Origin of the sequence: Nocardia anocheti (assembly GCF_029675105.1) — a bacterium.
Classification (GTDB): domain Bacteria; phylum Actinomycetota; class Actinomycetes; order Mycobacteriales; family Mycobacteriaceae; genus Nocardia.
This window is the reverse complement of the sequence record NZ_JAQQFV010000003.1, coordinates 342,096-398,833: the sequence shown is the minus strand read 5'-3', so window position 1 is coordinate 398,833 and position 56,738 is coordinate 342,096. Positions and strand designations below refer to the sequence as shown.

General features: G+C 67.2%; 55 protein-coding genes, 1 pseudogene and 1 riboswitch (2 of these 57 cut by a window edge). Of the genes and pseudogenes, 24 read left to right on the top strand and 32 right to left on the bottom strand.

Annotated elements, in window-relative coordinates:
• A protein-coding gene (locus QC180_RS09370) for a winged helix-turn-helix transcriptional regulator (RefSeq protein WP_278262244.1) crosses the window boundary here: on the top strand, positions 1-586 show its 3' portion. Its footprint begins 44 nt before the window's first position; the window shows 586 of its 630 coding nt (coding positions 45-630); the start codon falls outside the window, past its left edge; it ends in the stop codon at positions 584-586.
• Between the two features lie 166 nt (positions 587-752).
• Here the strand turns inward: QC180_RS09370 and QC180_RS09365 are convergent, their stop codons facing one another.
• A complete protein-coding gene (locus QC180_RS09365) occupies positions 753-2,549 on the bottom strand; it encodes a TerD family protein (protein WP_278262243.1) in 1,797 nt (598 codons plus the stop codon).
• Positions 2,550-2,653: 104 nt separating this feature from the next.
• Here QC180_RS09365 and QC180_RS09360 point away from each other — a divergent pair, with 104 nt between their 5' ends.
• Positions 2,654-3,514 (top strand): haloalkane dehalogenase, encoded by an 861-nt coding sequence (locus QC180_RS09360; protein ID WP_278262242.1) that lies wholly within the window; start codon positions 2,654-2,656, stop codon positions 3,512-3,514.
• 30 nt (positions 3,515-3,544) lie between these two features.
• On the opposite strand, the gene QC180_RS09355 is transcribed toward QC180_RS09360, so the two are convergent.
• Positions 3,545-4,153, bottom strand: coding sequence for a (2Fe-2S) ferredoxin domain-containing protein (locus QC180_RS09355; protein WP_278262241.1), 609 nt, complete (start codon positions 4,151-4,153; stop codon positions 3,545-3,547).
• Positions 4,154-4,277: 124 nt separating this feature from the next.
• A riboswitch (cobalamin riboswitch) is annotated at positions 4,278-4,468 on the bottom strand.
• A gap of 46 nt (positions 4,469-4,514) precedes the next feature.
• Entirely contained in the window at positions 4,515-5,819 is a 1,305-nt protein-coding gene (locus QC180_RS09350; protein ID WP_278262240.1) for a TerD family protein, read from the bottom strand.
• A gap of 193 nt (positions 5,820-6,012) precedes the next feature.
• Between QC180_RS09350 and QC180_RS09345 the strand changes: the two genes are divergently transcribed.
• Positions 6,013-7,044 carry a hypothetical protein gene (locus tag QC180_RS09345; protein WP_278262239.1) on the top strand — a complete coding sequence of 344 codons (1,032 nt, stop codon included), beginning with the start codon at positions 6,013-6,015 and terminating at the stop codon, positions 7,042-7,044.
• A 122-nt stretch (positions 7,045-7,166) separates the two neighbouring features.
• Positions 7,167-8,042, top strand: a complete 876-nt coding sequence (locus QC180_RS09340) for a glucosyl-3-phosphoglycerate synthase (protein WP_278262238.1) — start codon at positions 7,167-7,169, stop codon at positions 8,040-8,042.
• A 56-nt stretch (positions 8,043-8,098) separates the two neighbouring features.
• Here QC180_RS09340 and QC180_RS09335 read toward each other — a convergent pair whose 3' ends face one another.
• The 5 genes from QC180_RS09335 to QC180_RS09315 all read right to left on the bottom strand — a co-directional run bounded on the left by QC180_RS09335 (position 8,099) and on the right by QC180_RS09315 (position 14,299).
• Positions 8,099-9,952, bottom strand: coding sequence for an ATP-binding cassette domain-containing protein (locus QC180_RS09335; RefSeq protein WP_278262237.1), 1,854 nt, complete (start codon positions 9,950-9,952; stop codon positions 8,099-8,101).
• Positions 9,953-9,963: 11 nt separating this feature from the next.
• Entirely contained in the window at positions 9,964-11,157 is a 1,194-nt protein-coding gene (locus tag QC180_RS09330) for a type III polyketide synthase (protein WP_474646412.1), read from the bottom strand.
• A 45-nt stretch (positions 11,158-11,202) separates the two neighbouring features.
• Positions 11,203-12,669, bottom strand: coding sequence for a cytochrome b5 domain-containing protein (locus QC180_RS09325; protein WP_278262236.1), 1,467 nt, complete (start codon positions 12,667-12,669; stop codon positions 11,203-11,205).
• 250 nt (positions 12,670-12,919) lie between these two features.
• Entirely contained in the window at positions 12,920-13,717 is a 798-nt protein-coding gene (locus tag QC180_RS09320; protein ID WP_278262235.1) for an LppX_LprAFG lipoprotein, read from the bottom strand.
• A 216-nt stretch (positions 13,718-13,933) separates the two neighbouring features.
• Positions 13,934-14,299 carry a DoxX family protein gene (locus tag QC180_RS09315; protein ID WP_278262234.1) on the bottom strand — a complete coding sequence of 122 codons (366 nt, stop codon included), beginning with the start codon at positions 14,297-14,299 and terminating at the stop codon, positions 13,934-13,936.
• A gap of 48 nt (positions 14,300-14,347) precedes the next feature.
• Here QC180_RS09315 and QC180_RS09310 point away from each other — a divergent pair, with 48 nt between their 5' ends.
• Complete coding sequence (locus QC180_RS09310; RefSeq protein WP_278262233.1) at positions 14,348-14,743, top strand: winged helix-turn-helix transcriptional regulator; 396 nt, start codon at positions 14,348-14,350, stop codon at positions 14,741-14,743.
• Between the two features lie 246 nt (positions 14,744-14,989).
• On the opposite strand, the gene QC180_RS09305 is transcribed toward QC180_RS09310, so the two are convergent.
• The 4 genes from QC180_RS09305 to QC180_RS09290 form a co-directional block, all read right to left on the bottom strand.
• Positions 14,990-15,814: a DUF1707 domain-containing protein gene (locus tag QC180_RS09305; RefSeq protein WP_278262232.1), complete on the bottom strand. Its 825-nt coding sequence runs from the start codon at positions 15,812-15,814 to the stop codon at positions 14,990-14,992.
• A 96-nt stretch (positions 15,815-15,910) separates the two neighbouring features.
• Positions 15,911-16,519 carry an NPCBM/NEW2 domain-containing protein gene (locus tag QC180_RS09300; protein ID WP_278262231.1) on the bottom strand — a complete coding sequence of 203 codons (609 nt, stop codon included), beginning with the start codon at positions 16,517-16,519 and terminating at the stop codon, positions 15,911-15,913.
• A gap of 234 nt (positions 16,520-16,753) precedes the next feature.
• Complete coding sequence (locus tag QC180_RS09295; RefSeq protein WP_278262230.1) at positions 16,754-17,290, bottom strand: hypothetical protein; 537 nt, start codon at positions 17,288-17,290, stop codon at positions 16,754-16,756.
• Positions 17,291-17,338: 48 nt separating this feature from the next.
• Complete coding sequence (locus tag QC180_RS09290) at positions 17,339-19,708, bottom strand: helix-turn-helix domain-containing protein (protein WP_278262229.1); 2,370 nt, start codon at positions 19,706-19,708, stop codon at positions 17,339-17,341.
• 123 nt (positions 19,709-19,831) lie between these two features.
• Between QC180_RS09290 and QC180_RS09285 the strand changes: the two genes are divergently transcribed.
• From QC180_RS09285 to QC180_RS09260, 6 genes are all read left to right on the top strand, one after another.
• Positions 19,832-20,068, top strand: coding sequence for a hypothetical protein (locus QC180_RS09285; protein ID WP_278262228.1), 237 nt, complete (start codon positions 19,832-19,834; stop codon positions 20,066-20,068).
• Positions 20,069-20,072: 4 nt separating this feature from the next.
• Entirely contained in the window at positions 20,073-20,894 is an 822-nt protein-coding gene (locus tag QC180_RS09280) for a Mov34/MPN/PAD-1 family protein (RefSeq protein ID WP_278262227.1), read from the top strand.
• Between the two features lie 195 nt (positions 20,895-21,089).
• Positions 21,090-22,148 (top strand): SEFIR domain-containing protein, encoded by a 1,059-nt coding sequence (locus QC180_RS09275; RefSeq protein WP_347567313.1) that lies wholly within the window; start codon positions 21,090-21,092, stop codon positions 22,146-22,148.
• A gap of 46 nt (positions 22,149-22,194) precedes the next feature.
• Positions 22,195-22,602, top strand: coding sequence for a hypothetical protein (locus tag QC180_RS09270; protein ID WP_278262225.1), 408 nt, complete (start codon positions 22,195-22,197; stop codon positions 22,600-22,602).
• A 17-nt stretch (positions 22,603-22,619) separates the two neighbouring features.
• On the top strand, positions 22,620-22,943 hold the full coding sequence (locus tag QC180_RS09265; protein ID WP_278262224.1) for a hypothetical protein: 324 nt from the start codon (positions 22,620-22,622) through the stop codon (positions 22,941-22,943).
• Between the two features lie 60 nt (positions 22,944-23,003).
• Positions 23,004-23,828 carry a hypothetical protein gene (locus QC180_RS09260; protein ID WP_278262223.1) on the top strand — a complete coding sequence of 275 codons (825 nt, stop codon included), beginning with the start codon at positions 23,004-23,006 and terminating at the stop codon, positions 23,826-23,828.
• A gap of 57 nt (positions 23,829-23,885) precedes the next feature.
• On the opposite strand, the gene QC180_RS09255 is transcribed toward QC180_RS09260, so the two are convergent.
• Positions 23,886-24,743, bottom strand: a complete 858-nt coding sequence (locus tag QC180_RS09255; protein ID WP_278262222.1) for a helix-turn-helix transcriptional regulator — start codon at positions 24,741-24,743, stop codon at positions 23,886-23,888.
• A gap of 95 nt (positions 24,744-24,838) precedes the next feature.
• Here QC180_RS09255 and QC180_RS09250 point away from each other — a divergent pair, with 95 nt between their 5' ends.
• On the top strand, positions 24,839-26,032 hold the full coding sequence (locus QC180_RS09250; protein ID WP_278262221.1) for a recombinase family protein: 1,194 nt from the start codon (positions 24,839-24,841) through the stop codon (positions 26,030-26,032).
• A complete protein-coding gene (locus QC180_RS09245; RefSeq protein ID WP_278262220.1) occupies positions 26,004-26,492 on the top strand; it encodes a hypothetical protein in 489 nt (162 codons plus the stop codon). Before QC180_RS09250 ends, QC180_RS09245 begins: the two co-directional genes overlap by 29 nt.
• A 13-nt stretch (positions 26,493-26,505) precedes the next feature.
• Here QC180_RS09245 and QC180_RS09240 read toward each other — a convergent pair whose 3' ends face one another.
• The 4 genes from QC180_RS09240 to QC180_RS09225 all read right to left on the bottom strand — a co-directional run bounded on the left by QC180_RS09240 (position 26,506) and on the right by QC180_RS09225 (position 31,039).
• Positions 26,506-26,676 carry a hypothetical protein gene (locus QC180_RS09240; protein WP_278262219.1) on the bottom strand — a complete coding sequence of 57 codons (171 nt, stop codon included), beginning with the start codon at positions 26,674-26,676 and terminating at the stop codon, positions 26,506-26,508.
• A gap of 754 nt (positions 26,677-27,430) precedes the next feature.
• Positions 27,431-27,865, bottom strand: a complete 435-nt coding sequence (locus tag QC180_RS09235; protein ID WP_278262218.1) for a hypothetical protein — start codon at positions 27,863-27,865, stop codon at positions 27,431-27,433.
• Between the two features lie 91 nt (positions 27,866-27,956).
• Positions 27,957-28,649: a hypothetical protein gene (locus QC180_RS09230; RefSeq protein ID WP_278262217.1), complete on the bottom strand. Its 693-nt coding sequence runs from the start codon at positions 28,647-28,649 to the stop codon at positions 27,957-27,959.
• Positions 28,650-29,803: 1,154 nt separating this feature from the next.
• Positions 29,804-31,039 (bottom strand): helix-turn-helix domain-containing protein, encoded by a 1,236-nt coding sequence (locus QC180_RS09225; RefSeq protein WP_278262216.1) that lies wholly within the window; start codon positions 31,037-31,039, stop codon positions 29,804-29,806.
• Between the two features lie 199 nt (positions 31,040-31,238).
• On the opposite strand from QC180_RS09225, the gene QC180_RS09220 reads away from it, so the two are divergent.
• Positions 31,239-31,454, top strand: a complete 216-nt coding sequence (locus QC180_RS09220) for a hypothetical protein (protein WP_278262215.1) — start codon at positions 31,239-31,241, stop codon at positions 31,452-31,454.
• Positions 31,451-31,852, top strand: a complete 402-nt coding sequence (locus QC180_RS09215; RefSeq protein WP_278262214.1) for a hypothetical protein — start codon at positions 31,451-31,453, stop codon at positions 31,850-31,852. Before QC180_RS09220 ends, QC180_RS09215 begins: the two co-directional genes overlap by 4 nt.
• Positions 31,853-31,965: 113 nt before the next feature.
• On the opposite strand, the gene QC180_RS09210 is transcribed toward QC180_RS09215, so the two are convergent.
• The 10 genes and pseudogenes from QC180_RS09210 to QC180_RS09165 all read right to left on the bottom strand — a co-directional run.
• A complete protein-coding gene (locus tag QC180_RS09210; protein ID WP_278262213.1) occupies positions 31,966-32,721 on the bottom strand; it encodes an ESX secretion-associated protein EspG in 756 nt (251 codons plus the stop codon).
• Positions 32,708-34,027 carry a hypothetical protein gene (locus tag QC180_RS09205; protein ID WP_278262212.1) on the bottom strand — a complete coding sequence of 440 codons (1,320 nt, stop codon included), beginning with the start codon at positions 34,025-34,027 and terminating at the stop codon, positions 32,708-32,710. Before QC180_RS09205 ends, QC180_RS09210 begins: the two co-directional genes overlap by 14 nt.
• Positions 34,027-34,401, bottom strand: coding sequence for a hypothetical protein (locus QC180_RS09200; RefSeq protein WP_278262211.1), 375 nt, complete (start codon positions 34,399-34,401; stop codon positions 34,027-34,029). Before QC180_RS09200 ends, QC180_RS09205 begins: the two co-directional genes overlap by 1 nt.
• Before the next feature lie 12 nt (positions 34,402-34,413).
• Positions 34,414-34,971 carry a DUF3558 domain-containing protein gene (locus tag QC180_RS09195; RefSeq protein WP_278262210.1) on the bottom strand — a complete coding sequence of 186 codons (558 nt, stop codon included), beginning with the start codon at positions 34,969-34,971 and terminating at the stop codon, positions 34,414-34,416.
• Positions 34,972-35,044: 73 nt separating this feature from the next.
• A complete protein-coding gene (locus QC180_RS09190) occupies positions 35,045-35,644 on the bottom strand; it encodes a YbaB/EbfC family nucleoid-associated protein (RefSeq protein ID WP_278262209.1) in 600 nt (199 codons plus the stop codon).
• 27 nt (positions 35,645-35,671) lie between these two features.
• On the bottom strand, positions 35,672-36,466 hold the full coding sequence (locus QC180_RS09185; RefSeq protein WP_278262208.1) for a hypothetical protein: 795 nt from the start codon (positions 36,464-36,466) through the stop codon (positions 35,672-35,674).
• A gap of 34 nt (positions 36,467-36,500) precedes the next feature.
• Complete coding sequence (locus tag QC180_RS09180) at positions 36,501-37,295, bottom strand: hypothetical protein (protein WP_278262207.1); 795 nt, start codon at positions 37,293-37,295, stop codon at positions 36,501-36,503.
• Complete coding sequence (locus QC180_RS09175) at positions 37,289-39,892, bottom strand: TPR repeat domain-containing protein (protein ID WP_278262206.1); 2,604 nt, start codon at positions 39,890-39,892, stop codon at positions 37,289-37,291. The genes QC180_RS09180 and QC180_RS09175 overlap by 7 nt, the downstream gene beginning before the upstream one ends.
• Entirely contained in the window at positions 39,889-40,191 is a 303-nt protein-coding gene (locus tag QC180_RS09170) for a hypothetical protein (RefSeq protein WP_278262205.1), read from the bottom strand. Before QC180_RS09170 ends, QC180_RS09175 begins: the two co-directional genes overlap by 4 nt.
• 299 nt (positions 40,192-40,490) lie before the next feature.
• A pseudogene (locus QC180_RS09165) lies at positions 40,491-40,667 on the bottom strand (transcriptional regulator); the annotation flags it as partial.
• A gap of 591 nt (positions 40,668-41,258) precedes the next feature.
• Between QC180_RS09165 and QC180_RS09160 the strand changes: the two are divergent.
• A complete protein-coding gene (locus tag QC180_RS09160; RefSeq protein WP_278262204.1) occupies positions 41,259-41,561 on the top strand; it encodes a hypothetical protein in 303 nt (100 codons plus the stop codon).
• Between the two features lie 52 nt (positions 41,562-41,613).
• Here the strand turns inward: QC180_RS09160 and QC180_RS09155 are convergent, their stop codons facing one another.
• Positions 41,614-42,507 carry an ADP-ribosylglycohydrolase family protein gene (locus QC180_RS09155; protein WP_278262203.1) on the bottom strand — a complete coding sequence of 298 codons (894 nt, stop codon included), beginning with the start codon at positions 42,505-42,507 and terminating at the stop codon, positions 41,614-41,616.
• 302 nt (positions 42,508-42,809) lie between these two features.
• Positions 42,810-44,126 (bottom strand): ferredoxin reductase family protein, encoded by a 1,317-nt coding sequence (locus QC180_RS09150; RefSeq protein ID WP_278262202.1) that lies wholly within the window; start codon positions 44,124-44,126, stop codon positions 42,810-42,812.
• Positions 44,127-44,337: 211 nt separating this feature from the next.
• Between QC180_RS09150 and QC180_RS09145 the strand changes: the two genes are divergently transcribed.
• The gene (locus tag QC180_RS09145) at positions 44,338-44,712 is read left to right on the top strand and encodes a hypothetical protein (RefSeq protein ID WP_278262201.1); all 375 of its coding nucleotides are present in this window, start codon (positions 44,338-44,340) and stop codon (positions 44,710-44,712) included.
• A gap of 170 nt (positions 44,713-44,882) precedes the next feature.
• Here QC180_RS09145 and QC180_RS09140 read toward each other — a convergent pair whose 3' ends face one another.
• Positions 44,883-45,713, bottom strand: coding sequence for an SAM-dependent methyltransferase (locus QC180_RS09140; protein ID WP_278262200.1), 831 nt, complete (start codon positions 45,711-45,713; stop codon positions 44,883-44,885).
• A gap of 167 nt (positions 45,714-45,880) precedes the next feature.
• On the opposite strand from QC180_RS09140, the gene QC180_RS09135 reads away from it, so the two are divergent.
• Genes QC180_RS09135 through QC180_RS09125 form a run of 3 tightly spaced genes read left to right on the top strand, consistent with a single transcriptional unit; the run spans position 45,881 to position 50,062 of the window.
• Complete coding sequence (locus QC180_RS09135; RefSeq protein WP_278262199.1) at positions 45,881-47,290, top strand: MFS transporter; 1,410 nt, start codon at positions 45,881-45,883, stop codon at positions 47,288-47,290.
• 58 nt (positions 47,291-47,348) lie between these two features.
• Positions 47,349-48,872: a serine/threonine-protein kinase gene (locus QC180_RS09130; protein WP_278262198.1), complete on the top strand. Its 1,524-nt coding sequence runs from the start codon at positions 47,349-47,351 to the stop codon at positions 48,870-48,872.
• Positions 48,848-50,062, top strand: a complete 1,215-nt coding sequence (locus QC180_RS09125; protein WP_278262197.1) for a DUF7373 family lipoprotein — start codon at positions 48,848-48,850, stop codon at positions 50,060-50,062. The genes QC180_RS09130 and QC180_RS09125 overlap by 25 nt, the downstream gene beginning before the upstream one ends.
• Position 50,063: 1 nt before the next feature.
• On the opposite strand, the gene QC180_RS09120 is transcribed toward QC180_RS09125, so the two are convergent.
• Positions 50,064-50,555, bottom strand: coding sequence for a glutathione peroxidase (locus QC180_RS09120; RefSeq protein WP_278262196.1), 492 nt, complete (start codon positions 50,553-50,555; stop codon positions 50,064-50,066).
• Between the two features lie 131 nt (positions 50,556-50,686).
• On the opposite strand from QC180_RS09120, the gene QC180_RS09115 reads away from it, so the two are divergent.
• A complete protein-coding gene (locus QC180_RS09115) occupies positions 50,687-52,174 on the top strand; it encodes an FAD-dependent oxidoreductase (RefSeq protein WP_278262195.1) in 1,488 nt (495 codons plus the stop codon).
• Positions 52,175-52,298: 124 nt separating this feature from the next.
• Complete coding sequence (locus QC180_RS09110) at positions 52,299-53,888, top strand: GMC family oxidoreductase (RefSeq protein WP_278262194.1); 1,590 nt, start codon at positions 52,299-52,301, stop codon at positions 53,886-53,888.
• Between the two features lie 141 nt (positions 53,889-54,029).
• On the opposite strand, the gene QC180_RS09105 is transcribed toward QC180_RS09110, so the two are convergent.
• Positions 54,030-54,509, bottom strand: coding sequence for an HAD family hydrolase (locus QC180_RS09105; RefSeq protein WP_278262193.1), 480 nt, complete (start codon positions 54,507-54,509; stop codon positions 54,030-54,032).
• Between the two features lie 260 nt (positions 54,510-54,769).
• Between QC180_RS09105 and QC180_RS09100 the strand changes: the two genes are divergently transcribed.
• Positions 54,770-55,942 carry a PucR family transcriptional regulator gene (locus QC180_RS09100; RefSeq protein ID WP_474646411.1) on the top strand — a complete coding sequence of 391 codons (1,173 nt, stop codon included), beginning with the start codon at positions 54,770-54,772 and terminating at the stop codon, positions 55,940-55,942.
• Positions 55,943-56,089: 147 nt separating this feature from the next.
• Positions 56,090-56,738: the 5' end (the start) of an acyl-CoA carboxylase subunit beta gene (locus QC180_RS09095; protein ID WP_278262191.1), read on the top strand. Its footprint extends 902 nt past the window's final position; 649 of the gene's 1,551 nt are visible here — the first part of the coding sequence; the start codon lies at positions 56,090-56,092; the stop codon falls past the right edge of the window.

Below are 56,738 nucleotides of genomic sequence, written 5' to 3'. Positions count from 1 at the left end.
AGTCGTCGGCGACCGATGGAATCTGCTCATCGTTCGCGAGCTCCTCACCGGCCCGGCTCGCTACCGAGATCTGATCGCGGGACTTCCCGGCATCGCCACCAATCTGCTCGCCGATCGGCTGCGCGACCTCGAGACCGGGGGCGTGGTCGAACGGCGGCTGACCGACGCGGGCGCGGTGGTCGAATACGCCCTGACGCCGTGGGGCGCCGAACTACGTGCGCCGATCGAGGGTCTCATTCGCTGGTCCACCCCGCTGATGGCGCGCGGTCCCGGCGATGGCGACGCCTTTCGTCCCGGCTGGCTCGCCCTCGCTCTTCCGGCCCTGCTCGATGCGCGAGTCACCGCTCGCCCCTCGGTGACGATCGGCATCGAGGTCGGCGACCCACCCCTGCAACTGTGCGCGACACCGACAGGGTTCGAGGTCGGTCCGCGCGACGGGCGCCGTCTCGACGCCACCCTGCGCGCGGACCCCGCCTATGTTCTCGGCCTCGCGGCGGGCGCGGTCCCGCTCGACGACGCCCGCGCCCTCGGACTGATCGAGATCGAGGGCGACGAAAACGCCGTCCGCGCCGCGTTCGGCCACTGAGCTGGGGACTATTCGGCCCAGAAGCCGCAGCAGCTGTCGTTCCGGATTGTGCTCGGGCAGCTCCGCCAGCAGCCGGTGGAGGAATTCCTCGTCGTTGGATCCGATGACGGCCTCGAGCTCCGTCAGGCCCCGCGAATCCTATTCGGCCCCTCCGACATTCGGATGGTCAGTCCGCGACCTCCACCCCGTAGCGGTCGACCAACGCCGCCAGATCGGTCTCGTAGCCTTGGCCAACGGCGCGCAGGCGCCAGGTGTCGCCCCTGACGTAGAGCTCGGCGAGCAGCAGGGTGCGTTCCGTGGTGGCCGCGTCGAGGGTGGCGCGCAGGGCGGTGCTCGATTCGGGGCCGGTGGCGATCTCGAGTTCCACGGCGCCGACGTCACCGAAGGTGCGACCGGTGCCGTCGAGCGCGGCCGCGAACACGATGCGGCGGCAGTGTTCGGGCAGCTCGTCCAGGGCGATGGTGATCGCCTGTTCGTTCGGGCCGTCCTCGGACAGGCGCGCGCCGAGCGCTTCCGGCTGGTTGTAGAAGACGAAATCGCTGGAATCGGCGACCTTCTCGGTCTCGTCCACCAGGAAGGCGACGAGGTCGACGGCTTGGTCGTCGAGCTGGTTCCAGCTGGCACGCAGTGCCCAGGTGCGGTCGGTTCCAGGCAGGTCGACCACCTGACCGCGCGAGAGCTGGAGCACGTCCGGTTCCGAGGACGATGCGTCAGCGAGCGTCGCGGGAGCGCCGGATTCGAGCAGCTGCGGTCCGTGGACGGCGAGCGCGAGGTCGGTCGCCTTGCGCACGCGGCGGTCGGTGTCGCCGCCGTCGAGCACGAGCAGATCGGTCACCGTCGCCGACAGGTTCACCGCGACCGAGCCGCCCAGCGCGACGATCCGAGTCCTGGCCGCGGCGGCGTCTTCGTGGGTGCCACCGAGTACGAGCACCCGGCGTCCCGACAGGGCACCCGTCGGCGGCCGGGCGCGGGACGCGGCACGACGCCCGTCCGCCTGCGCGGCAGCCGGACGGGGCTGAGACCCGGCGCGTGGCTGACCCGGTTCGATCGCATCGAGCAGCGCCAGAAAGCGTGTTTCGTCGACGACCGGAGTAGCGAATTCGGTCGCCTTACGCGCCTTTCCGCTGTTCGAGGTCGCGTCATTGGTGACGAGCACGCTCGTGCGGCGGCTCACCGTGCCGGTCACGTCGAGCCCGGCGGCCTCGGCGCGGGCCACCAGTTCTTCACGGTCGAGGCGGGTCTCGCCGGTGAAGGCGACCTTCATGCCCTGCCGCAGCGGTCCGTCGGCGAGCATGGTGCCCGGGTAGGCGTAAGCGCACGGCTGTTTCGGGCCGCGCCGCTGCACGGGCCAGCGGGGTGCGGGGGTGCGCGCGATGCCGTCGGCGCAGTCGAGCAGGGGTGCGGCGATGCCGAGGTGCGCGGCGTCGGCGACCAGGGCGCGCAGCACCTGGACGAGGACCCGGGTGTCGTCGAGGGCGTCGTGGGCTTTGTGCTGTGGCACACCGTAATACGACGCGAGGGTGCCCAGTTTGTAGTCCGGGGTCGGTGGCGCCACCCGCCGGGCCAGGGCGAGCGTGCACAGGCGGCGGTCCACCGGCAGCCGCGCGCCGGTTCTGGCGAACTCCCGCGCGAGGAAGCCGTAGTCGAACAGCGCGTTGTGCGCCACCAGGACCCGGCCGTCGAGGAGCCCGGACAGCCGGTCGCGCACCTGCGCGAATTCCGGCGAGCCCCGCAACACGTCGGTGGTCAGGCCGTGGATGTGTACCGGGCCGGGATCGCACCCGGGATCGAGCAGGGTGTGGAACTCCTCGCTCACCTGCCCCACGCTGTCGAGGGTGAGCGCCGCGACCGAGAGCACCCGGTGCTGGTGCGGTCGTAGCCCGGAGGTCTCGACGTCCACGACCGTGAACGCGCCGAACCCGGTCCCCTGCTGTCGCTCGTCGAGCTGTGTCATCACCCGCATGAGCTTCGCATCGTAGACGGTCTACGAAATGTTGCGGGGCGCTTCATGATTCCCGCCACATCAGTGGGCTAGGGTGCAGATCGGAAGTCCGAGGGGGAGGTCCTGTGCTGATCGATTTCGTGCCCGACCAAAGTCTGTATCCGTTCCGGTCGCGCTGGTTCGACGCGTCCACCGCGCGGGTCCACTACCTCGATGAGGGCTCGGGGCCGCCGATCCTGTTCTGCCACGGGGCTCCAGCATGGAGCTTCCTGTACCGGCACCTGGTCACCGCGCTGCGTGACCGGTATCGGTGCGTCGCCGTCGACTATCCGGGTTTCGGCCTGTCCGAGCGCCCCGCCGACTACGGCTACACCATCGCCGAACACACCGCCGTCGTCGGCGAACTCATCGACCACCTCGACCTCGACGGCTTCGTCCTGATGGGCCACGACTGGGGCGGGCCGATCGGTCTCGGCGCGGCGACCACCCGCGCGGACCGGGTACGCGGAATCACCCTGGCCAACACCGCCTTCTGGCCGATCGAAGCACCGATCAACCGGGCGTTCAGCCGGATCATGAGCACCGCCGCGATGCGCCGCCGGATCCTGGAACGCAACTTCCTCATCGAGCGGGTCCTGCTGAGCGAACTGGGGAGCACACTCACCACCGCCGAAGCCGACCACTACCGCGCCGTACAACCCACACCAGAGGCCAGGGCCGCCCTCGCCGTGACACCCGGCCAGATCCTCGCCGCCCGCCCGCTCCTGGCCCAGCTCGAGCACGATGTGCCCGCCCTGCTCGGCGACAAACCCGCGCTCGCGGTCTGGGGCATGAAGGACATGGTGTTCCGCCCGAAAGCCTGCCTCCCCCGCCTCCGCGACGCCTTCGCCGACCTCGAGATCCTCGAATTCGCCCAGGCCCGACACTTCGTCCCCGAGCACGCACCCATCGAGATCGCGGCGGCGATCACCCGACGGTTCCCGTAGCGGCCGCCACGGGAACACAGGTCTTCAGGCTCAGGCGTCGGGCGCCGGTTCGAGAGCGTTGGTGTGCCACTGCCCGTCGGGGTAGGTGATGTAGAGGGGACCCAGGTTGCAGGGGTTGAGGCAGCCGGTCGGGGTGACCAGGGCGGTGGGGTGGTCACGGCGGAGTCGGCGGTGGAGTTCGGCGGCGCCGTAGACGGTGCAGCGGGGGCCGCGGCAGACCAGGATGTGGCCGGTGTGGTCGGGTATCCGCGACCAGGCGGGGCTGCGGAAGGCACGGGGGCTGGCGGTGACGGGATCGCCCTCCTCGCCCATGAGCGCGCGCACCACGTCGACGAAAGCCGGTGTGCTGTCGGCACCTTCGGTGATCCGCACGTCCAGGTCGCGAGCGCGGGTCTCCTTCCAGTTGGCGACCGCGCGGGCGATCCAGGTCTCCAGATAGCGATCGCGAGGCACGGCCAGAGGGATCAGAGTGACCGGGAGGTCGTCGCGGGCGGCCTCGTCGAGAACATCGTGGATGGTCGGCTCACCCTGATCGAGCAGGGCGTAACCGATCCCACAGGACTCGGCGAGGGCGGTGACAGCGAGCAGGTCGACCCCCGACGGGGTGGGTCGGGCGACGAGGACGTGGCGGCGCGTCATCGGGCCCGCACCGTGCGCCCGGCCGGAACCACCAGGCGAGCGCGGCGGGCGGCCAGGGGCAGATCGTGCGGGCGCGCGACAACAGAGGGGGTCAAGGTGACGGCCTTCCAGGTCCTCGTGGAATGGGTACTGCGTGGCCGTGGCCGGTCTCCTGGCTGACGGGATGGCGCGCGACGGGTCAGCCTTCCCAGGGCGAACCCCAGTGGCCCCGGGCGGCGTGGGCCGCCCGGATCGATCCGTCACTCCCGATCACAGTGGCGAGGGCCGCATCGGTTTCACACCGATTTCCCGAACACCACGGCGGAGGAACTGTACCAAGTTCCAGGAAACCGGATGGTCGGTGTCCGAGTCTCGGCCCCGGTCAGCGGGAGTCCGGGCAGGTTCCCGAGTAGCGGGTCAGGCCGAGGCCGTTCTTGCCCTTGCTCCGGCCGACCGGGCCGTTCTTGGCCGAGCGGACCCAGTTTCCGCCGGTGTCGAGGACGGGCATGCGTTCGCTGAAGGCGCGGCTGTAGCGGGTGGTGCCGTCGACGGTGAGTATGCCGTCGCGCACGTCGATGTGGGCGACGGTGGCCCAGAAGGAGTTCTTGCCGTTGCCGATCAGGACGGTGATCTGGTCCGCGTCGGTGCCCGGCAGCCCATCCGGGCCGGGTCGGCCGTAGCGCACGCGGACGCGGGGGCGGCCGAAGGTGTCGATGGCGCCCGCGCCGTTGTCGACCGACTGGTAGACGTTGAGCAGCAGGTCACCGTTCTCGGTGGGGCGCACGACCACCTGTTCGGTGGCGGGGCTGTTGTTCGCGCCGGGGCCGCGGGAGTCGCCCTGGTGATGCAGGAAGGGCCACACGGCCAGGTCGCCCTGGTGACCTTTCTCGCCGCTGATCACCACGTAGTCGCCGGTGATCTCGTTGCGGCAGAAGAAGTAGACGTCCAGATCGCCCGTACCGAAGCGGGTGACGCGGCCGTCGGGTGCGTAACTCGCGCCGCGGCCGTCCCATTCGAGGCCGACGGTGAGGACGTAGCCGGGGTCGCCCTTGCGCAGGTCGATGCTGGCGCGGCGGTCGGGCGAGTCCTTCGTGAGCACCACGTCGACCTTGCGCAGATCCACCTGGGGCGCGGCCGGGACCGGCGCGACGAGCTGCGGCGGGGCGGGGGTCTCGACGGGTTCCTCGTCGACGACGATGCCGTGTTCGGTGGCGAAGGCCGCCAGCCCGGCGCTGTAGCCCTGCCCGATCGCGTCGAGGCGCCACCCGTCGCCACGCCGGTACAACGCCACCGCCTGCAGTACCGTCTCGCTCGTCAGATCCGGCGGCGTGAAGACCATCGACTGGCCGGGCCCCGCCACAGTGATCCGCAATCCGCTGACCTCACCGAACCGGATGCCCTGCGCCTCGGTACTGCCCGCGATCACGACCCGGTGGATCTCGGCCGGGAGCGCCGCGAGGTCCACCGACACCACCGCGTCGGACTCCATCCGCACGCCCGGGGCGACGGGATTGTTGAAGAACACGAAATCGGCGTCGGAGCGCACGGTGCCCTCGGCGGTCACCAGCACTGCCGAGACGTCCACCGCCCCGGCGGGCTCGGCGAGGTCGAGCCGGATCGTGTACCGCCGCTCCCCCAGATCGGTCTTGGACCCCTTGGCCACCTCGACCACCGTCGCCGCGCTCATGCCTACCTCCGTCGACCCCGCGGGCCGGTCGTCCGCACCAGGCTTTCCGCTCGTCAGGGTACGCGCGTCCCCGGGGCAGACCGGGCGGGATGGTTCCCGGATTCGAACCGCACGGCAGCGACAACGGGCTACTCTCGACTGGCCCGCGAGCCACGGACGGGTGAATTACCTTGCACTAGAACAGGATACGAACGTGACCGATGAATCTCTGGACCTGTTCGACCCCACTGTCCGCGAGGGGTTCATCCGGCTGGTCGCCGGAAACCGGATCCGCGCGGACCGCACCGGGGAGTCGATCGAATCGGTCACCCGGGCCCAACTCGTCGAGGCGACGCCGATGTGGCGCGGCTACGACATCGAGGTCGCGCTGCTCGGCTACGGCGGTGACGCCTTCACCCTCGAACAGCGCGAGAGTTGGGACGAGCAGCGCGGGCGCCTGCGGGACGGAATCGCGCAGACCCGCTCCCTGCTGCAACGCCACGCGCGCCTGATCAAGGACCCGGCCCTGACCGAGACGCTCACGGCGCACCTCGCCGCGATCGACGGGTTCGACCTCGACGGGGACGGCCTCCCGGTTCCCGACGACACCGACTTCGACGCCGTCGAGGCCGTCCTGCGGGAACGGATCGACACGGTCGGCAAGCAGCTCACCGCCCAGCACATCGACGTCGACCCCCGCGTGCTGCTGCGTTCGGTCACCGACACCCACACCTCGACACCGGCGGTAGACGGCCATCACCGGGGTCCTGCTCGACGCGAACTCGTCTCCGCCGCGACCGCCCGCGACCCCGAGATCGAACTGGTCACCCGGTTGTTCGCTCGCGACGTTCCCGGTCAGACAGCGGCGACCGAACTGCTCACCCGGATCTACTGGCAGCGCGAGACGCTGCGACAGGCCGCCGCCGACGCCCTGGCAGCGCTGGCGACCGCCGCGGCGCAGCCGACCAAGAGCTTCTCCGCGACGCCCTCGAGTGCCAGCCCCCTCACCATCATCGGCCGACTCCAGTTGGCGTCGCTCGCCGAGTTGATCGATGTCTCCCACGCCGTCGCCGCCACCGAGTTCGCTCGTCGGGCCCAGCCGTCCACGCAGACCTCACCCGCCCGGGACGTCGTCATCACCCCGCTGATCTTCTGGGGCAAACGCCTCGTCGACTGGATCAGCGACAACGTCGACACCAGCCGTTTCAACGACCGCGACGGCTACATCGGCCAGATCTACGACTGAGTCGGCACGCGCCCGCCTCGGCTGTCCACACCCACCAGGGCGCGCGGGAATCGGTTGGCTCCGGTCACAGGATCGGTGACGATCGGTGGCGGGGTCGGGCGGGGTGTCGTTCACTGGTCGGCATGAACGTCCGTGAACTGATCGACCGCAAAGCCGGTCGCCGGATCTCGGTGGTGGTGCCCGCGCTCGACGACGAGGACACGGTCGCCGGAGTGGTCGCCTCGGTCCGTCCGCTGCTCGGCGGACTGGTCGACGAACTGATCGTGCTCGACGCGGGCTCCACCGACCGCACCATCGCGCGAGCCAGGGCGGCCGGTGCCGCCGTCTACACCCGCGAGGAAGCCCTCCCCGATATCGCCCCGCGCCCGGGCAAGGGTGAGGTGCTGTGGCGCTCGCTGGCCGTGTGCACCGGTGACCTGGTCGTCTACCTCGACGCCGACCTGGTGGAACCAGACCCACTGTTCGTGCCCACGCTGCTCGCCCCGCTGCTCACCGATCCGGGTCTGGCGCTGGTGAAAGGCTTCTACCGACGACCGCTCGCCGGTGGCGCGGAGTCCGACGGCGGCGGGCGGGTCACCCAGCTGGTGGCGCGCCCGTTGCTCACCGCGCTGGCGCCCGCGCTGGCCGAGATCGTGCAGCCGCTCGGTGGCGAATACGCCGCCACCCGAGGCTTTCTCGGCGAGATCTCCTTCGCCAGCGGCTACGGCGCCGAGATCGGCATCCTGCTCGACTGCTGGCAGCGGCGTGGTCTGTCGGCGATCACCCAGGTCGACCTGGGTGTGCGTGTGCACCGGCACCGCTCCACCCACGAACTGGCGGTGATGAGCAGGCAGGTGGTGGCAACCCTGCTCGACCGACTCGGCATCCGCGACTCCGGCGTCGGGCTGGTGCAGTTCCTGCCCGGTGACAACGGTTGGCGGCGCACCCCCTCGGAGGTCAGTCTGGCCGACCGGCCCCCGATGAACCAGCTCATGGCCACCCACCGCGATATCGCCTGACACAACGCGAGAGCCGGTGCGGTCCCGTGGGACCACACCAGCTCTCGTCGGGCGAACTAGGCGGCGACCAGACCGAAGTCCAGCTTGACCAGCTGATCGGCGCAGTCGAAGTAGCGGTCGTCGTGGGTGATCACGATGACCGTCTTCCCCCGCCGCTTCAGATCCGTGAGGATCTCGCGATAGAACACCTCACGGAAGCGCGGCTCCTGATCGGCGGCCCACTCGTCGAAGACGTAGATCTGACGGTCCTCGAGCAGCGCGGTGAGCAGGGCGAGCCGCTTGCGCTGACCCTGCGACAGATCCACCGTCGACAGCCGCCCGCCCTTCACGCTCACCTTGTGCGCGATCTGCAGCTCGTCGAGGTAGCGCTGGACCTCCTCGTCGATCCCGGGCCGGTCGAAGCCCAGGTAGTCCTCGAACAGATGGAAATCGGTGAACACCGCCGACGAATTCTGCCGGTACCACTCGATGTTGTCGTGGTCGATCCTCTCCCCGTTGAGCGACAACGACCCCGTGCGTGGCACATACAGTCCGGTGATCAGCTTGGCCAGCGTCGACTTGCCGCTGCCGTTGCCACCGACGATGAACGTGATCTGTCCCGGCTCGAAGACCAGATCGATCGGCCCGAGCCGGAATCCACTGTCCTCGGCCTCGTCGAGCCCGGGCGGCGGACCCAGCGGCACCGGCCGCACATCCGTGGCGCCGTGATCGACCCAGTTCTTGCCGTTGACATCCGGCCCCGCCGACGGACGCGCGCCCGGATGCGCCGGATGGTGTCCCGGCCGAGGGTGTCCGTTCCCACCGCGCGGCGGCGGTCCCGGACGCGGCGGCGGACCACCGAGCCCGGGCGGACCGGGCGGTGCGCCCGGCGGGGGCGGGATCGGCGAGGGCGCCTCCGAGCGATACACGTAGCTCACACCCGACAGTTCCAGCTTGGCCTCCCCCGCCGCCGGACGTTCGGTGTAGGGCAACAGATCCTCGTTGTGCAGCGTCTCCATCGACAGGTTCATGTCGCGGATCTTGGCCAGCGCCACATCGCCGCGCAGCAGATCCGGGATGCGGTGCATGAAGTTCTGCATCGGCATCGCCAGGAACGTGGTGACCAGCACGTACCCGATCATGGTGTCGCGCGGCAGATTCAGCGCCGCGGCCACGACGAACAGGATCAGTGCCATGGTCGCCAGCTGCAACGCCTGACCGAAGCCCTGCGCGTAGGAGAACTTCGAGCCCGCGTCGGTGTTCTGGTCACGCAGCGTGCCCGCCGAACCGAGCAGGTGCCGGTCCATGAAGTCGCGGCGACGGCCCCGGTGCAGCTTGAGTTCCTTGATGCCGAGGGTGACCGACTGGAACGAACGCAGCAGCGCGTCCTCGTTCTCGCGGGCCTCCCGGTAGATCCGGCGCACCCGCTTGAGCACCATCTCCACGCAGGCGATGCCGATCAGCGTGCCCGCCACCGTCACCGCGAAGATGGGCCCCGACACGATCGCCAGGAACACGAAGCAACCGACGATGGTCGCCACATCGACACAGATCGACGGAATCGCGGTGACCGCCTGCGACAGCGACCGCACGTCCTCGGTGAGGGTGGCGATCAACCGGTGCATGCCGAGCCGCTCGAGGTGTTCCAGCGGCGCGGCGACGATGCCAGCGCTGAGGTCACTGCGCAGCCGGAAGATCGCCTCCTGGGACAACCGGATCAACAGCACCTGCGACAGCACGCCGCTGACCAGGATCACCAGACCGGTTCCCCCGAAACGCAGCAGCAGGTTGTCGGGCTGCGGCTTGGGCGAGACGACGGCGTTGATCAGCGTCACCAGGTAGGTGTTGGCCACACCGGCGACGAGTCCCGCGAACACCACGGCCGCGATCCTCGCGGGCGAGAGCGCGGCGAGAAAACGGAGCAATTGCATGACTTACGCTCTCAGCTGCGGATGACATCGAAGACGATGCCCTCGAGGGTGACACCGGGCGCGAACGAGAACGCCACGCCGGTCGAGATCGGTGCCGTGGTCTGCGCGTCGCGGATCATCCGCTCCAGCACGAAGATCAACGACACGCTCAGCATGTTGCCGTGCTCGGCGAGCACCGCCCAGCTCGGCGCCGCGGTCTCGGTGGGAATCCCCAGCGAGCGCGCCGACTCCTCGATGATGCGTGGACCACCGGGGTGGATCGCCCACAGGTCGATGTCGGCCTTGTCGAGTCCGTTGCGCGCCAACACTTCCGACACCACCGGGTCGACACCGCGGTAGATGTAGTCGGGCAGGCTGCTCGCCAGTTCGCAGGTGATGCCCGCGTCCTTCACACCCAGTACGATGCCGTCCTCGGCGTCGTCGAACAGGTGGCTGAAGCTGTCGCGGATCACGACGCTGCCCGGCGCCAGCGGCTGGTGCACCTGGTTGGCGCCGATCACCACCGCGCCGCAACCGTCACCGAAGAGGCTGTGGGTGATCACGTCGTTGACGTCGTCGTCGAACACGGCGTTGACCGAGCTGAGCTCGATGCACAGCACCATCGACTTCTTGTCCGGGTGCGCCCGCACGTAGTCCACGGCGGCGCGGATGCCGTTCATGGCGGCGGCGCAGCCCATGAAGTTGATGATCATCCGGTTCACCGTCGGCGACAGGCCGAGCTGCTTGACCACCGCGACGTCCACGCCGGGGGCGATGAAGCCGGTGCTGGTCACGAAGATCAGCTGACCGATGTCCTCGGCCGGGTTCGCCAGTCCGGCGACCGCACGCCGCGCCACGTCGACGGCCAGCGGCGCCGCGTGCTCGAAGAACAGATTCATCCGGTCCCGAATGGTGCCGGGCCGACGGCTGAACTCGAGGAAGTCCGGATCGAGCGGGTCGATCGCCAGGTGGCGGGTGTCGATCCGGGTCTTCTGGTAGATCCGCGGAATGCGCTGCCGCTGAGCCGGATCGGTGAACAGCTCGGCCACCCGGCCCGCGTTCACGCTCTGGTCGACCACCAGCTGCGGCGAGCCGGTGGCGACGGCTTCGATCACACCGACGGTGGTCGGCGGCGTGGGCGGTAGCAGCTCGTGCCCGCGCTCGACGTCGGCCGTGCGCAGCAGGCCGAAGGGTCGCCGCTTACCTTCATCAATGGAAACAGACACGGGCACAAATCCTTTCGAGTACAGACTGGAACCGGCAGGGAAGGGTCAGACGGTTCCGATACCGGTGAAGCCCTGCACCGTGTAGGTGACGCAGGTCTTCAGCGCTGTGGGTGCGCAATGCTCGCGCACGAATCCCCACCGGTTCTCCTCGGCTTCGCGCGAGGGCGCGAGCAGGTAAGTCCGGCACAGCTTGGGGAAACGATCTCCGAAGAAACTCTTGGCGGGCAGCCATTCCACGCCGAACTTCGCCGACTCCTCGCGCACCACGTCCTCGGTGGCGATATTGGCGAAACCGCTGCGCTGGAACGGCAGCACATGGTGCACACGGTGCGAGCTGAGCCCGGCCGAGAGGAAGCAGTCGACGTACTTGTTGCCGACCACGGTCAGGTCGTAGGCCTGCTCGAGCTGGTTGACCGCCCAGTCGTCGGTCTCGACGTGCAGTTCCTCGGTGGGCACCTCGAAGTCGTGGCTGGCCACCACCATGAAGGTGGAGATCCACAGCGTGATCACGAACTGCAGGGCCCAGGCCCAGAAGTCACCGGCCAGGGTGAACACGACCACCTCGGCGACCAGCAGGAACCGCACACCGAACGAGCCGATGAAGTGCGGCAGCGCCCCACCCCAGGTGCCGTACATGTCCTTGATGCCGACCTTGCGGGTCAGACGGCAGACATCGAGCAGGCGGATGATCATGCCGGTCAACAGGTGACCGAACTTGTGCACGGTGTGGATCGGCACCCGGTACAGGCGCGGCACCTGCATCATCATCGTGAAGACGTTCTTCTTGATGTCGACTTCACTCTGCGTGTGCGGGTGGTGCAGCAGCGCGTGCCCGTCGGCGGTGACGAACGACAGCGCGACATAGTTCATGTCGAAGGCGTTGACCGCGTACTTGTTCCAGCCCTTCTGCGCGCGATGGATCGCGTAGTGGCCGAAACCGGCTAGCGAGCTGCGCAGCAGCACCATCGCGATCACGAAGACCGGCAGCGGCATCCAGCTGGTGTCCCACAGACGCAGGCCCTGCACCGCGAAGTAGGCGAAGATCAGGAACGCGACGACGATGTCGAACAGCCGGTCCATACGCTTCAGGCGCGCGGCCAGTTCGGGTTCCTTGATCCTGGCCTTGACCTTGTGCAGCAGGTCGCTCTTGTCGTCGAACTTGTACTTCGGGGTGTCGTCCCAGCTGTTGAAGCCGTCCTTGAACAGGAAGTCGGGCGCGTTGTTCTTGGGATGGATGTCTTCGGGAGTGGCAGCGCGATCGAGGCTGTAACGCTCGATCATCCGCGCGATTTTTTCCGGATCACGGTGGTAGGAACCGATGATCGAGGTGATGTCGCGGTTCTTCGTGCGGCCGATGAAGAATTCACCGCCTGGATGCTTGGAGATCCAGTCGCTCAGGTCGTAGGCTCTGCCGTTATACACCCATACGTTGTTGACGGGAGGCCGACCCCCGGGGCCGGGTGGTGGCGGGAGCTCGCGCTCCTCTTCATCAGGTCGATCATCGATCGTCATTTGTTCTTCCTCCGTGTCGATCGGCGTTCGATGCGTGCTGCCTGCCGACCAGCGTCCCGACACGTATAGTCCTTGTGGCGCCTTGCATCTCGCTGAACATTCTCTTATCGGATGCGCCTGCGTGCGTTGATGATTCGCGGACCCAGGGCGACACCCACACGACACACCGGTCCGGGGCCGCGGACGGCACTGCGTGCCAGGCTCCGCGATCCCCGGACCGGTGTGGGTGGTGGTCCGGTAACCGGTCCGATCAGCCCGCAGGCTTCACGATGTTGACCGGCTTGGCCCAGTTGGACAGGCCGACGGTGACCTCACCGGCGTCCTTCTTCACCACGGCCTTCACGAGGTTCGGGCCGTCACCGGTGGAGGCGGCATCCGAGGGCTTGGTGGAATCCGAGGCCGGGGGCGCGGTGTCCTGGATCCACAGGGTGATCGGCATAGTTCCGGCGTTCTGGCCGATGCGGGGCACGATCGGGTCGATGACGGCGGCGTCGATGGTGCCGGTGATCTTCACGGTGTTGATGCCGTCGATGACCTCACGGCTCTCGGCCTTCGGGTTCTGCACGTTGGCGATCACATTGGCGATGCCCTTGTCCTTGTCCAGGATGACGCCCGGATCGTAGACCTTCTCCGCCGGGCCCGCGGGCACGTAGCGGCCGCCGGTCTCGGTGTAGAGCACCTTGTCGACCACCAGGAACTTCGCCTCGGTGAACGGGTCCTCGGGCTTGATCTTGACCTTGGCCTCGCCCATCGCGGCGCCGGAGCCCTGGGTCTCGTTGGTGACATCGGCCGAGACCGTCTCCACCGGCAGGTCCGGCAGGTTGGTGACGTCGATGTTCAGGTGCACGGTGCGCAGGGTCTGGGTGGTCTTGGCCGACTCCTTCACCAGCTGCGCGCCGTCGGGCAGGGCACCCGTGGGCGGAGCGGTGGTGGTCTCTTCGCTGGAGCAGCCGGACACGAGGGCCGCGCACAGGGCCGCCGCCGCGACGACCGAAGTGAGGGCGGAGCGCCGCGAGAAGCGACGCCGCGTGCTGGGATTCGGTGTCATGTCGATCAAGTTTCATCCCCTGGAGATGGTCGTGTATCGCTGTGGTGAGGCAGCCGAAGCTGCCGCTGCCTGCGACATACTAAGCAGACCATCGGACATCTCGCGCTCCCCCGACGGCGATAGTACCCGAGGATTTCGTTTCGCGACTCATACGCGGGGACTATCGAATTCGGCTCTGGGAGCACCATCGACACCCCGCCGGAGGCCTCGGTCCGCTCAGAGGGTCGCGGCGCGCAACCCGCCGGTGACCACCGCTACGCCTGCCAGCACGGCGGCCGGAGGTATTCCGGCGAAGTCTCCGACGCGCAGGTGGGTAGCGACCGCACCCAGAAAATAGAGCGTCACGCCGACCGCCGCCGCGACGCCCAGCGGACCCCACCAGACTCCGGCGACGAGTCCGACCGCGCCCGCGATCTGCACCGCGCCGAGGAATGGCAACATGCGGAAGGGGAGAGCGAGGGTGGACATCTGGTCCACCAATCGCTTCGGACGGGTGAACTTCGCACCGGCCGAGACGAGAAGCACCGCGGACAGAACAGCGGCGATGATGACGTAGGCGAGGAACGTGAGTGGGTGTCGCATACGAACGACCCTAGGAAGCCGATAGGTACCAAAAGGTACCCTTCAGCGATGAGCCTGCGTCCCGGCACCGTCTTCCTGACCGACTGCCCGGCCAGGCTGGCCATCGAGATCATTGCGAACAAATGGGCCGTGGTCACCCTGTTCGGCCTCAGCGAAGGTCCACTGCGGCACGGTGAGCTGGTCGAGCTGATCGGTGGCGTTTCCCGCAAAGTACTGACCCAGACATTGCGTCGACTGCAAGACCACGGGCTCGTCACCCGACAGGTCTACGCGGAAGCTCCGCCGCGGGTGGAGTACAGCCTGACCGAACTCGGACGCACGCTCGAGGAACCCATCCGAGCCCTGACCATGTGGGCCAGAGACAACGGCGAGGCAGTCGCCGCCGCGTACGAAGCGACAACGACCAACGCCGAAGCCCTGGACGGCAACGCTCCTCAGCAGTGAGTTCGAGGCTCACCACCGCCTCGCTGTGCGATCGCGCGGCCTGCGGCCGGGCGCGCGGCGGCGAACACCTGGCCTGCGCCGCGGTGCTGGTACCAGGCTGAGCTACCCACCCAGGGGACACGTCATGGCGCGTCACACAATCGCCCCACTTCAGCTGGCGGGCAACACCCACGAATCCACCTCGAGTGCGAGCGAAGCGCCAGGATGCCGCGGACGCGACCCGGGCCGTCACCGCCGATTCGTCGGCTACCGCGTGACGCGCAGATCGCCGAAGACGCCGACGCAGTCGCCACCCGTCGTATCGGTCACCTGCAGTCGCAGGCGCAGCGGCTTGTCGAACTCGAGGTGAACCGGCACCGTGGCCCCGAGTTTGACGATGACATCGGTCAGCAGTGTTCCGTCTGCGTAGATCTGGAACTGCACGGCGATATCGCTAGGGGTCGAGTCGTCCTGGATGCCGAGCACGGCGTCGAGCTGGGTGAACTTGCGCGCCAAATCGTACTCGACGAAAGCCATCTCCTTCTTTGCGGGCTCGAGGAGAACGGAGCGACTGTAGGACGTCCCAGACACCTGACTCGGCCCGGAATCGAGATCCCAGTATTTGCCCCCGGACAAGGCCTCGAAGTCCATCACGTACTGGACGGCGTCGGTGCTCACATTCGGCAGCGCACCCGAGGATGTCGAACCGGACGTCGTTGTGGAAGTCGCCGTGGTCGTGGTGGATTGGGAAGTCGTCGAAACCACGGCACTACTCCGGGGCGTAGTCGTCGACACCGCTGCCGTGGTCTCGCTCGTCGGTGTCGCCCGCTGTGCCAGGACCACCACCGCACCGATCAGCACCACGCACGTGATGCCGAGCGCGGTGGTGGCGAGCAGCCACGGGTTGCGCCGGTCGTTCTTCGGTGCCGGTAGATCCGCGAAAACAACGTCCAGATCCGCCTGGGTGACAGCGGTGGTGATCTGCTGAGCACGCTGATCGAATTCCCGGAGATCGATGCGACCGGCCGCCTGATGCTCGTTGAGAAGCGCCAGCGCGCGATCCCTTTCGATTGTTCCGATCCGTGGAGTCATTGTCACTTTCGTGTGTCCGGAGCGCGGTGTCGCCACACTCGACTGACTATTTGCTGCGGTAATAACTTTTGCGAAGAACTGCGCGCGGGTGCCTTCTCAGCGCTTCCGGCCCGGTGGTTCCGTGCAGTGCACCCGGGGCTGCCCCCACGCATTCTTGGCGTCCTGGGATCGCCGCGTGTCGAGCAATGTCAGCCGGATGGCACCGGTGATATCGAGAGCGACCTCGCGGGCCGCGTCCGCCATCGACATCTCGGCCGCGAAGGCCTCACGATCATCGGTCTGCACGACGAACCGACCGACGCCGTCCGACGAGGACGAATCGGCGTCCTTGCCGATCCATACCGAGAAGCGATCGCACTTGCCGCCGACGGTCCAGATCGCGCGGTCCATCGGATCCGACGACGTCGACGGGTAGAACCCGACAATGCTGGCCGGGAAGCTCGCCGCACCGATCCGAACAGGATCGACCGGGTCGAATCCGTTGTTCCAGGACACGGCCCGGTAGGCCGTCAGGTCGTACCACCCGACGGTGGGCGCGGGCATCGCCGACGTGGCCATCGACGTGACGGGAACGGACGTGGTCGCCACCGACGGCGCGGACGGCAAGGCCCGTTCCTCGGTCGAACCGGGAGACGACGAGGTCGAGTCCGACGTGAGGCGTTCCAGAAAGGACCACGCGCCCTCGGCATTCGCGAGTGCCGCCACGCCCAGGGCCGAGACCGTGGTGACGGCCAGCCATCGCGATCGCTTCGCTTTGGTGAAACTCACGAGATGCTCCAGTCCAGACTTCCGAGGGCGGTGGCACTGTTCGCGGCAACGTTGCCGACAGCACACTCACCGGGTAGATGAATACGTCACTATTCGTTCTGCCGCAACCCGATTCGCGAAATTGAACGATCCGATTCGATTCCGTCCGGAATTGAGTTCCGGTCGGTCGCGTCAATTCTCCGCGCGAGCCAGCTTTCGCTGCTCTGTGGTGAGCTGTCCGAAGGTGTCGCGCACATAGCGGACGTAGGCGGCACCTGGGTGCGGTACCAGGGATCGGACGTGCAGACCGTCGGACTCGGCGGCCAGTTGCACCTCGACAGAGGCGACATGCGAGCAGAAGGTCAGCAGTGGTTCGGGCACGTCGTAGTCCTGGACCAGGTCGGCGTGTTCGATGATCAGGTCGCGCATGGCCCGGTTCACCGGCATCAGCGCGTGGTCACGCCACCGCAGCCAATTGTCGGTGGCGAGGTCGGGCCGACGGTGCGGCGCAGCGGGCAGCTGCGACTCGCGCAGCTTCTCCCAGATGCGCTCGTTGATGTCGACCAGAACGTGCAGCGGACCGTACAGTTCGCGAATCTGCCTGCTGACCCGGAGAAGTCGTGCCTGCCTGCGTTCCTGTGCGAGCTGGCCACGCTGGTTGAGCAGGTAGGCGAGTCCGGCAACCGCGACGGTCGTCACGGCCGTGATGAGAGTGGCGACCATGTTCACGCCATCGACGGTAGTGACGGCAGGACGAAATCGGGATACCGCTGGCGTTCAGACGATTACAGAGTTGTTCAGCCGATCGCCGCTGGATGGCGGGGTGTCCTCCGGAGGGGTTCCCAGTTCTTCGACGCGGGCCGCGATCTCGGCGACGCGGGCGAGGTCACCCACCTCGGTGAACAAGTCGATCGCGGCGCGCCAGTGATGTCGCGCCACCGTGCCGTCGCTGCGGGCGGCGGCGACCTTTCCGAGTCCGTCGTGGCCACGGGCCTGCTCAGCGACACTGCCCGCCATCCGTGCGAGCTCGATGGCGCGGGCGAAGACCTCCCGCGCGTCGGTGTGGTCGTCGAGAGCCAGGTAGGCGTCACCGAGCACGTTCGAGGTCATGGCCTCGTCGACGAACAGGTTAAATGTGCGGAACATCTCGGCCGCGGTCAGCAGTCGCGGCACCGCGTCGAGGCACCGGCCGAGCTTCACCTCGATCAGGGCGGTGTCCCGGAGCAGGATGGCCCTGTTGCGTGGCGCGCCGTGGACCTCGACGAAGGCGAGCGCGCGCAGACTGAGCGCGAGCGCCTGCTCGAATTCCCCTCTACGCACGTGCACCCACGCCTGGTGGGCCAGTGTGGTGTGTTCACCGTGGCGGTCGCCGAGTCGCACGAACAGCCCACGTGCCTGCTCGTAGAGCGCCGCGGCCGCGGTGTCGTCACCGGTGGTCATCGTGGCGAGACCCAGGTTGTTGCGGGTGACGGCCTCCGCGTACTGGTTGCCTGCTCGCACCGTGGCCGCGACGGCCAGATGATGGGTTTCGGTCCACAGTTCGATATCCTTGGCGATGAACGCGAATCCGCGCACGGCGAAGGCGATCTGCCAGCACTGCTCGTCGAGCCCGTACCGGGACGCGGTCCGAACCACAGCGGCCAGGTTGTCCCGCTCGGCGGTCATCGCGCCCATGGCCTCCGGGTAGGTCGTGACCGTCGTGGTCCGGCGCGGTGCACCGGGTGTCATCTCGGCGCGGTGACGGGACGGGGTCAGGACCCGATCCATACTGTCGGCGAACACGGTGTAGTGGTCGACGAGGCGACCGACGGCGGCCCGGGCGGCCTCGTCACCGTGCGCCGTGGCGCGACGGCGGGCGAAGTCGCGCAATAGGTCGTGGAATCGGTAGCGCCCACGCTCATCTGGTTCGAGCAGACTCACCTCGACCAGCAGGCGCAGGTGCCGCCACATGGCCGGGGGCTCCACGCCCATGAGGGCCGCACCGCTCTCGATGTCGAAACTCGTGCCGGGGTGCAGGCCGAGCACCGTGAACGCCCACGCCGAGTCCGCGGGCAGACGAGTCACGGAGAACTCGAACAGGGTCTCGACATCACGATCGCCGTCGTGCAGCATCGCCAGCTCGACGTGGGGGTCGCCGCCACCCGCGGCTGTCGGCCACTGCTCGCTGCGCAGGATCGCCGCTGCGATCCGCACGGCCACCGGCAGTCCGTGGCACTGCCGCGCGATCGCCGTTCGCTGCCGCGGGGTCGGTGCACGGTCGGCGGGGAGCCCGTGAGTGAGGCGGTCGAGCAGGGCGACCGCGTCCGCGTCCGCCAGCCGCCCGATCGGTACCCGGCCCACCTCGTCGAGTCCGTTGAGCGTGCCACGGCTGGTGAGGAGGATCGACGACGCGCTCGTTCCCGGCAGCAGTGGCGCCACGTGGGCCGAGTCCAGGACATTGTCGAGCACGACGAGGCACTTCCTGGCCCCGAGCAGCTCCCGCAGCAGCGAGATCCGCGAGTCTGGTTGCGCGGGAACCGATTCGGGAGCGACCCCGAGCTGCCGCAGCAGCGCACCCGCGGCCACCTCGGGTGCCACGACCGGGCCTGCGGCGTAGCCGTGCAAGTCGAGGAACAGGCAGCCGTCGGGAAACCTGGGCAGCAGACGTCGTGCGGCGCGCACGGCGAGGGCCGTCTTGCCGACCCCGCCGAGACCGGACAGCGCACAGACCGCACCGGCGGCACCGGCGAGCGCGATGACGCGCTCGAGTTCGTCTTCGCGGCCGTGCAGCACAGCGATATCGCGGGGCAATTCGGTGTGGCGCGGCGTCGCCCGCGTCAGCGCTTCGGTTCCGGAGCGGTCGTCGGGGTCACCCCCACAACTCACGGACTCGCCGAGGCGCCCGATCTCGATGGATTCGCGCACCTCGGTCAGCTGTTTGGCATCGGCTCCGGAGATGTTCAGCGCGGAGAGCAAGAGATCGAATCGTTCAGTATTGGGCAGGGTCTCACCGCTCAAGTAGGCGTACACGCTACCAGGAGAAACGTTGAGTTTCCTGGCGACCACGGAGCGTTTGACGCGTTTGTGGGTCCGCTCGGCCCGCAGCGCGGCAGTGTTGAGCTCGGCGGCGAATCGCTCCATCTCCGGCGTCTTCTTCTTGCCGCCCACTGTCAAGCCTCCTGCTCGGACCGCACAGCATCCCTCAGGGTTTTCGAGTGCTTTCCAGAACCCCGGGCGCCTCGCACCTCGATCGTGCTGGCATGACGATTCAGTCTACCGAAGGAGACGACCGTGTCCGATGCGTTGAGCCGATCGGAATCCCGACCGAGCGCCGATCCGTCCCGGCCGCACGGCCTCGTGGTGGACACCGATGGGCGGATTCTGTTGGTGGACAGAACGGAAGAAATCACCGACCGCCAGTTCTCGCAAGTCACTTTCGAGACCTTCCACGCGCTGGTCGCGACGGAGCGCCGTCGGCTACCGGTGGACCGCGAGGGTATCCGGCGCGACGCCTACCGGGGCGCATGAGCGGATGTTCCGCCATATCTCCCTGGTCGACTCCGTGCTGGCCGCCATCGACCAGCACGTCGCCGCCCCGCCGCCGGAACGCGGCGGTGGACTGCTCGGCCCGCTCGGGCTTCCGTTGATCACCACGTTCCTGCCTGACCTGGACGCGATCTCGACCGCGACGACCTTCCGCCTCTCGCCCGCGTTCCAGCGCGCGCTCACTCGCATCGAACACGACGAGCCCGACGTCGAACTGAAGGGGATCGTGCACTCGCACGCCGAGAACGTGAACCGTCCCTCGGCCGGTGACCTCGCGGCCTTCGCCGACTCGCTGCGCCGAACACCGTGGCTCGGCCGATACGTCACACCCATTGTGACGCGAGAGAATCAGCGCACGGGCGATCATCAGGTGCTCCTGCCCCACGGCATGCTTTCGGTCTTCGTCGCAGCGCCCACCGCGCGAGGGGCGATCGAGGTCCGTCCTGCCCGGGTGCAGATCCTGCCGATCGCTCGCGACTGTGCGCGACTCGCGACCGCGCTCGTCGCCTCGGCGTCCGCCCCGCGAACTGTCGATGTCGAGGGTGTCGTCCATGTCGCGGTCATGCTGCGCACGGCGGAACTCGAGCTGACGCTGCTGTTCCCACTGCTGTATCCGACGCAGGCACCGATCGTGCTGGCCGAGCGGCGCGGCGGTTCCGACGGCGGCGGTTCGGCGATGCTGGCGCGCTTCGGTGTCGACCACCGACGCCACCGCATCCTCCCGCTGCCACTCACCTGGGATCTGGCCGTCCCGGCGGAATCCCGGTTGGCGCGGGCGTTGTACGCCGTACCGGATCCGATGTGGTGAATTCCTGCCGAGATGCGGTCCGGGACCCGGTCTCGGTCGCTTACCATTCTGGCCCGTCACAGCGTTCGGCCAGGGACGCAACGGCGCGTATTCCACTCGGGCAGAACCAGTTCGGGATATCGATCAGGAGGACGAGATGAGGAAGAGGACCACGATGCCATCGACCGGGGCCGCTGAGCAGCCCGCTGCGCTCCAGTGAGCACCGAGCAGGACACGACCGGATCTGCGGCTTCGGACAGCGAAGCTCCCCGGGTGTTCGTCTCCTATTCGCACGACACTCCCGAGCACAAGGATTTGGTGCGCGAGTTCAGCACATTTCTCCGTAGTGAGGCGGGCGTCGACGTCCGGCTCGACGTCTGGGACGACCGCGAACGCCAGGACTGGTCGCTGTGGGCCATCGAGCAGATGACGAAAGCTGACTTCGTCCTGGTGATCGCCTCCCCCGCGTATAAGCGCCGCGCGGACGGCACCGCCGCCAGCGACGAGGGTCGAGGCGCGCAGTTCGAGGCAGCGATCCTGCGCAACGATCTCACCAGAGACCTGCGCGGGGAGACCCGGCGGATCCTGCCGGTCATCCTGCCCGGCCGCTCGGTCGACGAGGTCCCGGTGTTCCTGGCCGCCCATTCCACCACCCACTACGAGATCAGCGAATTCACGACCGAAGGCGTCAACGACCTACTCGCGGCCTTCAGCGGAGTCGCCGAACACCCCGCGCCACCACGCGGCAAGTGGATCGGTCCGCAGTTCAGAAGTCGAAACACCGAACCGACAAGGATCGGTGTCACCTCACGGAAAGGGAAGGCAAAGCTACTGACCGAGGCATTCGATCCGATCACGCGAGGCCCGGATCTGCGGATCACCGGAGCGGATCTGAACGGAATCCACTACGGCAACAGCATCGTTCACCGCTGCGCGAACTTCTGCGGCGACCCACGCAGTCCGATCGAGTACAACCTGCGCCGGTCGTTCCAGGAATTCGAGAGCGTGGTCGGCATCCTCGATGACGCCGTCGACGCGCGCCAGATCGGCTATTTCCAGGTGTTCCTCGACGGCGAGGCGCAGAAGCAGGTGGAGGTAGCCTATGGCGAACCGGCGCGGGTCCGCTACGACGTGAGCGATGTCCTCCGGCTGCGCCTGGTCGCCTATCGACCCGACACGGTCGCCAGCCCTGTGCTCGCCGGGGTGGCCGCAGCCGTCGGGCGTTCGAGCAAACTGCCAGCATTGGCCTGGGGAAACCCCACCCTGTTCACCTGAGACCGACCCCTTTTCCCTCCGAACGACCCCCCGCCGCTTTCCAGTGGTGTTCAGCGCTTTTCAGTATTTCCAGGCCATGGGCCGGAAGACCACGGACGACGTGCATTCTCGATGCGGCGACGCCCCAGGCGTTGTCACGAGAAGGCCCGCCGATTCGGGCGCCGGGCGGGGTGCGCGCGAATCGGCGCACCTCCGCCCTTCGGAAAACGGATTAGAGGATATCGACATGCGATTTGTCAACGCATTGTTCGTCGCGGTTTTCGGAATCATGCTCTGTGTAGCCGGATTCACTTTCTACGGTACCGGCGCGATCGTGGTGATCGCGCTCGGGCTCGCTTCCGCCGGATACGCGGGGTATATCGCGTTCTCGCGGGGCACGTACTTCATGACGGATTGGTTCTACGCGCTGCCCATCGTCGGTGGGCTCGTGCTCTTCGCCGGACTCAGCCGATGACGGGCGGTGCGGCGACCATGACTCTGCGCCATCTCATCCCCGTCGCCGCGGGAATTCTCGTGGCACTGACAGCCGTGTCGTGCGGGCAGGACCCCAAAGAGGTGACCTGTTCGGAGTTCGCGGCGATGAGCTACGAGGACCAGAACGATACCCTCGACGACCTCCTCTCCGCCCACGACCTGGAGACACTGTCCACCGCGAACACCATCGGTGTGCGTCGCGAAGTGGACTCCTATTGCGGCACTTTCGGATTCAGCAAGGACACCGGTGGGACTGCGGGCCGCAACGGCTCGCAGTCGATCGACAACGCCGTCGACTGGGAGTCCGGGACGTGGGGCTGAACTCTCTCCACCCGCGGGGCACCGCGGCCGCTACCGCATCTAGGGAAAGGTGAGTACGCAATGCCCGTGGACATTGTCGTCGCCATGTTGATCGCCTGGGCTATCGGCAAAGCCAACCGAGTGGGGCGGGCCGTCAACGGCCTCACCGACGCGGCACTGGACGCTGCGGCGCTTCGGGTGCACAGCGTGGTTGTCGAGAAGCTGGGCGGCGACCCGGCCGTGCGGCAGCTGATGAACGAGGCGCGCACGACAAACGGAGCGGTGTCACCACAGACGCGCGTCGCCGCCGAGCTGTCGATTTCGAGGGCAGTCGCCGACGACAGGCGTTTCGGTGCCGACCTCGAACAGGCCACCGCACCGGCTGCCCCGGCGCCGACCGCATCCGGGGCGGGCGCGAGGACCTACTCCGGCAATGTCGGTGTGACGGGCGACATCAACGCCGAAGGCTCCGTGACGATCGAGAGCGTCGTGAATCAGGTCAAACGTCGCCCGGTGCTCGCGACCCTGGTCGTCGTCGGTGCGCTTGCACTGCTCGCCTTCTTCGCCGACCGGCTGCTGGGCACGACGACGTCGAGCGATCAGACCGCAGGCGGCCCCGCCGCCATCGCGGGCACCTGGACGGCCTCCGACGGATCCGGAACCAAGACCTTCGGCTCCGACGGCGGCCAGTGCGATGGCTTCTACTACAGCAACGGTGTCCCGCTCGACATCGGCGGTCCGATGACGTGCACGATCTCCAGCAAACCGGACACCGACGGCCGATACACCCTGGTGGTGACGCAGAGCCCCAATCGCGCCAGGTACTCCGTCGAATTCACCGACGCCGAGCACGCCACCGTGTTCGATTCGTCCGGGGTCGCGCTCTACGACCTCGAGCGTTTCTGATGGCGTGATCACCCGCGGCGGCACCGACCTGCGAGAGGCGCCGCCGCGGGCCCGCGTTCACCTGCGGGCGCGGCCTTCGAGCTCTGCGGCAACAGCACACATTCGACGATCGTGGAAACGCTTCGTCCACGTAGCGTGCTGCGGACTATCGAATTCGGCCACCGCCACCCGCTCGGCGCACGACCGGCCATGCTCCTCGTCGGACCGCCGCCACTGGTCGTCCGACATTGCCAGCAGTGTGCCCACACGCCCCGCGCCGACCTCGTCGACCGGCGCGAAAACCTGTATCCACGCTCCCCCGGAACCAGGTACGGCCAGCACCGTGAGGTTCATCCGCAACTCCCCGACGACCGGATTCCACACCAGTTTCACCAAATCGCCCGCGGGCGCCACATCGTTGCTCGCCCAGTATTCCGCGAACACCACACTGGCCCCGCACATCTCCTCGACCAGCGCCTGCCACCGCGCATCATCCATCCGCTGCGCATACGCCCCGCGCAGATACGCCACCATCCGACGAAGATCCCCGGCATTGTGCGGATAGGGATTACAGCACTCCGGCAACAAGAAACTCCCCCGCAACACATTCCGCCCGACCTCCCCGAAACTCGGGAACACCCGTCGATAGGCGTCGTTACAGTCCAACACCTCGAACTTCGAATCGAGCAACACCGCGGGCATCGTCCCGAGCTGCCCCAGAATCGCGGGCACCCCCGGGGCCACCCGCACCCCCACCTCACCACCCGTCGGCACCGTCACCCCGGCCAGCCGATACAGATGAGCCCGCTCGGTCACATCCAACCCGAGCACCCGAGCCACCGCATCGAGCACCTGCACACTGGCATTGATCGGCCTCCCTTGCTCGAGCCACGTGTACCAGGTGACTCCAACCCCAGCGACATGTTCGTTACGCATTCCTTCCGTACCGTGGTGGCATGACGAAAACAGTTGGTAGGGAGCTGGATTGGCTTGTCGAGATCAACACCACCCTGGCCGCCGGGGTGATGGGTGTGGACCCTGCGCAGTGGGTGTACGGGTATGTCCGCATCTCCCGGGATGAGAAGGACCGGGCCGAGGGGGTGCAGTTGCAAGCCAAGAACGAAGTCGCCCACGCCACCCGCAAGGGGCTGCCGCTGGCACGGATTCTCTGTGACAACGACCTGTCGGGCGCGGACGCGGACCGGCCGGGGTTGCGCGAAGCATTGCGGCTGGTGGCCGCTGGCCCGGCGAAGACGATCCTTGCTCGTGATGTGGCCCGGTTGACCCGTGACTACGACCTGGGCAACGAGTTGATGAAACTCGGTCGGGATTCCGGGGTGCGGTATGTGTTCGTCAAGGACACCGAATACGACCTCACCTCCGGTGCCGGGCGCAAGAACTTCATGGTCAAGGTCGCCGAAGCGGCCGAGTACCGCGAAACCAACACCGAGAACCTCCTCGACAGGATGAGCGAGGAAGCCGCAAAGGGAGTGATGCAGGGCGGTTCCCGCCGGTTCGGATACGGCAAGGTCGTTGGTATCCACCCGGTCACTGGCGCGCAGATCCTTGACCGGTGCGCGCTGCGTGACGAGGAGGTGGCGGTGTTGCGGGAGGGCCGGGACCGGATCATCAACGGGGAATCGCAAACCACGATCGTCACCGACTGGAACGCCCGGGGCATCACCACCTCCGAGGGCGGCCTGTGGCGGGTGGGTAAGTTGTCACATCTGCTATTGCTGGAGGCGTATGTGGCCTATGACCTGGGGGAGCACACCGACACCACCGGGCAACGCTGCGCGTGCTTGAACAACCCTGACGGTAACGGTGTCCGGGTCCACACCCGTACCGGGACCCGGCACCGCGCGCAGTGGCCCGCAGTGTTCACCCGTGCCGAACACGACGCGATGCGGGCGGCGATCACCGCGCATCGGCGGGCGAAGAACCCGGAGCGGCCCCGGCAGCGTAACGGGGAGTACTGGCTGACCGGGCTCGCCGAATGCGGGGGGACCTGGCCCGAGGGCACCGACCGGGCCGGGCAGTACTGCGGTGCCTGGATGGTCGGGTCGCAGCTCGAGCGGCAGCGCAAGCACGGCACGGTCACCCAGCGCCGATACGGGGTGCCGGGGCAAAGACTCCGCGAAGCGGCGGTGTGGGTGTGGGCGGGTGTTCCGGGATGCGGGCGCGTTGGAGATGTGGGTGGCCCAGCAGGTGATCGCGGCCTATGAGGACCCGGAGATTTTGTCGCGGCTGGACCGGGGCAACGACAACGCCGGACGCATCGCGGAATTGCAGCGGCGGATCGAGATCACGGCGGGGAATCTGGATACCGAGACTGACCAGCGCAGCGAGATCCTGACCGGCGCGGGAGACCCCGACGATTTACGGGTGACCGAACGCACCATCGCCAGCCTGAAACAGACACTGAAAACCCTACGTGCCGAACAGGATTCACTCCGTGGCGCGCAAGCCCTCGCCGTGCTGGCCGATATCGGGTCCACCCCGGGCGAGTTGCGCAAGGCGTGGCACACGAAGGGCGCGCGGTGGCGACACGAAGCCACCGAACGCCTGGTGGAGAAGGTGATAGTGAAACCCGCGAAGATCTACGCCGCGAAATGGGTGGATCAGAACGGCAAGGCGTGGCGGTTCGACACCTCCTCGGTGGAGATCGTGTGGCGGGAACTATAGGCCGGGGCCGCCCTCACGCCGCGCGCCTACCCCGGTCGTGGTCGCGGTCGAGGGTGTCGAGGGTGTTGCGCAGGAACAGTGCCAGCGATTCGATCGCGGCCGGGTTCTCGATCGTCGGCGAGAGTCCTTGCCGTATCCGGCTCTCGGCGACCAGACGGCGGGTCTGCTCGCTGGTCGGTCCCACCCACATGCCCCCGGCGCGGGGCGTGGCCGTTTCACGGCCGGATTCGGCCACAGGGGCGTCAACGGCCCCCGGCGCGGGTTCGGGGGTGTGGCGGCGGTGTGCGGATCAGCGGGCATGAACGGGGTCCTCCCTGACGGCGTTTCCAGCCGCACAAGCGGCCGGAAACAGAGATGCGTGTACACCCCTCTACTGCCGCGAAAACACCCGATTTAGGACACGACAATGCGTGACGATTCGGTAACGATCACAAACACGCAGGTCAACCAGGCCCCGGAGCAGAGACGCTGATCGGCACACAATCAGCATGAATACCGAACCACCAACGCGGACGCGGCCGCCCACGGATGTCTATACATAGTGAATGCATAGACAATCCCTGTTGATATCCGGACGGATATTCCACCACTGACCAGCGGACGCGGGTGCGTCGTTCCAATCCGCGCAGCGAATATCGCAGGTGATCTCGCCATCGAACATGCCACGGAAAAATATTCATCGCCGCACCCACCGATCTACTCACCCCACGGCAGACGCGCGGCGGGCGGGTGCGTTCGGTCTCCGCGCTTTGGACACCGGCCGGGCTCGTCGGGTCGGCCGGGTCGATCTCGTGACGGGGCGCAGTCCGTTTCCAGCATCGCAGAGGTGGCCGATCGCCTCCGCCCCAAAGATGACCCCTGCCGCCCACAGGAAACGGCCGGTGGTGCCGAACGGGAGTTGTTCGGCACCACCGGCCGTCGTCAGCGGGTAGGCGGGGTCAGCAGGTGCGCGGTCGGTTGGTGGATGGGGTGAACGCGGCCGGGGTGCCGGTGGAGCGGAACCGCCACAGCGGCAACGCCTTCGCCGTGCCGGTCTCCTCGCCGGTGTGGTTGGTGACCGGGGTGGGGGTGGCGGCCACGACCGCGCTGGCGGCGGTGTCCGGGTTGGGGTAGGTGGTCCCGGTCAGTGGTCCGGTGATGATCCGTACCGAACCGGTGTAGGGGAAGAACTCACCCTCGGTCCGGTGCAGCCGGTAGCGCAGCATCACCGGCGCCCACGGCACCATGACCGGCAACACCGGCACGCTGAGCTCGCGAATCGCCACAGTCGCGATCTCGAGCCACAACGCCACACTGTCAGGGGCCAGGGTCGCGTTGGCGAACACCCGGTGCAGGGCGGGGGCCAGGATCGCCGGGGAAGCAGTGGAATACATGATTGAGCACCTCTCAGGGATAGTTTGGAAGGCGCGGTGTCGGACTCCCCGAAGGTAGGAACTTCGGGGATTCCGGCATCGCCCCGGTTCGTCAGGACGCGAGGGTGAATTTCTTGGGGGACGTGCAGGTTTGGCGGGCGGACCCGTCACCGGTGAGCTTGACCAGGGCGTTGTGGACCGCACCGCTGGAGCGGTCGAGTTCTTTCCCGATCTGATGTGGGGTGAACTCCTGCCCCAGGTGGTCGTGGAGGAAGTCCTCGACGTGGCCGCGCAACGCGCCAGCTGGCAGGCGTCGCACCGTCGACTCCGCATCCACCGTGGCCGCGTCGGCGGGCGCGGACGGGACCGCCGGGACCGGATCGGTAGCTTCGCCGCCAGTCGGGGCGACTACGGGGCTTTCCGGTGCACTGTCGAGCGCATCGACGGCCCGATCGGCATCCTCGGCGAGAATGACCGGTTCGGTGGTGGTGGAATCAGATTCCGGTGCGGCCGATCCAGCAGTCCAGGCTTTCGCCGCCCGCGGCGAGGCAAGGTCGGTGATCGAGGCGGCGGCCCCGACCGCTTCCCAGCTCGTCAGCAGACGACGGGCCGTGGACAACCCGACCCCGGACACGTCAGCCAGCGTGGCGGCCGTGGCGCCGGGACGAGCCGCCAGCGCATCCCACAACGCGCGGGCGGCGTCGCTGCCCAGCACCGGCACCACCGTCGGTGAATCCGGCCGATCGGCCGGGCCGGGCGGCGCAGGCGCCGTGGTGGCGGCATCATATTTCTTGGACATCGGCATTTCCCTTCAACGATGGGTGCGGGGTGAATACGGCTGTCCCGGTTGGGACAGCGACATCGCCACCGATCGGGGACATGTTCCCCTGGGGTTCGGTACGGTTGTCGGCTCCCATGGACGCTCCGTAGCGGGGCCGATGTCAAGCAGAACGTGAAAACAACTCCCGACCGCCACACCCCGACTCGACCTGCATGAAATGCGCCTCGCGAGCGAAAGATTCGACACCCGCCTCCGCGAGTCGCCGGCCTCGCCCCGATCGAAACGAACCTCCAGTGCGGCGGCGTGCGGGAGTCGGCGCCTCGAACCAGGTCAGGAAGAAGACCCCAGCCTCGGACCGCCGAACGGAGAACGATCTTCAACGCCTGGAGCGCAAGACCGTGAAACACCGAACCGCTCGCGGACACGGGCCGCGCACGCATGTCTATACAGTGGACATGTATAGACAATCCACACAGTGGACATGTATAGACAATCCACGACGATATCCGCGCGGATATCCCGCCGGTGACCAGCGGAAACACTGAATGCGGGTGCGTCGTTTTGATCCACGCACCGAGCAGGGCACAGAACCTTGCCATCGAATGTGCCCCGGAGAAAATCTCATCGACGCACTCACCGATCTACCGCCCACGGCAGGGCCCAGGCCAGGCTCGCCACTCCTCCGTTACCGACTCCGACGGAGGCCACCAGGTCGGCCGGATCTGATGACGGGCCGGAACGGCGGGGGCAAGTCCCCGGAATCGGCCCCGCATGAACTCCAGCAGTCAACAGCAGGCGCAGGAACCGGATGTCTATTATCAATAGAATAATAGACAATCCTGGATAACACCCACGCACGGATGTAGCCCCTACGCTGCGGATACCCAATATCCCGGTGTAGCCATTTGATAGCCCCACACATTTCCCTACACATTTCGCCCCACAAAGCGCCACACATAGACCACCGCAAAAATCCATTTCCCGCGCAAGCAGCAACTATCAACCAAACTCGATCGCGCGTACCCGGCGCTCGCGGATCGGGACGAGGTAGCGGACTCGCCAATAGGGTCCTTCCCACGTCGGCGTTCTCAGCAGCCTCCGCCGCGCTCGGGACATCGACCGGGACCGATTCTCGCCGACAGAACTCACCCGGCGCCACGCGCCACGGCCGCCATTATCTACCTCGCGAGGATGTATGCCCCCAGCGTTTCGCGCATGCCGGTGGCGGGGACGCTGTCCGGGAAGTGTTCGCCCAGCAGGCGATCGAGCTGGCGCAACCGTTTCCGAACCCAGGAAAAGTGCGCGCTGATCGGGTTTTCGAGGACCGGGGTGACCGCTGCGATGCTCCCGTCCAGGTCCCCGAGCCGGGCGTTGGCGGTCGCGAGATAGATGTGCGAGAGCATCTCGTCGCCGGGTGAACGCTGAACTTGCCATGCTGCTATTGCATCCTGGGACGCTTTCGCCGACCGATTCAGCGTTTTTGGGTCCTCCGCCCACATCAGCGAGAATCCCCGGTAGTAGATCTGCTTCGCTGGTGTGAACGTGAACAGGCCCGGAAACTCATCCATGCTCGCGCGGTCGCGTGCACGCTCAGCGTCATCGAGCAGTTCCAGCGCCCGGCCGGAGTCACCCAAGTTCGCTACCGAGGCAGCGAGCCCGCACAGCAGCCGCGCTTCCGCTGTGCCTGTCGAATTGTTGGTGTAGCGGAGTCCGTCCGACGCAGCCCGAGCTGCTTGCTCGAAGTTCTTGTCGAATCGGAAAGCCAGTGCCTGGGTGCCTCGGGACCATGCCCGCAATTGGTCGTGGTCGGCGCGATCGCCGAGCTTGAACGTGGCATGTGCGTGCATGCGGGCCGTTTCCGCCTGCCCCAGGTCCAACGTGAGGTATGCCAGTACACCACACACGCGCCCCAACGCCGCGTATAGCGTTCGCAGTTCATCCGGTGAATGCGCGCCGACCCTGACGCGACGCATCAGCTCAACGCGGAGGTCCGACGCCCGCGTCAGAGTGATGTCGTAGGGCTCGAACCTGGCGCCGGTCGCGATATCGTGCACTCCGGCTTGGATCTCGTCGAGGTCGGCCGCGTCCGGCAACGCCAGAAAGGACTCCGAATCGATTCTGGCCTGTTCCAGCATCCGCATCGTGTCCGCATGACGAGCGTGTTCGCGCTGGTCGGCATCCCACGCTGCGACCAGCCTTCCGGCGGCGCCGAGCGCGATGTCGGCCGACTCGACCCACGCGCGGTCTTTCGGCCACCGACGACCAGACTCGATGTGCGCGATCTTCGTGTGATCGCAGAACAGCAGCGCGCCGAGCTCGCGGAAGCTCAGGCCGCGGGCCTCGCGGGATCGCCTCAGCTCCGTGCCCGTTCGGTCGGTCTCCATACTGAGCAATTTCGTCGCTTCGGTGTCCACACGTACCCGCCTGCCTGTTGACAGTTCCCCACACCCGATTTGTCAACAGCGTAGCGCGCCCACCGGCAGCCCCGCCGTGGTGTGCTCCTTCTACCGAAGCCGACAAAGTCAGGGACGCACGAGATGAGCAACGACACCAGCCGAGGTGAATCGCTATGCCCGGGAACGTAACCGACCACAGTGCACCGAGGTGAAGCCGATGACGAATGCTCTCGAAGCCGAGATTCTCGCGTTGCTCAGACCAGGCGGGATATTGACCGCAGACACGATCGCCCGCAACCTGAACGCGCCGAAGTGGCGCGTGGTGCGAGTCCTGCACGCATTGCGTGAAACCGGTGACGCCTTCCAGAATCGCCACGAGGCGTGGCAGATATCGGCGTCGCAACGCCGCCCGCAACGACAGGCGACCCGATGAGCCACCTCACCACACCGAACCCAGCGCCCGGCCCGTCGTTGGTGGACCTGCTGGCAACGCTGGACGCGATGTGTGAAGCCGGTTGGGTCGCCACCAGGTCCGAGCTGACACCGCCAATGTCGACCGACCAGACGGCCCACGGTCGTGCCGATGCCGACAATTCTCCGGCGATACGTACAGCTGAACCGAAACAACCCAGGAGGGAATCAGTGAGCGATGCGACCGAAACCCGGGTTGCTGAGCTGACCGACCGAGCCGCGCACCGGTCCTTGGGCATCCGGCGGGCACCGGAACCACCCTACGGATGGGAGCTGTACAGCCCGTTCCGGGTGATCTGCCACGGATCGCTCGACAACATCGCCGATTGGCTCAGCGCGGCGGAAGGCACCGGCCGATGAAACGACCCGCACCCGCTGAGATCACACCGTCCTGGGCTCGATCACGACTCGACATCCGGCCCGGCCGCAACACCCACGCCGCACTTGCGCCAGCCACTCGGCGCGGATCCGCGTCAGCGAGAAGCGTCGGCGTGCAGGCGTTGTGCGCGACGCAGCATCGTACCGATACCGGCGGTCATCCGATCGCGGTCGAGCGGTTCGGCGATGATCGGGTCACCGGTGCGGACGTAGTAGCGGCCATCGGGGTAGTCCATCCACCAGAACGTGCGAACCGAGGCCGACGGGCGGGCGTCGATCGCGCCGCCGGTGAAAGCGGCGATCTCGCCGTAGGCCGAGCGTGGACGCTCGAACATCAGGTTCAGTTGCTCGGTCGCGGTGAGCGCACCGGCCCGGAATTCGAAGTGCTCATCTTCCTCGGCGATGCGGGCGCGCGAGATTTCCAGCGGTGCCCGCCTGCCTGGCTCACGAGCGGGCAGAGCCGCGACGGCGGCTTGCGCGACCTGATCCGCGCCGCACACGGTGAGGATGACGTCACCACCGGCGTTCTCAGCCGGACCGGGTTCCTGAATGAGCGCCGCGCCCGCCTCACCGCGAATCGCACCGAAGAACCGGATGATGCGCGGATCATGCTGCCCGACATATCCTTTCGACTCAACGCGCGCATCCGGACTCAGCAGCGTGTTCAGGGCAGCTTCGATCTCGGGATTGTAGGTGGCGAGCAGTCTTTCCACCGCCTGCTCGCGGTGTCGCCTCAGCTCGTCGACATCGCTGATCTCCGTGCGGAATTGCAGCGGGTAGGGCAGCCGGTCACGCCCATACGCCGACCAGAGGATGGCGAACTCTTGGGCGGTGAATCTACTGCTGTGCACTGTCGAAATCCCCGCCGATCACTGCGGGTACCGTTCTGATGTCGCTGATACCGGTCAGGATTTCACCGTTGTCCTGTGTGATGAGGTACTCCGCGACGCCCCGGCGCTCCTCGTCGTTTTGTCCTCCGCCTCGCGCTCCGGGGGCGCCCGCACCCATCCCGCCCATACCGGTCCGCCCGGCGGCACCGCCAGCAGCGGTGTTCGTCGCTGCCGCTACAGGCTGCCCCGTACCGGGCATTCCAGCCACTACGCGACCTGGGCTCGGCGTTGAACCTGGCGAACCGCCACGACTTCCACCTCCCGCGCCGACTCCAACGCCGCTACCGCCGGGCGCAGATCCCACCGGTGCCGACGACGGCGATGGTGTGGTGGGCGTTGTGGAGCCTGGCTGCGTGGCACCGGGAGTTGTCGCCGCTGGTGAAGTCGTCGAAGCTGCAGAGGTGTCGTCGTCCGAAGACGTCGGGGAGTCTTCGGACGTGTCGCCCTCATCTTGGGGCGCCGCCGGGTTCTGTGGTTCGGTGGCCTGGGGGTCCTCGGTCTGCGGCGTCTCGGCAGTTGGCTGCTGTGTCGTTGCCCGATCGCCGGTGCTCCCACCGCCGGGCACGCCCGGTGAGCCACCGCCGGGAGTTGCGGTGTCACCGCCGCCGCTGTCGACGATCTTCGGTGCGGTCGGCATGAACGGCACACCGGTATCGGATTGGACCGCGACTTGACCGTATACGGTCCGCAGGATCCGCCGACCTTCTTCCTCGGCCTCGTCCTCGGTGTACTGGTCCAGCTTCATCTCACCATCGACCGGCAGCGTCTTGCCCGTCAGTGTCGGACGGTTGGTGACACCTGGCATCAACGCTTGCGTCTGCTCGATACCGGTCCGCATCTCGTCCAGTTTGAGACTAATGGCAAGAGCTGCCGCCGGAAGCGTGCTCGACTGTGCCGCATAGTTGTTCACGGCGGTCACCGCCGCCGAGGCCGCGGCACCGACCCACCCGCTATCGGCATTGGTCGTCGCCTCGAACGCCGTGGTGAAGGTTTGCAGCGACGCCGAAACATCGGTGCTGATCGCCGACCACACATCCGACGCGCTCTGCACCGCACCGGGCTTCATCGCCGAGACGGCCGCCTGCATCTGTGCCAACGACATGTGGTCATATCCGTCATCGGTCCCCGTGATATGGGCGGGTTGGAACTGCTCCGCAAAAATGCTCGACAGCTGAGCCGTGTGCTGGACGAGGTAGATACCGCTGCGCTCCTGGTTCCACTGCTCCTGCGCGGCGATCACCTTGTCCCGATACTCCTCATAGGTCATCAGCCTTCCCCCAGACCGTTGAACTGCCCAGCGGTGAACTCATCCTGGGCTTGGAAGTTCGCGATCGCTTTGAGGACAACCTCTTTGGCCGTGGTCACTGCCTCGATATGTTCACGGATCGTCTGGTCGAGAGACCGCTCACCACCCGCAGCGGTCAGCGAGAACTTCCGCTCGAGGATCTGACTGGAGTTGAAGGTGCCAAAGCCGGTCAGGCGATCGACGTGTTGAATTTTGCCGAGAACATCCTCTAGGGCGGAGATGTGGTCATCGCAAACTCGCGTGAGTCCTGCGCCGACCTCGGGATTCAGTGCGAGCTCCCCCGCAGCTGCCTGCCCTTCGAGCCGTTTCCACTCACCCGGATCGATATTTGCCAATGCCGCGTCTCCTCACTCACTCGGAAGATACGTCACGAATGCGCGCGCCAGTCGCTCCACCTCAACGCACGGGTCGGGCGGATTATTCGCGCTATGCCGGTTCAGCACGTCGAAATCAACCAGGCCGTGTGGCACCGAGACGGTGATGTAGCACGAATATTCGTACGCGGATCCCGCTGGGCGCGACCGAAGGGCTGGTCGGGGTCCGATTGTCAGATCCGCGAAATCGGTGTAGTCGGTGCGAGCGCGAGCTTCTTCGATCGTGTGAGCGCCGGAGGCAACCGTGAATCCGTACCTAGTGGCAGAATCCTTCCAACCGCACACCTTCCAACCCTCGAACTCGACCCCCGCGATGTCCTTTTCCCGAGTTGCGGTGTTGATCCCGGCCGCAGTCAACGCGGCATCCGGAAGGCTGCACGGATCCCAGAGCGCGGCATCTGGGTCCGCGCCCGTCGTCGGAGCAGCTGTCGTGCTGGGCTGCGCTGCCGTGCTCGGGTCGGCGTTGTCGCATCCACTGATCGCCCCCACGACAACCGCGAGAGCTGGAATGGCTTTGTGCCACGTCCGCATGAACTTCCCCCTGAACACAGCTCCGGTCGCGGGTGCGCCCCACGATGCGTTTCTGGCCGACGACTCTACCCGATCAAACCAGCCATGACTTCCGCTGATAGTAGGGGTCGATGTCGTCGTCATCGTCCTCGTAGGGAGGTCGATACGGTCGTTCAGGCGCTTTCGCGGCCGGAACAGTCGGCGCGGTGTAGTAGTCCTGGTAGCCGGGATAGGGAGCTGGGTCCGGGCTGCGGGTCGAGGACGTGCCGTGATCGCGCGACGGGTCGCCGGGTATGGTAGTGGACCAGCTGGGCTGCGATGCCTGCCACGGAGCCGGTTGGGTTGACGGCACCGGTGCGGGCTGGGCGGGCTGCGGTTGCGGCGTCCGTGCGGTTTCGATGACGGTGGCATCGGCGATTCGGGCTACGGCGGGGTCGTCGCGGAGTTCGGCCATGATCGCCGAGGTTCGGGCGGCGACCTCGGCGGCAGTGTCGCGGTACACGCGAACAATCAGCTCGGCGAGCTCCTGGGGGCCACGGGCATACGCGCTGTGGCCGATATGCAGCTCTGACAGTCGGCCATTGGCATCGGTGCGGACAGTGACGCCGTCCACACTGGTCTCGCCATGTACGTCAGCAACTGCCTGCTGTAGTCGGCGGACTTTCGCGCCAAGTTCTTCGTGATGGGGGATCATCGCGGCTCGATTCTGTCACGGGCGTCTTCAGCGGGCCGGGTCAGGCCAACCCGGATACACCGGCTGCACCGGCGGGGGCGCGTCACGGACGTAGTCGTTAGGTGGGTGGTCCAAAGCAACATCGGGATCAATAGTTCGAGCCCAGGCGACGCACGGTTCAACCTCGGTCGTCACATCGTAAAATTCACTCAGCTCCATGTAGTTGTCGAACCGGGCAGTCCACGAGCCGAACACATTCTCGCTGGGTGCCTGCCAATGTAATCTGTCGGACCCGATATCCAATGGGTAGGTCTTCGATTCATATTCGCCCATGCGGCCAGCCGCATGGGTGAACTTGTATGAGACCAAGGCGGTACCGATCCAGGTGGGAACCCACTTTCCGTCGACAAGGCGGGAAATGCCCGTGTCCACCGTGCAGGTATGCGCGATGAATCCCGAAGGTGTGTCTCGGGTGTCAATCTCCAGAATATGTTGATAGAGGGTTCCGGCGATTTTGCCACGATTATGTGTTGTTTCTAATCTCGGACGCTGTGCACTGTCCAGGGCGTCCGCGAATCCCGGGTATGTCGCGCCGAAACCGGCCGCCGCGCTGATAATGCGGGATTCGCTGGTGGCACGGACCAGTCTCGCCTCGGTGGAGGATAAGTCGATTCGTGGCGCGGCGGACCACACCACGGTCGCGTCGTGGACTTCGGCGGGCGGGCGGTAGGGGTTGGTGGTCGACTCGGGCTCGCTGGGCGGTGTGCAGGCACTTACCAGTGCGAGTAGCGCGGCGAGTGCGTAGACTCCGCGACGGGCGCGGCGGATTCTGGTGGTCACCATGTGTTCTTCCCGGAGTTCGCGGGTCGGGTTGTCGTCATCGGGCCGGGTCCGGCCAACCCGGATACACCGGTTGAGCAGGAGGGCGGATATCGCGGGCGTAGTCGGTTGGTGGGTGGTCCAACGCAACGTCGGGATCGATAGTTCGAGCCCAAGCGACACACGAATCGATCTCGGCGTTCACCCCGTAATACTTGCTCAGTCCCTTATAGTCGTAAAGGTAGGCTCGCCACCAGCCGAACACATTCTCGCTGGGCGCCTGCCAATGGAATCGATCTGCCCCTGTCTCCAGCGGATAGTTCTTTAAATCGTATCCATCCATCCTGCCAACCGTATCGGTGAACATGTACGTCACCGAAGCGGTACCAATTCCAGTGGGAACCCACTTTCCGCCGACGAGACGGGAAATTGCCGAATCCAATGTGCAGGTTTTCGCCATGAACCCCGAATTTACCACGCTGCGGTCGAATTCTAGAATATGTTGATAGAGAGTTCCCGAGATTTTTCCGCGGTTGTCAGATGATTCGTATCTGCGATTCTGTCGACCGTTCAGAGCGTCCACGAATCCTGGGTATGTCGCGTCGAAGCCTACGGCCTTACCGATAATTTCGGACTCGCTCGTGGCGCGGACCAGCCGTGCTTCGGTGGAGGACAAGTCGACTCCCGGTGCCGCGGACCACACCACAGTCGCGTTGCGGACCTCCTCGGGCGGGCGGTACGGGCCAGAGGCATGCTCGGGTTCGCTGGCCGGGGTGCAAGCGCTGACCAGGGTGAGTAGCGCGGCGAGTGCGTAGGTGGCGATACCGGGGCAGCGGGTTCTGGTGGTCACCATGTGTTCTTCCCGGAGTTCGCCGATCGCTCTCCGGCGAGCCATTCGAGCCATTCTTGGCGTGGCATTTTGTCGCCGCCTTGAATCGTCGAGTTCAGTGCCTGGTACTCGGACCCGCCGGGCGATGCTTGGGCGGTGTAATCCTGCAGAGAGTCGGGATTGATGCCCGCCTGTTGGAGGAGGCCCTTGCGGCCGTTGGGGCCGACCTCGGCGCTGTCTTGCTCGACGGTGGATCCGTTGGTGTAGTCCTGGCGATATTGGGAATACGGTTTGAACTCGCCGTTTTCGTTCTTGTAGATATCGGGGACTTGGTTCATATCGATTTTCCCGGCTTCGGCGAGTGTGCGCAGCATCGTGTATTCGCGGTGCTCGCTGCCGCCCCAACTGGTGGGCCGGTAGGTCGCGTCCTTGTCGCCGGGGTTGTAGTCGAAGTCGAACTTGGTGGTGTCGAGTTTCAGCGGTGACTGCTCTGGGGTGCTCGGTGAATCAGCCGACAGAACAAACGGCTTGAGGAATTCCGACCCCGCCGCGACCCCGATTCCGCCCGGACCCATACCGCCCGCGACGATCTGCGACGCGGTCCATGCGGTGTTCCACTTGGCGTTGCGGCTCGCCTCGGACGCGCTGGCATCGACCCCGTTCTGGGTTTCCTGGGCGGACTGGACATCGAGTCCCTGATTGACCAGCCATTGCAGGCGGCTGCTGTACTTGGCGTTGTTCGGGTTGCCGTCACCGTTGGCTTCCTCGAGCGCGAAGAGCCGGTCCATGCGTTGCGATTCGGCCAGGGCGGTGCCGTTGATGATCGTGCTCGCTCCCTCGTCGGAGTCGAGGATGCTAAAGACCCGCAATGGCCCGATCGGGCCACCGGTGTCGTTGTCCTTGCCGCCGAAGTCGGGGCCGAAGCCCATCGTGTCGGTGATATCGCCAGGATGACCGCTGGGCATGCCGACCATGTTGCCGACGTAGGGCGCGAGTGCTTCGGCGACCTGGTCGGCGGTACCGTCACCGATCTTGCCGTCCCCGGAGAGCAGGGTCGTGTAGTTGTTCGTGCCGTCGGCGGACTTCTCGGTGGACATGATCTCCGCGAGCCCACGAGCCGCTTCACCCGCCTGGGTAGCGGCCTCCTTTTGGCCCTGGTAGTCCGGGCTATCCGGTGCTGCGGTGACATGCGCGTCACGCGAAATCCAGTCGGTAAGCGACCCCATCGCGGTCCCGTCGTCGCGTTGCAGCAACGGCAGCACCGCGGTATCGGGATTGTAGCCAGCGCCGAGGATATCGGGGTTTTCGCTTCCGGTAAGGATCGCGTGGACGCCGTCGGTGTTGCGCGATCCGAGCGCGATCGCCTGCTCCAGCGGCTCGACATGCTTGGGGTCGTCCGAGGGTGAGTCGCTGAAGGGGAGACCGCCTCCGTGATCTTCGACCCACGCGGTGTGCATTCCCTGTCGAATCAGCTCAGTGGACATCTTGGTCCCCGGCTCATTGCCAGGCTCTGCTTGCGACAGCGCCTGGAGGAAGTCTTTCTGATCGGTGACGAACTCCTTGTGGTTTCCCACGATCGTGCTGTCGCCGGGATACATCGTTGTGTTGGCATCGGGCGCCATCCCGTTGGGTGCGACACGGGTGGAGATGAGATCACGCATGTCTTGCGGCAAGTTCTCATAGCTCCCCCCGCCAGTGAGCTTTCCGTCGCTGCCACGCCCGGTCCCGACCTTCTCGTTCGATATCACCAGCACACCGTTCGCCAGCGACGACGCCGCTTGCTGACCCGCCGGACCCTGAGCCTGCAACTGCTGGCTGGCGGCGGTGAAACCATCAGCACCTGCAGCGCTGTACAGCTCTTTCAGATACTGCTGGGTCCCAGCGGGGATGGTGGTGGGCTCGCCATTCAGGTAGGCCTGAAGCTGCGACGGCGGAATACCGGTGGCTTTCAGATCCTCGGTGAGCTGGTCGAGGACCTCCGTCGGAATCGGTTCGCCCTTGTCTACAGCCTCCTGGATCTGCGTACCGAGCGCCTTGCCGCCCGCACCCGACAAGGTGGGGGCTCCGACGGTCGCGCCACCAGGTCCGCCGTGTTGGTCGAGGTCGGTCAAGCCGAGCGCGGCCGTGAACCGCAACGCGGTCAGCGAGGTCCCCAAGTGCGCCAGGTTCTCCTTCAAGCTGGTCTGGAAATCTGCGGCCTGACGATCGAGTTGTCCTTGCAGAATCGACCGCGTCGCGTCGGTGTCGTCACCGGGAACGGTCGGCGCGGTGACGGTCCCGTCCGGGGCGACGGTCATCCCGTGGACATTGACAGCGGCATCACGGGTATTGAGCACCGCCGACCGGTAGCCATCGATCGTCCCACCTTGCGCCACCATCGCATCCCCGATGGTGGCGGTGGCGCGTTTCGATTGGGAGGCCGTGAGCAATTCCGATACAGCGCGCATCGAGGCAGCCGCGCTGGCATCGCCCTGCCAGTTCACCGCGCTCTTGTCCACCGCGAGATCGACTTCGGCCATCCGGTCGGTAAGGTCTGTTCCGGCCTTGATGATCGCCTGACCCGCCGCGATGAGTGTTTGTGGCTTCCAGGACTCGACCTGCGGAATCGTCGGCGTCGTCACTGCGAGAGTCCTTCGGTCAGCGAGGTCAGCTGCGCGCGGAAGACATCCTCGACATCCTCGTAGGTCGCCGCGGCGGTCGCGGCGCCGTCGGCCATCGCCTGTACGGCGGTGCTGTGCTTGGACAGGGTGGTTTCCAGCTTCGCGGTAATTCTGCCCAACAGGTCTTCGATCCCGGCGTCGGGCATCACGACCGCTTCGATGCTGGTCTTTGCTGGCGCGGCGATCTGGGTGATCGCACTCGCCTTCACACCCAACTGTGTCCCGAGCGACCTGATCTCATCGAGATCAGCCTTCAGCATGTCCCCCATAGACGTACTCACCCCCATCGAAATTCACCACGACGTCGCCGCACCCGTTCGGCTGACATGCTATCGAGACGCCGGATGCATCTGCAACGAGCTCAGGTCCGCTCGTGTCCAAACGCTGCCCGCGCAGTCCTACACCTACCCGCCATCCGTTGAAGTCTGCGCTGGGCGGATGGCGGCGCGATCGGTCAGTCCAACGACGGCAGCCGACCAGGACCAAGGCATCGACCGGCACAGAATGGCTGTGGAACGTGCAGGGCGCGCCGTCACCGGCAAGGAATGCGTAACCGAAATGTCACCCCCGACAGCTGTGCGACCTCCTCACGGCGCAGGCCGGGCGTGCGCCGCCGCGTACCCGGCCGCAAACCCACATCGGCGGGCGAGATCCTGGCTCGCGGGGACTTCAGGAACGCGCCGAGCTGGGCCCGGCGCTCGGTACGCGCGGTACGCAGATCGACCACATCAGTCATTTTGTCGATCCTCGTCGATGTGCCCCGCGGGTGCCAGGTGGTGCTGGTACCAGGCTGGGGGCTGCGCTCGACGCGAGCGCTCATTGCCAGTCTCGGAGCGGCGAGCCGGTTGGCGGTAGGCGGCACGTCAGCGTGCTCGGCCGTGTCGATCCGTCGAGGTTGCTGCGCCGTCAAGCTGGTTGGTAGGAACACAGTCGATGACGATTCGAAACACCGTTCTCAGCGCGTCGACCGTTGCCGCGGCGCAGGCCCTCGAGTGCATACCTCGGAACGATCGTTGGTGGGTGTCGGAGCGGCACCTTTGCGACGTGTTCGCCCAGAATCATTCTTGGGCAGAAGCTGAGAGGCATCTGCGCGATCCTCGGCTTCGGCTACGGGTCGCCCATGCACGCGCGCTACGCGAGGAGGATCTGACAGGACAGGATCTTTCGGCGGAGATACCGTCGCACTGCGCACCGGAGGAAGCCGAATATTGGTTAGTTCCATCTCGGACTTCGGCCGCTCGGAAACGCAGGGGACGATCATCGATCAGATCACCGTCGTCCGCGGCACAGCCGAGGAAGCCATTGCCCACCAGCTCACGATCAACGAATGGGAAGAACGGCAGAAGCAGCGGTGGTCGACTTCTCCGACGCCTATTCCGCGTTACTCTGTCTTCTGGGTGGCGAAGGTGCCTTCGGACGGGCATCTGAATCCCAGGGGCGCCTGCGCCTTTGGCGACTGCTGCACTTGATGTCAGGGTCGACCGAGGTCGACGAAATCAACGACTTCGTTGCTCGAACCCATTGCATGACCTGGCTGGACTGGAGCGACGATATCTGGTACATCCACCTGGCTATCGAAGACCCCACCCAGCGCACCGCCTGGGTGCTGGACGGCCAGGACTTCGACTGATCGACTCCCACCGCAGGGCTGGTCGTACGGTAGGTGACATTGCGGCGCACTCTCAGGCGAGCGGTGCGGTGGCGGTTGCCCACTCGGGTAGCGGCTCGCAGCGCGCGAGCCATTCTGTCGGCACGCTGTCGATGACGGGGCCAGCTCCGATGATTCCGCCGATGATCGCGCAGGTGGTGTCACTATCACCGCCTGCCGAGGCGGCCGTCCAGCACGAGTCGGTGAAATCATGACCGTGGTGAGCCGCGACCCAGAGGCAGAAGGGGACGGTATCGAGCGCTGAGGTGTCGTGGCCGACTCCCAATTCCGCAGCCGCAGTGTCGGAATCACCGATGTACTGGGCATCGCTGATCTTGTCCCGGACCGGACCGGCGGGGGTTCGGTCGGCCACCGTATCGAGAAATTGACTGCGACGTAGCTGCGGTTGCGTCGAGAACAAGGCAGTAGCGACAGCCACCGCGACCGCACCGGCTACAGCATCGGGGTGGGTATGAGTGACCACTGCCGAAGCTGTCGCCTCATCGACGACATGGTCCAGGTCGTCGGCGAACCACGCACCCAGCGGCGCCACCCGCATGGAGGCACCGTTGCCCCAGGAACCCTGTCTCGCACGCGCCTGTTGAGCGAGTTCGCGCCAGTGATAACCCTTTTGGCGCATGAGCCGCAGTATCCGGCTTGTGCCGGGTCCGTATCGGCGATAGATGTCGTAATGCTCAGCGAAGGAGTGGGCCAGCACCTCCTGATCGATTCGCCCGTGGGCACTGAGCACAGCGAAGATCGAGCACGCCATCTGCGTATCGTCGGTCCACAACCATGGCCCGGGCAACAGCGTTCGCGACCGCAACGCGCCGTGATTGATAGCGTCGTCGAAACATGCCCCGAACGCGTCTCCTACCGCCAAACCCCGCAGCGAGGACAGCGCTCGCGCCCGTCCGTCAGGGTTCATCCAGCCAGTCTGACAGTCGCGCATCGGCCCAGTATCACGGCCTCGCAATTGCAGAGGCAAACGGCCTGGTCCGCCGAAAGTCCGAAGCGCACGCCCACATCGGCAGGTGAGATCCTGGCTCGCCGCGACTTCAGGAACGCGCCGAGTAGGTGCCATGCAGTGCCGGGACCAAGCTGGGGGCTGTGCTCGACGCGAGCGCTCAACGCAGGGCGAGTCCGAACCAGGCGCAGGCGAGTAGCAGAATGGCCGCGATGATCCAGACGGCCCGGGTTGTGTAGGTGTGGCGCACGGGGACTCCGATGTCAGACGAAGGTGAACCGTTCGGTGTGTACGCGGTCGGCGGGCACGTTCAGGCGGGCCAGGGCGGCCTCGACGGCGGTGACCATCGGAGTGGGTCCGCAGATGAAGTACTGCTGGTGGTGGCCGCGGGGCGGTAGGTGTCGTCGTAGCAGGGCCTCATCGAGGTATCCCGATTCGCCGTCCCAGTCCACCGGCGGGTGTTCGGGGACGGTCACCACGGTCAGATTCAGGATGTCGGCCAGCGTCGCGAGCTCGGTGTCGAACGTCATCTCGGCCAGGGAGCGCACGGCGTAGAACAGGGTCACGGGCCGCTGGTCGGCGCGATCGGCCATGGTTCGCAGGATCGACCGCATCGGGGTGATCCCCACTCCACCGGCGATGAGGACGAAGCCGGGCCCTTCGTTGCGGTCGGGAGTGAAGACGCCGTGCGGGCCATCGAGATAGGCCCGGGTGCCTGGCATCACGGCGGGGATCGTGGCGATGAAGTCGCCCAGCTCCTTGATGGTCATCTCGATCCGTCCCGGGTCTTCGGCGCTGGAGGAGATCGAGAACGGATGGGCGGTGATCGCGAACGGTGAACGGTCCACGACCAGCCAGCCGAACTGGCCGGGTTCGAAGCGGAGGCCGGGATGCCCTACCGGCGTGAGCGTCAGCGTCTGGGCGTGTCCGCGTTCGCCGGTATTGGCGGTGACCTGCCACGGGCGTCGTATCCGGCGCAGCGGAGCGATGACTCGCACCCACACCAGCAATCCCACCAGCGCGACCGTCATCACGGTCCACAGCGCGACCTTCCACGGCGCGTCGAGGTAGTAGCCGACGAGCACCATGTGCGCGAGCGCGAAAGCCACGACCAGCACTGAGAGCGCACCGTGCAGGATCTGCCAGATCTCGTAGCGGATCTTGAACCGGCGGCGCCAGACGGAGGTGGCGACGATGCACAGCAGCAGCACGGTCGCGGTGATCGCGCAGCGGGCTCGCCATGGGGCGTGCCGCAGGTCGAGCAGGCCGATGATGTCGGTGCCCGCGATCTGCAGGAGTACCGGGTGGGCGAGGATGAAGGCGAGCGCGACGTAGGAGATCTGGCGGTGGAATTGGACGAGTGCGTCCTCCCCGAACGGGGCGGCGACGGCCTGGAAGCGGGCGACGAGCGCGAACTGCAGGCCCAGCATCGACATACCGACGAATCCCAGGGCCACCGAGAATTCAGTGAGGAATCCACGACCACCGGCGACCGGCCCCACCACCGCGAAGACCAAGGGGACGAGGGCGGCGGCCAGATACAGGCCGACCCATCCGACTCCGCGAAGAACCAACCCCATTTACGGACTCCCTCGCTCCAGGCGGACGAAGTCGATCGACACTTCATCAGAACACATCCGCCATTCACCACCGTGGTGCACTCGCTGCGAGTCGGAAGTTTCAGTGCTGATCGGACGCCCCGGTATCGAAACCCTGGATGGCAGCCGTGACCGGTCGGGGTTTCTCTTCGTGTGCAGCCGGGTGTCCGGTGGTGAGAGGTACAGTCCGGTCATGCGGTGGTTGTTGGCTGGCCTGATCTTCTGCGCGAGTTGCCTTTCGGTGGCGCCGGTGGCCCGGGCGGACGCATTCGACGGCGAGCCGGTGGAGACCGTGCGGCTGAACTACGACTTGGGGCGTTGCGATACGGATCTGCTCGTTTTCTCGAGCGAGGTGCCGGTGCGGCTGGAGATCACTGTGCGCAATCAGTTCGATCCGCAGGCGCGGATGCGGATTCCGCGGTTCGCCTGGACGCATGGTCTGCCGGTGAGTGTCGAGCCCGTGACCTCTTCGGCGAAGTTCATGGCGCGGGCGGGTGAGTACGAGTTCGATGTCGTGACCGGGGACGACGACCGCAAGCTGTGTGAGGGCCTGCTCGTCTCGTTGTGAGTCCTGCCTGCCGCAGGGACGCACGCGATCGAACTCGGGGTGGGCGGACGGTGCGGTCTGCGGTCCGTACCGTCCGCCCGCTGTCAAAGGTACCAATCATGTTGGCCTACAACGCATTCCGGGATGATGGATCGGGTGCGATGTCCGTCACGCTGTGGGGTGCGGGGTGGTCAGGGTTTGCGGCCGATGCCGCCGAGGATGCAGTTGCGGACGTCGGAGAGGGGGGTGAGGTGGGGGCCGTCGGGCCACCAGTCGTCGCAGCGGACGAGGCCGGGGGCGACCATGTCGAGGTCGCCGAACATGGCCTGGATCTCGTCTCGGGTGCGGAAGCGACCGCTGCCCATGGGGCTGTGGATGAACTTCTCTTCCATGCGCTGGGCGAGGTCGGTGTATTCGGGGGTTTCGGGGTCGTGGAAGTGGGCGATGGCGACGAACGAGCCCGAGGGCAGGGCGTCGATGTAGGTCCGCATCAGGGCGGCGCCGTCTTCGCCGAGGTAGTGGTGCAGGGTGCCGATGTGGAAGACGGCCAGGGGGCGCTGGAAGTCGAGTTCGTTGCGGACCGTCGGGTTGGTGAGGACCTCGAGCGGGCGGAAGATGTCGGCTTCGGCGATGCGGGTGCGGCTGTTGCTGGCCAGTAGGGCCTGGGCGTGCACGAGGACCGAGGGGTCGTTGTCGACGTAGACGACCCGGGACTGCGGGTTGACCCGCTGGACCACCTGGTGGGTGTTCTCGGCGGTGGGCAGGCCGGACCCCAGATCGAGGTACTGGTCGATACCGGCCCTGGCCAGGAAGCGGCAGGCGCGGATCAGGAAATCGCGGTTGGCCCAGGCGAGATCGTTGACCTGCGGGGCGACGGTGCGGACCTGCGCCAGCACTTCGCGATCGACCTCGTAGTTGTCCTTGCCGTTGAGAGCGGCGTCGTAGACCCGCGCGATACTCGCGCGCGTGGTATCCACCCCGACCGGAACGGCGCTGGGGTAGGCAGCGGAAGAATGCGACATCACGTGCCTCCAGGCATCGGTGGTGACTGTAGGAAGTGTCAAGCCTAGAGCATTCGTTTCCATTGCTACAGAACCAATTCCGGAACCTGCAGTCTCAGCCGGGTGGTGTGCACACCGGGACAACAGGACTCCTGGTCGGCACGTCGGACGCTCCGCACGATCGGGGCATGAGTCAGACAGTCGCGCCGACAGCGCATCTCACGACGGAACAGCGGCGGTCGGTCGCCGTGCTCGTCGTCCTGCTCGCCGGGCAGTTCATGGCGGTGCTCGACGCCTCGATCGTCAATGTCGCCGTCCCGGCCATGCGCGCGGATCTGCGCAGCGATGGCGCTGGGCTGCAGTTGATCGTGGCCGGGTATGTGATCGCGTACGCGGTGCTGCTGGTCGGCGGCGCGCGGCTCGGTGAGCGGTATACGCAGCGGCGGGCGTTCGTGGCGGGGCTGGCGGTGTTCACGGTGGCGTCGTTGGCGTGTGGGCTGGCGTGGAACGAGTTGTCGCTCATCGTGTTCCGGTTCGTTCAGGGTGTCGGGGCGGCGGGGATGGTGCCGCAGGTGATGACGATGATCCAGCGCACCTTCACCGGGTCGACCCGGGCCAGGGCGCTGGGTCTCTACGCGGCCATCGTCTCCAGCGGTGTCGTCGTGGGGCAGATTCTGGGTGGGGTGATCGTGGACGCGGACCTGGCGGGCAGTGGGTGGCGTGGGGTGTTCCTGGTGAATGTGCCGCTCGGACTGGCGCTGTGGGTGATGGCGGTGCGGGTGCTGCCGGTGAGCGAACGGGTCGGTCGCCGGATCGACGTGGTGGGGTTGGTGACGCTCACGGTGGCGGTGTCGCTGCTGGTCGTGCCGCTCATGGTGGGCTATGAACTGGGGTTTCCGCGGTGGACGGTGGTGTGTCTCGGGGCGGGGGTGGTCTCCGTGGTGGTGTTCGGGGTGGTCGAACGGGCCGTCGCGCTGCGAGGTGGTGAGCCGCTGTTCGCGCCGAGCGTGGTGCGTGCGACGGGGCTGGTGTCGTCCGCCGCGACACTGTCGCTGATCATGGCGATCTTCAGCGGCTGGCTGTTCGCGTGCGCGCTGTATCTGCAGGGGGCGCTCGGGTTCGGGGCGGTGCGGGCGGGAGTGCAGTTCCTGCCGATGGGGGTGGCGTTCGCGGTGGCGGGGTTGTCGTGGCAGCGGGTGCCGACGCGGTGGCACGCGCGGATGATTCCGTGCGCGCTGATGCTCGACGCCGTCGCGCTCGCCTGGCTGGCGGTGGTGTGGGATGCGGGGACGGGGGTCGCGGTGGCGATCGCGTTCGGGCTGTTCGGGGTCGGGAACGGGCTGGCGTTCGGTCCGCTCATGACGCGGGCGCTGGCGGCGGTGCCGGTGCCGCTGGCCGCCGATGCCAGCGGCATCCTCGTCACCGCGGTCCAGGTGGGCATCGTGGCCGGGATCGCGAGCCTGGGCTCGGTGTTCCTCGCGACGGCGGAGACGGCGACGGCCGCCGAGGCGGTGCGGCTGGTGCACCTCGGGGGTGCCGCGATGTCGCTCGTCGCGGCCGGAACCGCCGCGCTGGCGGTGCGCGGAACCCGGCGGTGACCTGCGTATCGACGGCGTGACGATCACGACGACACCGGCCCTGGGCTACCGTGACTGCATGCACGAGCTCCCCGCCGGTGCCGTTTTCGCCGGTTTTCGCATCGAGCGGGTGCTCGGTTCCGGCGGCATGGGCAGCGTGTACGCGGCCCGGCATCCGCGGCTGCCACGTCTGGTCGCGCTGAAACTGCTGCATTCCTCGTTCGCCGCCGACCCGCTGTTCCGGGGGAGGTTCGAGCGGGAGGCCGAGTTGGCGGGGCGGCTCGATCATCCGAACATCGTGGCGATCCACGATCGGGGTAGCGCGGACGGGCAGCTGTGGATCGCCATGCAGTACGTGGCGGGCAGCGACGCGGACACGGCGCTGTGGGCGGGACCGCTGCCGGTCGAGCGGGCGCTGCACATCGCGCGGTGCACCGCCGACGCCCTCGACCACGCGCACGCGGCCGGGCTGCTGCACCGGGATGTGAAACCGGCCAATATCCTGCTGCGCGAACCGGCGCCGGGTGTCAGCGCGCAGCAGGTGCTGCTCACCGATTTCGGGATCGCGAAGGCGATCGACGAGGCGACCGCGCTCACCCAGACGGGCTCGCTGGTGGCGACACTGCGCTACGCCGCGCCCGAACAGCTCGACGGCCGACCGCTCGGGCCGCGCTCGGATCAGTACTCGCTGGCCTGCACGCTGTTCCACCTGCTCACCGGGCAACCGCCCTACACCGCCACCAGCGCGGGCGCGCTCATCGGCGCGCACCTCATGCATCCGGTCCCCCGGGTCACCGCGCTGCGACCCGACCTACCCCCGGCCATGGACGCGGTGTTCGCGCGCGCACTGGCCAAGGACCCGGCGCACCGCCTCGCGAGCTGCGCCGAGATGGTCGCGGCCGCCTCCACCGCGCTCACCACGGGGGTCGGGCCGACGGTGCCGTTCACGGGCGCGACCGCCCCGCGATTCGATCGTTCGGGGAACGGTTCCGGGTCGGTGGCCGATCTCGGTGGGCCGCGAGGGGGCTCGGGAAGGTCCCGTCGCGGCATCGTCGGGGCCGGGGCGGCGGCCGGACTGGCCGCCGTGCTGGCCGTGGCCGCGACGATCGCGCTCACCCGCGACGAGCCCGGCACCGGCACACTGCCGCCGACCACCACCGCCGCCCCGACCACCACGATCGTGGACACCTGGGCCGCGGCCCGGCCGACCATCGCCCTGTTCCCCGATCTGCTGCCCGCGGGCCCGGACAGCGAGGGCTATCGCGGACTCCGGTGCAGTTTCGCCACCAAGAACCCGGACGCGGTGTGGGACAACGGCTTCAACTGCACCGACCGCGAGCATCTGGAGTTGCAGGTGCTCGCCCACCCCGATGTCGAGACGGTGACGAAGTTCGTCGCCACGCTGCCCGCCGGGACGAGCCAGCAGTTGCGCTCGCGCTACGGCAAACCGCTCACCGTGCGCAGTTTCAACGGCTCGTCCGGGCCGTGGCTGCTGGTGCGGTTCGACACCGCACCGCATTCGACCGTGCTGCTCCAGGTGTACTGGAAGGGCCACACCCATCAGGAGATGATCGACGAATGGTTGACCAGCGCACCCCTGTGATCGCGGCCCTCGGCGCGGTCGCGGTCCTGCTCGCGGGGTGTTCCGCGGTGACCGGCACCGCGACGCCCGGCGAGATCGATGTCCGCACGCTCGACGTGGGCCGGTACACGACCACGCCCGCCGACATCGAGAGCGGCCGCAAGCCGACCGACGGCGCGATCCTGGAGGGGCTGCGGATGGGCGGGGCGATCGTGTTCCCGCACGATGTCGACGCCGACCTCACCCACAACTGGGGTACCGACGTGTTGGAGACACCGCGGCGCACCGCCGACGCCTCGGCCATCTCCAATGTGAATCTGCCCGTGCTGGAACGGCATCGGATGATCACCGGTTTCGACATCGCCGAGGGCGACCGGGCCTTCGACGCGAAGACCCCGGCGATCGAGACCGACGCGCGGGTGACCCGGGTGGTCCTGCTGCGCTTCCCCGGTGCCGCCGCGGCCGAGGCCGCCGCCCGCGATCTGGAGGCCACCGATTTCGCGGTGAGCCCGGACAATCAGCCGGTGCCGATTCCCGGTTACGCCGCCGCGCACGCGCATTGGCGGCCCGGCGTGAAGACGATCGGCGCGACGTTCGCGCACGGTGAGATCGTGGTGAGCCTGTTCCTGCAGCATCCGAGTCCCGACATCGACGCGCTCGCACGCCGGGTCGCCGCGATGCTCGACGCCCAGGTGCCGCTACTGGAGCAGTTCACGCCGACCGCGCCCGATCGGCTCGCCGACCTCCCCCGCGATCCGGACGGGCTGTTGCGGCGCACGCTGATCCCGGGCCCGGCCAATCAGCAGATCGCCGTCTCCTCGCGCGAATTCGGCGCCTGGCCGGGACGGGCGAGTCTGCACTATCGACCGTCCGAGCCCGCGGAACTCGCGGCCGCGTGGGATCGCGGCGGGGTGGACAGCGTGGCCAATTCCTATACGACCACGCTGTTCCGCTTCCGTGACGAGGACGCCGCCACGGACTTCGGCGACACCTGGCAGCGCACGCTCAGTTCGTCGACGCACCCGGTGAGCGCGCCGGAGAACCTCCCCGGCGCGCACTGCGCGGAACGTCGCAGCGCTCCCGGCTCGGCGGCGCTGACCCGCTGCTACGTGAGTTACCGACGCTACGGCGCGTTCGTCAGCGGGCCCGAGCCGACCGGAGTGCGCCAGCAGGCCGCGGCACAGTACGCGCTGCTGGCGAATTCGGCCTGAGTCAGAGCTGGGCTTCGATCGCGCGCACGATCTCGTCGGCATCGGGGGTGACGGTCGGACGGAAGCGGCCCGCGATCGCGCCGTCGCGCCCGATCAGGAACTTCTCGAAGTTCCACTGCACGTCGCCCGCCGAGCCGTCGGCCGAGGGGGTCTGCACCAGGGCGGTGTAGAGCGGGTGGCGGTCCTCGCCGTTGACGTCGACCTTGGCCAGCAGCGGGAAGTCCACGCCGTAGGTGACCGAGCAGAACTCCTCGATCTCCTCGGCGGAGCCGGGCTCCTGGCCCATGAACTGGTTGCACGGCACGCCGACGACGGTGAAGCCGCGCTCGCCGTAGGTCTTCTGCAGCTCGACCAGGCCGGTGTACTGCGGGGTCAGGCCGCACTTGGAGGCCACGTTGACCAGCAGCACCGCCCGGTCGCCCGCCACCGCACCCAGGGTGGTGTCCTCGCCGCGGAGGGTTTGTACGACGATGTCTCGAATATTCGCGCTCACCGGCGCCACCGTACCGGAGCGGCCGCGCGGTGCCCAGGGTCCCGCCCGGCCAGATTTCTGAAACACGTTCTTGTTTTGTCGGCGGTGACGCGGCACCATTTCGGTACACACCCGAACACCGGAGGCCGCTCGTGACCGAAAACCCACCCCGGATCGACACCGTCCGCCCGCTGCGCGCGAACACCGTGACGCACTGGGATTTCGAGGCCGACGTCGTCGTCGCCGGATACGGGATCGCCGGTGTGTGCGCGGCGATCGAGGCCGCGCGCGCGGGTGCGCGGGTGCTGATCCTGGAACGCACCGGCGGCTGGGGTGGCGCGGCCGCGCTGGCGGGCGGATTCGTCTACCTGGGCGGCGGGACACCGTTGCAGAAGGCGCTGGGTTTCGACGACACCCCCGAGAACATGGCCGCCTTCCTCACCGCGGCGCTGGGGCCGTGTGTCGACACCGCCAAGATCGAGGACTACTGCGCGGGCAGCGTCGAGCACTACAACTGGCTGGTCGAGTGCGGGGTGCCGTTCAAGGAGTCGTTCTGGGGCGAGCCCGGCTGGGAGCCGCCGCACGACGAGGGGCTGATGTATTCCGGCGGCGAGAACGCGGCGCCGTTCCTCGACATCGCCACGCCCGCGCCGCGCGGGCACGTGCCGGAACTGGCGGGCAAGAAGATCGGCGAGCGCAGCGGCGGTTACATGCTGATGAAGCCGCTCGCCGACACCGTGGCGGAGCTGGCGATCCCGGTCGAGTACGACACCCGCATCCGCAGGTTGATCGTCGACGAGGACGATCGCGTGGTCGGTGTGCTGGCCACCCACTTCGGCAAGCCGGTCGCGGTGCGGGCCGAGCGGGGAGTGGTGCTGGCGACCGGCAGTTTCGCCTACGACACCGAGATGATCGACCGCTACACCCCGAAGTTGAGCGGGCGGCCCGGCGCCGCCATCGAGGAACACGACGGCATCGGAATCCGGCTGGCCCAGGCCCTGGGCGCCGAGCTGGCGCACATGGACGCCAGCGAGGTCGCCATCTTCGGTGATCCGCAGATGATGGCCCGCGGAATCATGGTCAACGGGCGCGGGCAGCGCTACATCGCCGAGGACACCTATCCGGGCCGGATCGGTCAGGCGACGCTACTGCAGCAGGAGAACCAGGCGTTCCTCGTCATCGACGAGCAGTCGCTCGAGGAGGCCCTGGCCACCGAGAGCGCGACCCCGTTCTTCCGGTTCCCGCCCAAGTGGGTCGCCGAGACGGTGGCCGAGCTCGAGGCCGAGATGGGGCTGCCCGAGCAGGCGTTGCAGACGACCGTGGCCATCTACAACCGGCACGCCGAGCAGGGCGGTGACCCGCTGCTGGGCAAGAAACCCGAATGGGTGCGCCCGATCTCGGGCTCGCTGGCCGGTTTCGATCTGCGCGGGTTCACCGCCGGATTCACCCTCGGCGGGCTGCGCACCGACCTGGATTCGCGGGTGCTGCACGTGAGCGGGGAGCCGATCGCGGGGCTCTACGCGGCGGGGCGGTGCACGTCGGGGCTGTGCGCGGGCGGGTACGTCAGCGGGGCGTCGCTGGGCGACGGCAGTTTCTACGGCAGACGCGCGGGCCGGGCGGCCGCGGCGGCCACCGACTGAGACACGGAGCACCCGCCGGGCGCCGACTGTCAGTACGCTGCTTCCAGCGCCGCCCGGCGACGAGTCCGGCTGTGGCGCATCCGAGTTGACTACGACAGATGCAGTGCAGGATCGGAGTTGGACAGTGCAAGCAGGTGGGACGTCCGCGGATTACGTGATCGTCGGCTCCGGATCAGCGGGGGCGGTGCTCGCGAACAGGCTCAGCGCCGACTCGGGCACCACGGTAGTGCTGTTGGAGGCCGGACCGGCCGACGACGACAAGTTCGCCCACATTCCGGCGGCGTTCTCGAAGCTGTTCCGCACCGAGCGTGACTGGGACTACCTGACCGAACCGCAGCCGGGCCTGGGCGAGCGCCAGATCTATTGGCCGCGCGGCAAGACCTTCGGTGGGTCGTCCTCGATGAACGCGATGATGTGGGTGCGCGGGTTCCGGGCCGACTACGACGAGTGGGGGCTGCTCGCCGGGGACCGGTGGAACTGGGGTGCCGCGGTCGAGCAGTTCCGCAAGATCGAGCGGGTGCAGGACGCGCAGTTCCCCGACGAGGGGACCCAGGGGCCGCTGCACGTGCAGCGTCAGCGCAGCCCGCGCGCGTCCACCCACGCCTTCCTGGAGGCGGCGCGCCAGGCCGGTCACGAGCTCGAATCGCCGAATCGGCCCGCGCCCGAGGGATTCACCCAGACCATGGTGACCCAGCGCGACGGCAGGCGCTGGAGCACCGCCGACGCCTACCTGCACCCGGCGATCAAGCGCGCGAACCTGACCGTGCACGCGCGGGCGCTGGCGACCAAGGTGGTCTTCGAGGGCACCCGGGCGACCGGGGTGGAGTATCTGTGGGACGGGCAGACCCACACCGTCACCGCGAACCGCGAGGTCATCCTGTGTGGTGGCGCGGTGAACAGCCCGCAGCTGCTGCAGCTCTCGGGCATCGGTGATCGTGACGAGCTGGCCGCGCACGGCATCGAGACGGTCGTGCACTCCCCCGAGGTCGGCGCGAATCTGCAGGACCACCTGATCGCCGCCCTGGGCTACGGCGTGGAGTCCGATTCGCTGTTCGCGGCGGAGAAGCCGCTCGAGCTGATCAACTACCTGGTGCGGCATCGCGGCATGCTGACCTCCAATGTCGGCGAGGCCTACGGGTTCGTGCGCAGCGAGCCCGAGCTCGAGCACCCCGACCTGGAGCTGATCTACGCGCCCGCGCCCTTCTATCACGAGGGTCTGGTCGAGGCGACCGAGCACGGTGTCGTGCTCGGCGCGATCCTGCTGCGTCCGCGCAGCCGCGGCAAGATCGGGCTGGCCTCGGCCGATCCGACGGCCAAGCCGGTGATCGATCCGCGCTACCTGTCCGACGCGGACGGGGCCGACCGGGCCGCGCTGGTGGCGGGGCTGCGGGTGTGCGCGGGTCTGGTCGGTCAGCCCGCGCTCAAGAGCGCGCTCGGCGCGCTGATCTACCCGCCGGACGCACCGGAGGATCTCGACGAGACCATCGCGCTCACCATCGAGAAGTTCTCGCACACCCTCTACCACCCGGTCGGCACCTGCCGGATGGGGACCGACGAGGCCAGCGTCGTCGCGCCCGACCTGAAGGTGCGCGGGGTCGAGGGGCTGCGCGTGGCCGACGCCTCGGTGATGCCGCTGATCATCCGCGGCCACACCAACGCGCCCGCCATCTTCATCGGTGAGCAGGCCGCGTCGTTCATCCTGGCCGAGGGCTGATCCGGTCGGTGAGGGCGGGTCGCCGCGGCCCGTCCTCACCGCCGAGTCGAACTCTCGCGCCGACTGGCTCTTTTGTCCGTTTTGGCACGGTATGCACGTAGGCATCGTCTGCGGTCCGACACCGCGTGCGAACGCGCCTGCTCAGAGGGCGGGGACCCGGGCGAAGCCCAGCGGCGGTGTCGGCAGCGGGCCCGAGCGCAGGTCGTGGCGGAAATCGGGCAGCAGTGGCAGCATCTCGACATTGCGCGCGGCGTAGCAGCGCACCATCGGCAACGCACGGGCGACCTCGGCGCGTTCCACCGGCTCGGCGTCGAGGAACGCCAGGCCGTCCAGGCCGAGGCCGAGGGTGTCGGCGATGCGCACGATCGAGGCCGACTTGCGGCCCCAGCCGATCTCGACCGCCGAGAACATCTCGTAGAGGCCGTGCCGGTACAGCGTGTGCAGCGTGCGCGCGCGATCACCGCGGGCCGCGACGGCATGCAGTACGCCGCGCTCGCTCAGCTTCCGCAGCGTGCGCACCGCGGGTGGGCGCGGCGCGGCGCTGGTCCCGTCGTGGACCACACCGTCCCAGAGGGTTTCGTCCAGTTCCCAGACCAGACAACGGACGGCAGGTCGCATCATGGGTGCCCCTATCGGTTCGTTCCGGCGCGGTGAACTCTACAACCCCCGATAGCGATCGACCAGACTTGTGAAGGGTCACCATGGCGGCCCCGGCGGGTGTGCCGCCGACCTATAACCGGGCAATCCTTTCCACTCCGCGCACGGTTTGGCTAGGGTGAAGTCGCTGGACGGCGGGGGGTACAGCCCGGAAACAGGCGAAGGGAACACAGATGTCCGTAGACAACCCACCCCGGCAATCGTTGACGATCTCCGGGCGGCCGATGTCTTCGCCACTCAAGGACGTCCGTGCGCTGTCCCGACAGATGGTGGGCCACTTCGTCGAGAACGTGGCACCCTGCGGCACCCTGCCCGGTGACGCCATCTCCGGTGACGTCACCACCATCACCCGGATCTGCCTGGAATTCGCCGTCAGCATGCTCGACGGCCGCGACATCCCCAACACGCTGCAGCGACTGCAGGACGCGGCCAGCGCGTGGGCCCGCGAGGGCGTCCCGATCGACACAATCCACCACTCGATCGCCGAGGGCTTCAAGATCGGCCTGGATCTGGTGGTGTCGAGCGCGTCGGTGAAGGACTACGACAACCTCGTCGACGGCGTCAAGGTCGTGATGGAACTGCTCGACACCATCACCGCGCAGGTCTCGCTGGCCTATGTGCGCGAGTTGCGCGGCGTCGTCAGCGAACACCACACCGCCGTACACACGCTGACCTCGGCGCTGCTCGGCGGTCACCCCACCTCGACGATGGCTCGCGAGTGCGGGATCGCCATCGCCGACACCTACGCCGTGCTGGCGCTGTCCATCCCGCCGCACCGCGAGGAGGCCAACCCCGCGCTCGACGCCAAGGTGGTGGCCCGGCGCAAACTGCGCCGCGTGCAGGCCGAGCTGGCCAAGCGCTGCGGGGAGACGGCGTTGTCGCTGCTCAGCGTCGACGGCGGCACGGTACTCATCCCGGCCGACACCTTCGATCGTGATGGTCTGGCCGCCCTGGTCGCCCAGCTCTCGCACGCCGCGCAGGTCGGGATCACCGCCGCGATGGTCGAGTCGAGCAGCACCGGTGTCCCCGACGCCGCCGACCAGGCCCACGAACTGCTCGACATGGTGCAGCGCCTCGAGGTGACCTCCGGGCTGTACCGCTTCGACGAGCTCGCGCTGGAATACCAACTCACCCGCCCCGGTCCCGGCCGGGAATTCCTCGGTTCGCTGCTGGACCCGCTGGACCAGTACCCCGAACTGCTCGAGACCTTGCAGCGCCACATCGCGAACAATCTGAACCGTCAGCGCACCGCGCGGGTGCTGCACGTGCACACCAATACGGTCGACTACCGGCTCAAGCGGATCGGTCAGCTGACCGGTTTCGACCCCACCCAGCCCTCGGGCCTGTGGTACCTGCGGTCCGCGCTCGTCGCGCGCAGCTACCGCAGCGCCGCCTGACCCCACCGACGCCGAAGGCGCTGCCCGCCGATCGCGGGCAGCGCCTTCGCGGCATTTAGTGGAATGGTCACATTTCACAGTGTGTCGGCGCTACGCTCGTGACCGTCGCCAACGACGGCGAAGAATGTTCGAAGGACCAGACCATCGATGAGCGTCACGCGCGAAAAACTCGAAGAACTCCGGGGCCTGCTGGAGCTGGCCGAGGAACCGGCCGGTGAGGTCGGGATCGCGAAACGCAAAACGAAGGACATTCCCAGCGCCAGAGAGCGGGTGCGCGCGTTACTCGACCCCGGCACGTTCGTCGAGATCGGGAAACTGGTCCGTCAGCCCGGTCGCGCCGACGCCATGTACGGCGACGGGGTGGTCACCGGACGCGGCGAGATCGACGGCAGGCCGGTGGTGGTGATCGCCCACGACCAGACCGTGTTCGGTGGGTCGGTCGGAGAGATGTTCGGCCGCAAGGTCGCCGCGGCACTGGATTTCGCCCTGGCCAATCTGTGCCCGGTGGTGGCGATCAACGATTCCGGCGGCGCCCGTATCCAGGACGCGGTCACCTCGCTGGCCTGGTACGCGATGATGAGCCGCCGCCAGGAACAGCTCTCGGGGCTGGTGCCGCAGGTCTCGATCATGCTCGGCAAGTGCGCGGCCGGTTCGGTCTACGCGCCGGTGAACACCGATGTGCTCATCGCGACCGAGCAGTCCTACATGTTCGTCACCGGGCCGGAGGTGATCCGCGAGGTCACCGGTGAATCGGTCACCATGGAGGAGCTCGGCGGCGCGCGGGTGCAGGCCGACA

What these genes read in the sequence shown, in the direction of transcription:
- QC180_RS09365 (WP_278262243.1), bottom strand. Translation starts at nt 2,549, where the DNA reads ATGCGGGTGATGACACAGCTCGACGAGCGACAGCAGGGGACCGGGTTC.
- QC180_RS09355 (WP_278262241.1), bottom strand. Translation starts at nt 4,153, where the DNA reads ATGACGCGCCGCCACGTCCTCGTCGCCCGACCCACCCCGTCGGGGGTC.
- QC180_RS09350 (WP_278262240.1), bottom strand. Translation starts at nt 5,819, where the DNA reads ATGAGCGCGGCGACGGTGGTCGAGGTGGCCAAGGGGTCCAAGACCGAT.
- QC180_RS09340 (WP_278262238.1), top strand. Translation starts at nt 7,167, where the DNA reads ATGAACGTCCGTGAACTGATCGACCGCAAAGCCGGTCGCCGGATCTCG.
- QC180_RS09335 (WP_278262237.1), bottom strand. Translation starts at nt 9,952, where the DNA reads ATGCAATTGCTCCGTTTTCTCGCCGCGCTCTCGCCCGCGAGGATCGCG.
- QC180_RS09325 (WP_278262236.1), bottom strand. Translation starts at nt 12,669, where the DNA reads ATGACGATCGATGATCGACCTGATGAAGAGGAGCGCGAGCTCCCGCCA.
- QC180_RS09320 (WP_278262235.1), bottom strand. Translation starts at nt 13,717, where the DNA reads ATGACACCGAATCCCAGCACGCGGCGTCGCTTCTCGCGGCGCTCCGCC.
- QC180_RS09315 (WP_278262234.1), bottom strand. Translation starts at nt 14,299, where the DNA reads ATGCGACACCCACTCACGTTCCTCGCCTACGTCATCATCGCCGCTGTT.
- QC180_RS09310 (WP_278262233.1), top strand. Translation starts at nt 14,348, where the DNA reads ATGAGCCTGCGTCCCGGCACCGTCTTCCTGACCGACTGCCCGGCCAGG.
- QC180_RS09305 (WP_278262232.1), bottom strand. Translation starts at nt 15,814, where the DNA reads ATGACTCCACGGATCGGAACAATCGAAAGGGATCGCGCGCTGGCGCTT.
- QC180_RS09280 (WP_278262227.1), top strand. Translation starts at nt 20,073, where the DNA reads ATGTTCCGCCATATCTCCCTGGTCGACTCCGTGCTGGCCGCCATCGAC.
- QC180_RS09265 (WP_278262224.1), top strand. Translation starts at nt 22,620, where the DNA reads ATGACTCTGCGCCATCTCATCCCCGTCGCCGCGGGAATTCTCGTGGCA.
- QC180_RS09260 (WP_278262223.1), top strand. Translation starts at nt 23,004, where the DNA reads ATGCCCGTGGACATTGTCGTCGCCATGTTGATCGCCTGGGCTATCGGC.
- QC180_RS09255 (WP_278262222.1), bottom strand. Translation starts at nt 24,743, where the DNA reads ATGCGTAACGAACATGTCGCTGGGGTTGGAGTCACCTGGTACACGTGG.
- QC180_RS09235 (WP_278262218.1), bottom strand. Translation starts at nt 27,865, where the DNA reads ATGTATTCCACTGCTTCCCCGGCGATCCTGGCCCCCGCCCTGCACCGG.
- QC180_RS09230 (WP_278262217.1), bottom strand. Translation starts at nt 28,649, where the DNA reads ATGCCGATGTCCAAGAAATATGATGCCGCCACCACGGCGCCTGCGCCG.
- QC180_RS09220 (WP_278262215.1), top strand. Translation starts at nt 31,239, where the DNA reads ATGACGAATGCTCTCGAAGCCGAGATTCTCGCGTTGCTCAGACCAGGC.
- QC180_RS09215 (WP_278262214.1), top strand. Translation starts at nt 31,451, where the DNA reads ATGAGCCACCTCACCACACCGAACCCAGCGCCCGGCCCGTCGTTGGTG.
- QC180_RS09205 (WP_278262212.1), bottom strand. Translation starts at nt 34,027, where the DNA reads ATGACCTATGAGGAGTATCGGGACAAGGTGATCGCCGCGCAGGAGCAG.
- QC180_RS09195 (WP_278262210.1), bottom strand. Translation starts at nt 34,971, where the DNA reads ATGCGGACGTGGCACAAAGCCATTCCAGCTCTCGCGGTTGTCGTGGGG.
- QC180_RS09190 (WP_278262209.1), bottom strand. Translation starts at nt 35,644, where the DNA reads ATGATCCCCCATCACGAAGAACTTGGCGCGAAAGTCCGCCGACTACAG.
- QC180_RS09185 (WP_278262208.1), bottom strand. Translation starts at nt 36,466, where the DNA reads ATGGTGACCACCAGAATCCGCCGCGCCCGTCGCGGAGTCTACGCACTC.
- QC180_RS09180 (WP_278262207.1), bottom strand. Translation starts at nt 37,295, where the DNA reads ATGGTGACCACCAGAACCCGCTGCCCCGGTATCGCCACCTACGCACTC.
- QC180_RS09170 (WP_278262205.1), bottom strand. Translation starts at nt 40,191, where the DNA reads ATGCTGAAGGCTGATCTCGATGAGATCAGGTCGCTCGGGACACAGTTG.
- QC180_RS09160 (WP_278262204.1), top strand. Translation starts at nt 41,259, where the DNA reads ATGGGAAGAACGGCAGAAGCAGCGGTGGTCGACTTCTCCGACGCCTAT.
- QC180_RS09155 (WP_278262203.1), bottom strand. Translation starts at nt 42,507, where the DNA reads ATGAACCCTGACGGACGGGCGCGAGCGCTGTCCTCGCTGCGGGGTTTG.
- QC180_RS09150 (WP_278262202.1), bottom strand. Translation starts at nt 44,126, where the DNA reads ATGGGGTTGGTTCTTCGCGGAGTCGGATGGGTCGGCCTGTATCTGGCC.
- QC180_RS09145 (WP_278262201.1), top strand. Translation starts at nt 44,338, where the DNA reads ATGCGGTGGTTGTTGGCTGGCCTGATCTTCTGCGCGAGTTGCCTTTCG.
- QC180_RS09140 (WP_278262200.1), bottom strand. Translation starts at nt 45,713, where the DNA reads ATGTCGCATTCTTCCGCTGCCTACCCCAGCGCCGTTCCGGTCGGGGTG.
- QC180_RS09135 (WP_278262199.1), top strand. Translation starts at nt 45,881, where the DNA reads ATGAGTCAGACAGTCGCGCCGACAGCGCATCTCACGACGGAACAGCGG.
- QC180_RS09130 (WP_278262198.1), top strand. Translation starts at nt 47,349, where the DNA reads ATGCACGAGCTCCCCGCCGGTGCCGTTTTCGCCGGTTTTCGCATCGAG.
- QC180_RS09125 (WP_278262197.1), top strand. Translation starts at nt 48,848, where the DNA reads ATGGTTGACCAGCGCACCCCTGTGATCGCGGCCCTCGGCGCGGTCGCG.
- QC180_RS09105 (WP_278262193.1), bottom strand. Translation starts at nt 54,509, where the DNA reads ATGATGCGACCTGCCGTCCGTTGTCTGGTCTGGGAACTGGACGAAACC.
- QC180_RS09100 (WP_474646411.1), top strand. Translation starts at nt 54,770, where the DNA reads ATGTCTTCGCCACTCAAGGACGTCCGTGCGCTGTCCCGACAGATGGTG.